Raw genomic sequence first — 57,671 nt, forward strand, 5'->3', positions numbered from 1 at the left:
GTTGCCGTCCTGGTTCTGCCAGGTGATCTTGGTGCCCGCCTCGGCGTCGAGCGCCGTGTAATACGCGCAATCCGGCTTCGGCGGAGTGCCCCAGAGCGGGGCCATGATCTTGAGGGGAGCGCCGGTACCGAGCTTCTTCGGGACCGAGGTGGCAAGGGCCGCAAGATCGATCTTGCTGGTGTAGCCGGCCGTGGAACCGTTCTTCGACGGAATGTCCGGCTTGGCGACCGTGCTGGCGACGAACGTCGGGAGCAGCTTGTCCGCGTCCTTGCCCGACGTGGCGCCCTCACGCGAACCGCTGTCCGACCCGCCACAGGCACTCAGCAGCGGCACACCGCCGGCGACAGCAGCCGCGGCGACCGCGGTCGAGGCGAGGAAGCTTCTCCGGCTCGGGGCGGAGCTCGCGGAGGAGGAGTTCGGCGTCATTGCGTCAACCCTTCATGGCGCACCAGGACACCCGGGGGGCGTGCCACCGGTCGGCTGCGGTGTCGTGAGTAACTGGCTGAGCTGAAGCGGACATCGGAGGGGGCACGCACAGGCGGTGCCCGGTCCGTCGTCGAAGCGCTTCGATGTTGCTGCGAGGTTAAGTGAACACCCCGAGGCGCACAAGAGCCGATCCCAACATTGCTCCGACCTGTATCCGACCTATATACGGGGCGGGCATCGGGCTCATGCGAGACTCCAGGCCGAGAGTTGTTGCCATGACGTGTCTTGACACTCACCGCTTCACGGCAACAGCATCGAAGCGCTTCGAAAGCGCGCACCCTCGTTCGACCACACTCGGATCGTCCGACCACCCGGGGCGCCTACCGCGCACAGCTCGCTCCACCACAAGGGGATTCCCACGTGACCGCACATTCGCTGCCTTTCCGCGATCCGCAACTGCCGTCCAGCGAACGCGTCGACGATCTGCTCGCGCGGCTCACGCTCGACGAACGGATCGCGATGCTGCACCAGTTCGCCCCCGCCGTGGAGCGGCTGGGCGTCGCGGCGTTCCGCACCGGCCAGGAGGCGCTGCACGGCGTGGCCTGGATGGGCCCGGCGACCGTGTTCCCGCAGGCGGTCGGTCTGGGCGCGACGTGGAACGACGACCTCGTACGCCGGATCGGCGAGGCGGTCTCCACGGAGGTCCGCGCCATGCGCGCCCGCGACGACCGCGTCGGCCTGAACGTCTGGTCCCCCACGGTCAACCTGCTGCGGCACCCCCTGTGGGGCCGCAACGAGGAGGGCTACTCCGAGGACCCGAAGCTGACCTCGGCCATCGCGACCGCGTACACCCGCGGCCTGCGCGGCGACCACCCCGCCTACTGGCGTACGGCGCCCGTCCTCAAGCACTGGCTGGCGCACAACAACGAGACCGGCCGCGACGTGACCTCCTCCTCGGTCCGCCCGCGCGTGCTGCACGAGTACGACCTTCGGGCCTTCCGCGACGCCGTCGAGGCGGGCGCGGTCGCGGGCGTGATGCCGGCGTACAACCTCGTCAACGGCCGCCCCAACCACGTCTCGCCGTATCTGCGCGAGCACCTGCGCGCCTGGACGGACCGCGACCTGCTGGTCTGCTCGGACGCGGGGGCGCCGTCGAACCTCGTCGACTCCGAGCACTACTTCGACACGCACGAGGAGGCGACGGCGGCCGCGCTGATCGCGGGCGTCGACAGCTTCACCGACCACGGCACGGACAACTCGCAGATCGTGGCACGCGTGCGTGGCGCCCTCGAGCAGGGGCTGCTGTCCGAGTCGGACATCGACACGGCGGTGCGCCGCCAGCTGTCCGTCCGCCTCAGCCTCGGCGAGTTCGACCCGGACCTCGACCCGTACGCCGGCACCAAGGACTTCGACACGCCCGAGCACCGAGCGCTCGCCCAGGAGGCCGCCGAGCAGGCGATCGTCCTGCTCAAGAACGACAGCGTGCTGCCGCTGGCCGCGGACACCCGCATCGCCGTGGTGGGCCTGCTCGCCGACGAGAGCAAGCTCGACTGGTACAGCGGCACGCTGATCCACCGCTCGACTCCGCTGGAGGGCCTGTACGAGCGGTTCGGCGCCAGTCAGGTGGAGTTCGCGGAGGGAGTCGACCGCGTACGGCTGAAGACCGCATCCGGTGCGTATCTGGCGGTGCCCGAGGCCGAGGAGGCGGACGACCAGGTGCGCGGGGCCGAGGGCGCCCTGGACCCGGCGCTCCTCGCGGGCCGCACGGACCTGCCGCCGCTGACCGCCGACGCCGCGGGGACCGACCTCGCGCTGATCGACTGGGGCGAGGGCGTGCTCACGTTCCGCGCCCCCGACGGCCGCTATCTGTCGGTCGCGGACGACGGCTTCGTCCGGGCCTCCGCGGACCAGCCCGGCGGTTGGGTCGTCCAGGAGCTCTTCCGCCTCGAAGCGTCCGAGACCCACGAGAACGGTCACCTCCTGAAGCACCTGGGAACGGGCCGGTACGTCACTGTCGCCGCCGACGGCGTGAAGGTTGCCGCGGAAGACCCGTCCGACGCGGAGGTCTTCGAGGTGGTCGTGACCGAGCGCGGCGAGGACGCGGTGGCCCGCGCCGCCGCCGCGGCCGACGCGGTGATCGTGGTCGCCGGCAACGACCCGCACATCAACGGCCGCGAGACCGAGGACCGCCCCACACTGCGCCTCCCCGGCCAGCAGGAACGCCTGCTGCGCGCCGCACGCGCGGCGAACCCGCGCACGGTCCTGACCCTCGTCTCCGCCTACCCGTACGTGGTCGACCACGAGGACATCCCGGCCGTGTTGTGGACCGCGCACGGCGGCCAGGCGGCGGGCACCGCGCTCGCCCGCGTCCTGGCCGGCGACGTCTCCCCTGCCGGCCGGCTGCCGCAGACCTGGTACGCGTCGGACGACGACCTGCCGGACCTGCTCGACTACGACATCATCGGCGGCCGCCAGACGTACCTGTACTTCGAGGGCACCCCGCTCTTCCCGTTCGGCCACGGCCTGTCGTACGCGTCGTTCGCGTACGACGACCTGTCGGTGCGGCGGGACGGGGAGATGGTCCGGGTTTCCTTCACCGTGACCAACACGGGCGATGTGCCCTCCGACGAGGTGGCCCAGCTCTACACCCGGGCCGTCGACCCGTCGGTCCCGCGGCCGCGCCGCGAACTGGCCGCGTACCGCCGCGTCCACCTGGCACCCGGCGCGTCGGCCGAGCTGTCCTTCGAACTCCCGGTCAGCGGGCTGGGGTTCTGGGACGTCGCCCATGGCCGCTGGTGGGTGGAGCCGGGCGAGTACGAGCTGCTGGCGGGGGCCTCCAGCGAGGACGTCCGGCTGCGCGAGACCGTCCGGATCGACGGCGAGGCAGCAGGCCCGCGTCCGGTCATCGCGCACGGCCTGGACGCCGCCGACTACGACGAGCAGCGCGGCACCGCGATCGTCGACCGTAGCAAGACGGCAGGCGACGCGGTGACACCGGTGGACGGTGAGGCGGGCGAACTGGTCTTCTCCAGCTGCGACTTCGGTGACGGTGTCAGCGAGGTGTCGGTCGAGGCAGCGGGCGAGGGCACCGTCGAGCTCCGGCTGCCGGACGGCGAGGTGCAGGCCACGGTCGCCGTCCCGGCGACCGGCGGCCCCTACGCATACGCCACCGTAGGCGCCGCGTTCGCGGCCTCCGGCGTGCACGACCTGCACATCAGGCTGCGCGGCCCGCTGCGGCTCGCGCACGTCGGCTTCTCTGGTTGAGGGTCCGGAAGAAGCCGGCGCACAGAGGAAGGGGCCCGGCACCGGAGGCAGTGGGATGCTCCGGTGCCGGGCCCCTTCGCCACGCGTATCGCGGCGGCCGGCCGGTGCTCGGCTAGAGAGCGAGACCGGTCAGGATCATGACCCGCTCGTACGTGTAGTCGTCCATCGCGAACCGCACGCCCTCGCGGCCCACACCGGACTGCTTGACGCCGCCGTACGGCATCTGGTCGGCGCGGTAGGACGGCACGTCGCCGATGACCACGCCGCCGACCTCCAGCGCGCGGTGGGCGCGGAACGCGGTCTGCAGGTCGTGTGTGAACACGCCCGCCTGCAGGCCGTACTTGGAGTCGTTGACGGCGGCGAATGCCTCAGCCTCGCCGTTCACCTTCTGCACGGTGAGGACCGGCCCGAAGACCTCCTCGCAGGAGAGGGTCACGCCGGCCGGTACATCGGCGAGCACGGTGGGCGCGTAGGAGGCGCCGTCGCGCTTGCCGCCGGTGAGCACCTGGGCGCCCGCCTGCGCGGCCTCGTCGACCCAGGACTCCACGCGCTTGGCGGCGTCCTCGCTGACCAGCGGGCCGACGTCGGTGGCGTCGTCCGACGGGTCGCCGGTGACCTGCGCCTCGACGGCCGCCACGATCCGCGGCACGAGGCGGTCGTAGAGGGAGGCGTCGGCGATGACGCGCTGGACGGAGATGCAGGACTGGCCGCCCTGGTAGTTGGAGAAGGTCGCGATGCGGTTCGCGGCCCAGTCGAGGTCCTCGTCGGAGGCGTAGTCGGCGAGGACGACGGCCGCGCCGTTGCCGCCGAGCTCCAGGGTGCAGTGCTTGCGCGGCACCGAGTCCATGATCGCGTAACCGACCTTGTCGGAACCGGTGAAGGAGATCACCGGCAGCCGCTCGTCCTGGACGAGGGCGGGCATACGGTCGTTGGGCACCGGAAGGACCGACCAGGAGCCCGCCGGGAGGTCCGTCTCCGCGAGCAGCTCGCCGAGGAGAAGCCCGGAGAGCGGGGTCGCGGGCGCGGGCTTGAGGATGATCGGCGCGCCGACGGCGATGGCCGGGGCGATCTTGTGGGCGCACAGGTTCAGCGGGAAGTTGAACGGCGCGATGCCGAGGACGACGCCCTTCGGGAAGCGGCGGGTCAGGGCCAGGCGACCCGCACCGCCCGCGTCGGTGTCGAGGCGCTGGGCCTCGCCGCCGTTGAAGCGGCGGGCCTCCTCAGCCGCGAAGCGGAAGACGGAGACGGCACGGCCGACCTCGCCGCGCGCCCACTTGATCGGCTTGCCGTTCTCGGCGGAGATCAGCTGGGCGATCTCCTCGGTCCGCTCGACCAGCCGCTTGGACACGTGGTCCAGGGCGGCGGCCCGTACGTGCGCGGGGGTCGCGGCGAATGCGTCCCGGACGGCGTAGGCGGCGGCCACGGCCTCCTCGATCTGGGCGTCGGTCGGGACGCTGACCTTGCCGACCAGCCGCCCGTTCCACGGGGAGCTGACGTCGAAGGTGGCCTCGCCGGTGGCCTGACGGCCGGCGAGCCAGAACGCGTGGGTGGCTGCCTCGTGTACCTGTGGCATGTGGGTCCCGGCCCTTCCGCTGTCGGTGTCTCGGGTGGTTCGTGGGCCGGTGGTGCGTGGTCCGCCGGCCCGGGTGGTCCGTGTCCCACCGTAGGGCCGGGGACAGCCGGGGTCGCTTGTCCGGTACGGAGTGATCGGCCCGCCGGGCACACCGCTTTGGCAGTGTGCCGCTGTGTGCCCACGATGTACGTCGCCGACAAGACGTACGTCGCCGTCAAACCGTGCAGCCCCGAGTCAAGCCGTGCAGCCGGAACCCATCACTCGCTCGTGACCCCGGATCCTGTCACTCGCTTGCCGTCGCCTTCAGCGCCAGCCACAGCTCCATGCGTACGTCCGGGTCGTCCAGGGAGCGGCCGAGGATCTCCTCGACGCGGCGCATGCGGTAGCGCAGTGTGTGGCGGTGGACGCCGAGGTCCGCGGCCGCCGCGTCCCACTGGCCGTGGCGTGACAGCCAGGCCCGCAGGGACGCGACGAGGTCGCCGCGGCCGCGCGCGTCGTGTTCGTGCAGGGCGCGCAGCAGCCCGTCCGCGAAGGCGCGTACCGCGTCGTCGGCGAGCAGCGGCAGCACGGAGCCGGCGGCCAGCTCCTCGTGCTCGACGAGGCAGCGTCCGCGCCGGCGGGCGACGGACAGGGCCTGTTCGGCCTGCTTGTAGGCGGTGGCGGCGGCGATCGGGCCGGCCGGCGCGGACAGGCCCACGACGAGTTCGTGCTCCTCGCCTGAAGTGCCCTCGCGCGCCGTGGCCTCGGGCGCGGCGGCGTCGCGTGCTGCGGCACGCGCGTGCTCCAGGGCGTCGGCGTACTGGGTGCACGCCGCTACCGCGGCCCCTCCGTCGGCGGTGAGCAGGACGAGCCGGTCGCCGTCGGGGACCACGAGAAGCGCCTCACCGGCGCGCGCCGCGGCGGCCTCGACGACGTCGGCGAGTGCGGCCCGCGGGTCGCCGGCCGGAGCATCGCCGGCGGGCGACGCAATCGCGGGCCGAATCGCAGCCGGCACGCACGCGTGGCCGCTCGCCTTCGATGGGGCGGCAGCAGACACACCCGCCAGGCCACCCGCCTGCGACTGACCCGCGGGCACGCGCGCGTGCCCGCCTCCCTGCGCCCGCGCGGGCGTGTCCTCGTGGGACGTGCCGTCGGGATCGCCGGTGTCCGTCCGCCCGGCGGACGGGGCACCCTTGGCGTGGGCCCGCGCCGCCGAGGCCGGTGCCGCCTCCGCGATGATCACGCGGAAGGGCGCGTCCAGCAGCCCGCCGTACAGGCCCCCGGCGACGGCCCGGGCGTGGTCGGGCTGCCCGGCCAGCAGCATCCGCAGCACGGCGGCGCCGATGCGCTGCTCGGCGGCGTGCAGCGAACGGGACCGCTCCGTGGTGAGCGTCAGCAGGGCGATCGCCGAGTGCACGGCGTACCGCTCCGCGGTGCCCAGCGTCGACGCGGTGCCGACGGCGAGCGCGGCGCGCGCCCGGCGGCCGGTGCCGAGGGAGTGCAGCTCCACGCGGTCCTCGCCGCCCCCGTCGCCCGGTGAGCCGCCCACGACGGCACTCGCCGGAGCGGTCCGCTGGTGCAGGCGCTCGACGTCGGGGGTGAGCCGGGCGGCCCGCCGGGCGGCCCACTCCGGTGCGGCGGCGACGACGGCGCCGGACGCGTCGTACAGCGCCGCCCAGCCGTCGACCTGCGCGGCGAGCGCGGCGAGGAGTCCCTCGGGGCCGCCGCTCAGCGCCTGCTTGGTGAGTTCGCGCTGGGCGGCGAAACCGGCGGTCACCGCCCGGTACTGATCGGCCGCGATGGCGGCCGACACGGCCTTGCTTATGGCGAGGAACGGCGTCCGCCGCGGCACCTCGAGCAGCGGCAGGCCCTCCGCCTCGGCCGCCTCGACGAGCGCGTCGGGGATGTCGTCGTAGTTGACGCCGACGCCGAAGCCGAGCCCGGTGACACCGGCGCCCACCAGCCGCTTGACATAGCGGCGCATCGCCTCGCGATCCTCCGCGTCCAGCTTGAGCGCGGTGGTCAACAGCAGCTCGCCGCCCTCCATGTAGGGCACGGGGTCGGCCAGCTCGCTCACGTGCGCCCACCGGACGGGGGTGTCCAGGTGGTCCTCGCCCGCGCGCACCTTCAGCTTGAGCGCGGAGTGCTGGACGAGCGAGGCGAGCGTGGGGCGCATGGGTCTTCAGATCTTCTTCACAGGTCGTGGGGCGGGTTCGCAGGTCGTCGGCCGGGGTGGCATCGAGGTGACATCGGCGTGATGCCCGGGTGCTACCGAGGCGCTTCCTTGGCCGCCGCGTATGAACGACCACTGCCGATTCTGCCTCACCGTACGGTGCCCAAGTGAGGAATGTCCGGACGTGACGACCGAATGACCGAACGTCACACCGTCACCACACCTCCACAAGCCGAAGGCCGGCCCTCAGCTCCTGAGATCCACCAGCAGCGGCGGCGCGTGCTCACCCCGTACGTTCGTGAGCGACAGCACCGCATGCCCGGGCGGCACGCCGTGGGCCAGCTCGGAGGCGGACCAGCGCTCGCGCTCGACCTGCCGGACGGTCACGGCGCGGGCCGTCGGAGCGTTACCGGTGATCACGCGCCGCAGGACATGCACGGTCTTGCCGAGCGGGGTCTCGGCGATGATCTGCCGGTCGGTGACGTCGCGCGCCTCGGTCCACTCCTTGCCCCACACCTCCGCGAAGTCCTGCCCGTCCCACGGCGTGAGCCCCGACAGCGCCATGCGGCAGCCGGTCGAGCCCAGCAGGGGCCCGCGCAGCGGCCGCGGAACGTCGTCGAGTGTACGCAGCGTCAGGACGGCCCCGGCGTTCGCCGACCGCAGCCGCTGGATACCGCGCACGGCCTCCGGCGTGACCGCGCCCGTCGCGTCGTCGAGGACGAGGCACGCGAACAGCGACCGGTCCTCGCGGACGGCGGCGCTGGCCGTGAACTGGGCGAGCACGAGCCTGGCGAGGATCCGGGAGGCGTCGGCGTGCCCGCGCTCGGGGAGGTCGATACGGACCCGGACGGGATGGTCGAGCGCCCGCAGCGAGAAGGGGCGCCCCTGGCCCGATGTGTCGAAGAAGGCCGCGAAGGCGGGCCGGTCGAGCAGAGCGATCCGGTCGGCGAGCACACTTCCCAGATCCCCGGGATGGCCCAACTGCCGCTCCCGCGCGTCGAGTTCCCGCAGCATCGCCTGCTGCCCCGCGTCGGTGAGCGCCTTGCGCAGCGCGCCCAGCGGACCGGGCGCACCGTCCAGGAGCTGCCGCAGCTCCGGTACGGAGGGGAAGCGGCCGTGGACCGCGTGGAACGGCCCGAGGAGCTGGGCGAGCACCGTGGTCGAGCGCCGGCTGCCGCCGCCGGGATGCGGGTCCGCGAGGTCGCCGACGAGGGCCTCGGCGAGAACCGCCGCGGCCTCGTCCGGATCATGGGTTCCGCCGTACAGATCGAGGTCGTAGGCGGATTCGGGATCGCCGATGCGCACGACGACGTCGTACGCGTCGGCGGGCCCGAGCCCGGCGCCTGCGGCCCCCACCACGACCACGGCGGCCCGCCCCGCGAGCGCCTGCAGGCACAGTGACTCGGCGAGCGGCCGTACGACACTGCTGGTCTTGCCGGATCCAGCGGGCCCGACGGCGAGCAGCGAGGTGCCGAGCAGATCGGGGCCGAGCGCCAGTCCGGTGCCGCGGTACTGGTAGGGGTTGCGCGGGTCGTCGGCGGTCGTGCCGATCCGTACCTGCGCGGTGGCCAGATCGTGCCGGGCGGCGCGGACGGGGAGGTCGCGCTCGCCGGAGGGGTGCAGACAGGCGGCGGCTCCGTCCTTGAGGACGGCCCGGGTGAAGGCCGCGAGGTTGTGCCGCCCGCTGCGCACGCCCTGCCACGCGCGCGTGATCCTCGCGTGGTCGACGTCGCGCATCAGCCCGGCGCGGGCTTCGGCTGCGAGCCGGTCGGCGGCTTCCTGGGCGCCGGCGGCCCTGAGCTGGGGCCATTCGGCGGGGTCCTCCGAGGGCGTGGGCGGGGGTTCGGCCCGCGGCCCGGCCCGGCGCCACGCGGGAGGCCCGTACCGTCGCCAGACCTCAGACCACCGGCCGAGCCGTCCGACGCCCACCATGATCACAAGGGCGACGACGGTGTAGTACGTGTAGACGGCGACGACGGCGGCGAACGAGTGGGGCTCCGCCCAGGAGTCGGGAATCATCGCGTAGAGCGGCAGCAGCCACCATCCGCCCAGGTATCCGTTCCACAGCAGCGACCAGATCAGCCACCCCACCAGGAACGCGATGAGCGCCCCGCTCAGCAACTGCCGCGCCGGGACGACCTCGGGCTCCTCGGCAGGCCGCGGCCGATGCCCGAACCGCCAGATACCGGGCGCGGCGTCGGGCCGGGGGGCCCGCAGCCAGGCCAGGAAGCCGGACCCATCGGGTAGGGCAGGCGCTCCGGGCGCCCGCACGGGCCGAGGCGGGATCCCTGCCAGCTGGCCGGCGGCCGGGGGTCGCGCGGGCTGCGACGGCACATCGGACGCCGGTGCGGCGGTCGGCGGCGGCCCGGCCGGGCGCGGCACCGGATCGGCGTGTGCGCCGTGTGCGTCCTGCGTGCCGTCGGTGTTCATCGCCCCTTGCCCCCTGACCTGCCGGTCTGCCAGTCCGTACGTGATGCGTCCTGCGACGTTCGCGAGTCAATCTAGTGCGCCCGTATGGGGAGTTCACCGGGTACGCGCCCGGGCCTGCGGGAATGAGTGCGTGAATGCGTCACCGCTCAGGCGCGGGCGCCCGGCGGGCGCAATGTCCACTGCGGAGAGCCGGCTATGTCCACGGAGGACAACCCACCCCTCCGACAACGCCCTCATGGAGCATGCCCACTCCCCTCCCTCGGACCTAGCCTGCGGAGAGAGAACCGAAGCGTCCGGAACGCATGCGCCCAAAAGAAGCGTCCGGAAGTCCGGACATTCCGGATACAAACCCGGATACGACTATCGCGAACACCACCCAGCACACCCAGGAGCCCCGCATGAGTGCACTTCCGCAGGAGCGCCGCGTCGTCACCGCCATCCCCGGCCCGAAGTCGCAGGAGCTGCAGGCCCGCCGTACCGCCGCGGTCGCGCAGGGCGTGGGCTCCGTGCTGCCGGTCTTCACCGCACGCGCGAGCGGCGGCATCATCGAGGACGTCGACGGCAACCGGCTGATCGACTTCGGCTCCGGCATCGCCGTGACGTCCGTCGGCGCCTCCGCCGAGGCCGTCGTACGACGGGCCTCCGCCCAGCTCCAGGACTTCACCCACACCTGTTTCATGGTCACGCCGTACGAGGGCTACGTGGCCGTCGCCGAGGCGCTCGCCGAGCTGACCCCGGGCGACCACGCGAAGAAGTCCGCCCTGTTCAACTCGGGCGCCGAGGCCGTCGAGAACGCCGTCAAGATCGCGCGCGCCTACACCAAGCGCCAGGCCGTCGTCGTCTTCGACCACGGCTACCACGGCCGCACCAACCTCACGATGGCGCTGACCGCCAAGAACATGCCGTACAAGCACGGCTTCGGCCCGTTCGCGCCCGAGGTCTACCGCATGCCGATGGCGTACGCCTACCGCTGGCCGACCGGCCCGGAGAACTGCGGTCCCGAGGCCGCCGCGCAGGCCATCGACCAGATCACCAAGCAGGTCGGCCCGGACAACGTCGCCGCGATCATCATCGAGCCGGTGCTCGGCGAGGGCGGCTTCATCGAGCCGGCGAGGGGCTTCCTGCCCGCGCTCGCGCAGTTCGCCAAGGACAACGGCATCGTCTTCGTCGCCGACGAGATCCAGTCGGGCTTCTGCCGCACCGGCCAGTGGTTCGCCTGCGAGGACGAGGGCATCGTCCCGGACCTGATCACCACGGCGAAGGGCATCGCGGGCGGCCTCCCGCTCGCCGCCGTCACCGGCCGCGCCGAGATGATGGACGCCGCGCACGCGGGCGGCCTGGGCGGTACGTACGGCGGAAACCCCGTGGCCTGCGCGGGCGCGCTCGGCGCGATCGAGACGATGAAGGAGCTCGACCTCAACGCCAGGGCGAAGCGCATCGAGCGGGTCATGAAGGACCGCCTCAACGCCATGCAGGACAAGTACGACATCATCGGCGACGTGCGCGGCCGCGGCGCGATGATCGCCATCGAGCTGGTCAAGGACCCGGCCACCAAGGAGCCGAACCCGGAGGCCACCGCCGCGCTCGCCAAGGCCTGCCACCAGGAGGGCCTGCTCGTCCTGACCTGCGGCACCTACGGCAACGTGCTGCGCTTCCTGCCGCCGCTGGTCATCGGCGAGGACCTGCTCACCGAGGGCCTGGACATCATCGAGGCGGCCCTGGCCCGCATCTGAGGAGCCACACCACCGGCCTGAGAAGCCGCACCGCCGTGCGGAACCGGCCGGGAGCTGCAGAGCAGGCAGGAGCCGGGAACCGCCCGAAGCGGGCGTTTCCCGGCTCCGAATGTGCTCTGACATGTGTGGACGCCACACGGTAGAACTGTCGTGACCTGGGGTAACGGTCAGAGGGTGTGAAGAACGTGTGCGAGGGCCATGGCAGGATGCCGTTCCGCCTGTTCGGTCCCGCACCCCTGCCGTAGGTTTGAGCCAGATGAGAGAAACACCCCGCTCACAGGCGACTGTGGGCGACGCCAGGTCGTGGCCTCCCCAGCTCCGTCCTGGTCGTGCCTTCGCGCACACCTCCGGAGTTTCAGGCTCCGGAACTCCTCACCGGTCGGACGGCCGCCCGCCCCAAACCCCCCGGGGCGTGCGGCAAACCGGCCAGGACGGCCGCCTCGGAACTACCCCCCCTGTTCCGGGGCGGCCGAACGCGCTTCGGAGCCCGCGCGTGCAGGGCCTGACCGCCCTCCTCTTCCTCTTCGCCCTTCTCACCTGGCAGGTGGCCGTCGACGGCCCACTCCGCCGGGCGGACGAGCGCATCGGCCTGGCGGCCCGGCAGACCCGCCTCCCCAACACCGTGGCGGAATTCTTCGCCGACCTGGGCAGCATGACGGTCGCAGTGCCGATCCTGGCCGGGGTGGCCGGATACGTGGCCTGGTACGCCCGCCGCACCGGTGCACCCCGCTGGTGGCTGCCGCCACTGGCCGCCCTGCTGGCGATGGCAGCCGTCCCCCTGCTGGTCGTCCCGCTGAAGCTCCTGATCGACCGCCCAGGCCCGCCCGGCATGCCGCTCGGCGACGGCTTCTACCCCTCAGGGCACACCGCCACCGCGGTCGTGGCGTACGGAGCGGCGACGCTGCTCCTGCTTCCGTATCTGCGCGGCAGCGCCTACACCCGCCGCGAGGTGGTGATCGGCTGTCTGGTGCTGAACGCAGCCGTGGGATTCGGCCTTGTGCGCCGTGGCTACCACTGGCCGCTGGACGTGCTGGGCAGCTGGTGCCTGTGCGGGGCGCTCCTCGTGCTGCTGAGCGCATGTGTGGACAGATTCGGCGAAGCCCGTGGCGACTCGCCTTCGTAAGCAGCCTTCACCGTGAACGGGTGCACGCGCGCGTGGCGGCCCTGATCAGCTGTCGAATCCCAGGCCCAGCCGGTCCATCGCCTTCAGCCACGCGTTACGCCGGCCGCCGTTCGCGTCGGCGCGCGCCAGCGACCACTTGGTGAGCGCGATGCCCGTCCAGGCGAACGGCTCGGGAGGAAAGGGCAGCGGCTTCGTGCGGACCATCTCCAGGGACGTACGTTCGGTGCGCTCGCCGGCCAGCAGGTCGAGCATGACGTCCGCGCCGAAACGGGTGGCGCCCACACCGAGGCCCGTGTAGCCGGCCGCGTAGGCGACGCGGCCCTGGTGCGCCGTGCCGAAGAAGGCCGAGAAACGGGAGCAGGTGTCGACGGCACCACCCCACGCGTGCGTGAAGCGCACGCCCTCGAGCTGCGGGAAGCAGCGGAAGAAATGGCCCGCCAGCCTCGCGTAGGTGTCCGGCCGGTCGTCGTACTCGGCACGCACCCGGCCGCCGTACCGGTAGACGGCGTCGTAGCCGCCCCACAGGACGCGGTTGTCCGCGGACAGCCGGAAGTAGTGGAACTGGTTGCCGCCGTCGGCCAGGCCCTGGCGGTTCTTCCAGCCGATGCCGGCCAGCTGGGCCGGGCTCAGCGGCTCGGTCATCAGCGCGTAGTCGTAGACCGGGACGGTGTACGGCCGGACGCGCCGGACCAGGGACGGGAAGACGTTGGTGCCGAGGGCGACCCGGCGGGCCAGGATGCGGCCGTACGGCGTGCGGACGCCCATGCCGGCGCCGCGCGGCGTCAGGGAGAGGGCCGGGGTGTGCTCGTACACCCGTACACCCAGCGAGAGGCAGGCTCGTTTGAGGCCCCAGGCGAGCTTGGCGGGGTGGAGCAGGGCGACGCCGCGGCGGTCCCAGAGTCCGCCGGTGAATGTCGGTGAGTCGACGTGTTCCTTTACCGCCTCCGCGTCCAGGAGTTCGATGTCGTCCGCGAGACCGAGGCGGCGCATCGCCTCGTACGTCTCGCGGAGCTCCTCGGCCTGGTACGGCTCGGTGGCGACGTCGATCTCGCCGCTGCGTTCGAAGTCGCAGTCAAGGGAGTAGCGGGCGACCGCCGCCTCGATCGCGTCGAGGTTGCGGGCGCCGAGCTCCTCCAGTCGCGCGATCTCGTCCGGCCAGCGGGACTGGCCGTTGGCGAAGCCGTGGGTGAGCGACGCGGCGCAGAAGCCGCCGTTGCGGCCGGAGGCGGCCCAGCCCACCTCACGGCCCTCGACGAGCACCACGTCGCGGTCCGGGTCGCGCTCCTTGGCGAGGAGCGCGGTCCACAGTCCGCTGTAGCCGCCGCCGACGACGAGCAGATCGCACTGCTCGGCGCCGGCGAGGGCGGCTTCGGGGCGCGGCCTGCCGGGGTCGTCCAGCCAGTAGGACACCGGCTGGGCGTCGGAAAGGGATTTCGTCCACTGGTTCATGGCGCTTGAGGCCATGATTGTCAACTCCCCACAGTTTTCCGGAAAGGTGTTGAAAGCTATGCCTTCTGCCTGCTGCGGCGGCCGACCATCATTCCGGCCAGGACGCACAGGACGGCCACGAGGAACATCGCCGTACCGATGACATTGATCTGAACGGGCGTACCGCGCTGCGCGGATCCCCAGACGAACATCGGGAAGGTGACGGTCGAGCCGGCATTGAAATTGGTGATGATGAAATCGTCGAAGGAGAGCGCGAAGGCGAGCAGCGCGCCCGCGGCGATTCCGGGGGCGGCGATCGGCAGCGTGACCCTGATGAACGTCTGGAAGGGGCCCGCGTAGAGGTCCTGTGCCGCCTGCTCGAGGCGCGGGTCCATCGACATCACACGCGCTTTCACGGCCGTGACCACGAAGCTCAGGCAGAACATGATGTGCGCGATGAGGATCGTCCAGAAGCCCAGCGGCGTGCCCATGTTCAGGAACAGCGTGAGCAGCGATGCGGCCATGACGACCTCGGGCATCGCCATCGGCATGAAGATCAGCGAGTTGACGGCCCCGCGGGCCCGGAAGCGGTAGCGGACGAGCGCGAAGGCGATCATCGTGCCGAGGACGGTGGCGCCGAGCGTGGCCCAGGCGGCGATCTGCAGGCTGAGAGCGAGCGAACCGCACAGGTCGGCGACGCCGCACGGGTCGGTCCAGGCGTCCGTGGAGAACTTCTGCCATTCGTAGTTGAAGCGCCCCTTCGGATCATTGAAGGAGAACACCGTCACGACGATATTGGGCAGAAGCAGATAAGCCAGCGTCAGCAGGCCCGCTATGACGACGAGATTCCTGCGAATCGAGCGCCCGAAGGATCCAAGGGACATCAGACGAGATCCTCCGTTCCGGACTTGCGGATGTAGAGGGTGACCATGACGAGGATCGCGGCCATGAGAATGAAGGACAGCGCTGCGGCCGTCGGATAGTCGAGAATCCGCAGGAACTGCGTCTGGATGACGTTGCCGACCATTCGGGTGTCGGTCGAGCCGAGCAGATCCGCGTTCACGTAGTCGCCGCTGGCGGGAATGAAGGTGAGCAGCGTGCCGGAGACGACGCCCGGCATGGAAAGCGGGAACGTCACCTTGCGGAAAGCCGTGAACGGCTTCGCGTACAGATCGCCCGCCGCCTCGTGCAGCCGCCCGTCGATGCGCTCCAGCGAGGTGTACAGCGGCAGGATCATGAACGGCAGGAAGTTGTACGTCAGGCCGCAGACCACCGCGAGTGGTGTGGCCAGGACGCGCTCGCCGGCCGTGATGCCGAGCCAGCTCGTGACGTCCAGGACGTGCAGGGTGCTCAGGGCACCGACGACCGGGCCGCCGTCCGCGAGGATCGTCTTCCACGCGAGCGTACGGATCAGGAAGCTCGTGAAGAACGGCGCGATGACGAGGACCAGGATCACGTTCCGCCAGCGGCCCGCGCGGAAGGCGATCAGATACGCGAGGGGGTAGCCGAGCAGCAGGCACAGCACGGTCGCCACGCCCGCATAGAGCACAGAGCGCAGGAACTGGGGCCAGTACTCGGACAGCGCGTCCCAGTAGGTGGCGAAGTGCCAGGTGACCTTGTACCCCTCCTCCAGGGAGCCCGTCTGCACGGACGTGGAGGCCTGGTAGACCATCGGCAGCGCGAAGAAGACCAGCAGCCACAGGATGCCGGGGAGCAGCAGCCAGTACGGGACGTGGCGGCCGCGCCTGCGCGGCCTGCGCGGCTCCTCGACGGGCGTGGGCGCGAGCGGTGGCGCCTCGGTGACGGTCGTCATGCCGCGGCCTCTTCCTCGACTGACTCGATACCGGCATCGATGTCCTGGGCCGCGTCCAGACCGAACGTGTGGGCGGGGCTCCAGTGCAGGACCACCTCGGCGCCGGGCACCAGGCGGGCGTCGCGCTCGATGTTCTGGGCGTACACCGCGAACTCATCGCAGACCGGGGTGTCGACGACGTATTGCGTAGAGACGCCGATGAAGCTCGTGTCGGCGATGGTGCCGGTGATGCGGTTGCGGCCGTCGGGGATCGAGCCGGCGTCGTCCGCGTGCGTGAGGGAGATCTTCTCGGGGCGTATGCCGACCAGCACCTTGCCGCCGGTGGAGGCGGGGGCGGAACAGCGTGCGGCGGGCAGCAGCAGTTTGCTGTCGGCCGCCTTGACGACGATCTCGTCGCCGCTCTTCGCGTCGACCTCGGCCTTGATCAGGTTCGAGGTGCCGAGGAAGTTGGCGACGAACGTGGACTGCGGGTTCTCGTAGAGCTCGGCGGGCGAGCCGAGCTGCTCGACGCGGCCGGCGTTCATCACCGCGACCGTGTCGGCCATGGTCATGGCCTCCTCCTGGTCGTGGGTGACGTGGATGAACGTGATGCCCACCTCGGTCTGGATGCGCTTGAGTTCGAGCTGCATCTGCCGGCGCAGCTTGAGGTCGAGGGCGCCCAGCGGCTCATCGAGGAGCAGCACCTTGGGGTGGTTGATCAGCGCGCGGGCGACGGCGACGCGCTGCTGCTGGCCGCCGGAGAGCTGGTGCGGCTTCTTGCGGGCCTGCTCACCCAGCTGCACCAGGTCGAGCATCTCCTCGACCTGCTTCTTCACGGACTTGATGCCGCGGCGGCGCAGGCCGAAGGCGACGTTCTCGAAGACGTCGAGGTGCGGGAACAGCGCGTACGACTGGAAGACGGTGTTCACGGGCCGCTTGTACGGGGGCAGCGCGGTCACGTCCTGGTCGCCGAGCGAGACGGTGCCGGTGGTGGGCTCCTCCAGTCCGGCGATCATGCGGAGCGTGGTGGTCTTACCGCACCCGGACGCCCCGAGCAGCGCGAAGAAACTGCCCTGCGGCACGGTGAGGTCGAGCGGGTGCACGGCGGTGAACGAGCCGTAGGTCTTACTGATCCCGGAAAGGCGAACGTCGCCGTTGGTGTCGGTCATGAGTGTTCCCATGGGTCGAGGGAGGGGAGACGGGGATACCGCTGTGGGCAGGCGTTCCGCGGGGCGGAACGGGTGGGCACAGCCCACGACGCAGGGCAACTGCGCGCGGTACCTGCGCCCCGGCACCGTAAGAGGCCAGTGCCTACGCCCCGGTGAGCTTGGCGAACTTCTCCTCGTACGCCGTCTCTTCCTTCGGCGTCAGCGACCGGAAGGCGTTGGACTTGGCGGCCATCGCCTTGTCGGGAATGATCAGCGGATTGTTCGCCGCGTCCTCGTCGATCTTCGCGAGCTCCGCGCGCACCCCGTCGACGGGGCACACGTAGTTGATGTAGGCGGCGAGCTGCGCGGCCGGGCCCGGCTCGTAGTAGTAGTCGATGAGCCGCTCGGCGTTGGTCTTGTGGCGCGCCTTGTTGGGGACCAGCAGGTTGTCCGTGGACGTGAGGTAGCCGCTGTCGGGGATGACGAAGTCGACGTCCGGGTTGTCCGCCTTGAGCTGGACGACGTCGCCCGCCCATGCGAGACAGGCCGCGAGGTCGCCCTTGGTGAGGTCCGACGTGTAGTCGTTGCCGGTGAAGCGGCGTATCTGACCCTTGTCGACGGCCTTCTGAAGCCGGGCGACCGTCGCGTCGAAGTCGTCGTCCGTGAACTTCCCGGGGTCCTTGCCCATGTCGAGCATCGTCATGCCGATGCTGTCGCGCATCTCGGAGAGGAAACCGACGCGCCCCTTGAGCTTGGGGTTGTCGAGCATGTCGGAGACCGAGGAGACCTTCTCGCCGTCCAGGGCCTTCTTGTTGAACGCGATGACGGTCGAGATACCGGTCCAGGGGTACGAGTACGCGCGGCCCGGGTCCCAGTCGGGGCTGCGGAACTGGGACGACAGATTGGCGTACGCATGCGGCAGGTTGGACGGGTCCAGCTTCTGGACCCACCCGAAGCGGATGAGCCGGGCGGCGAGCCAGTCGGTGACGCAGATGAGGTCGCGCCCGGTGTCCTGACCGGCCGCCAGCTGCGGCTTGATCTTGCCGAAGAACTCGACGTTGTCGTTGATGTCCTCGGTGTACTTGACCTTGATCCCGGTGCGCTTGGTGAACGCGTCCAGCGTCGGGTGGTGCTTCTCGCTCTCGTCGACGTCCATGTACTCGGTCCAGTTGGAGAAGTTGATCTCCTTCTCCTTGGCCGAGTGGTCCTCGGACGAGACGCCCTGGGTCTTGCTCGCCGGGGGGATCCCGCAGCCGCTGAGCGCCCCGAGCCCGCCGGCGGCGAGCGCGCCGCCGGCGGAGGCGCGCAGCAGGGAACGGCGGGTGAGGGCGGCTCGGCCGTTCCTCAGACTGCGCCGCATGGCGGCCAGTTGGGCTCGGGAAAGCGGGTCGGGCTCGTACTGCTGCATGCGCGTGGTGCCCTTTCGGGTCGGTTCCCTTGGGGTGGTGGGGTGTCCTTGCTGGGGGACGGGGGTGGGGCCTCGCGGGTGGTGGGTGCCGCTGACCGGGCGCCCGCTACCGATCGCCGAACACCGTGCGGTGCCAGTCCTTCGCAGCCACCCCGGTGTTGTCGAACATGACGTGCTTGATCTGCGTGTACTCGTCGAACGAGTACGAGGACATGTCCTTGCCGAAGCCGGATGCCTTGTATCCGCCGTGCGGCATCTCGCTGATGATCGGGATGTGGTCGTTGACCCAGACGCAGCCCGCCTTGATCTCGCGTGTCGCGCGGTTCGCACGGTACACGTCACGACTCCAGGCGGAGGCCGCGAGACCGTACGGGATGTCGTTGGCGAGCCGGATGCCCTCGTCGTCGCTGTCGAAGGGGAGCACGGCGAGCACCGGCCCGAAGATCTCGGACTGCACGACCTCGCTGTCCTGGGGGGCGTCCGCGATCAGCGTCGGCCTGTAGTAGGCGCCGTCCTTCAGGGTGCCGCCGGGTGCCTCGCCGCCGGTGACGATCCGTGCGTAACTCCTGGCGCGCTCGACGAATCCGGCGACGCGGTCGCGCTGGGCATGGGAGATGAGCGGGCCGAGGTCGGTGGACGGATCGAAGGGGTCGCCAAGCCGCACGGTCTCCATCAGGTCGGCGACGCCTTCGACGAACGCCTCGTAGAGCGGACGTTGCACGTACGCGCGCGTGGCGGCCGTGCAGTCCTGCCCGGTGTTGATGAGCGCGCCCGCGACCGCGCCGTGGACGGCGGCCTCCAGGTCGGCGTCGTCGAAGACGACGAAGGGCGCCTTGCCGCCCAGTTCGAGGTGGAGCCGCTTGACCGTTGCGGTGGCGATCTCGGCGACGCGCTTGCCGACGCCCGTGGAGCCGGTGAAGGACGTCATGGCGACGTTCGGGTGCCCGACGAGATGCTCGCCGGCGTCCTGGCCCGCGCCGGTGACGATGTTGACGACACCGTCGGGAATGCCCGCGTCGGTGGCCGCCAGTGCGAAGAGCAGGGAGGTCAGGGGCGTGAGCTCGGAAGGCTTCAGGACGATGGTGTTGCCGGCGGCGATGGCCGGCAGGATCTTCCAAGCGGCCATCTGCAGCGGGTAGTTCCAGGGGGCGACGGACCCGACGACCCCGATGGGCTCGCGCCGGACGTACGAGGTGTGGTCGCCGCTGTACTCCCCCGCGGACTGTCCCTGGAGATGCCGGGCGGCGCCCGCGAAGAACGCGGTGTTGTCCACCGTGCCCGGCACGTCGAACTCCCGGCTCAGCTTGATCGGCTTGCCGCACTGCAGCGACTCCGCGTGCGCGAACTCGTCGGCACGCTCGGCGAGTACGGCGGCGAAACGGTGCATCGCGTCGGAGCGCTCGCCCGGCGTGGCGCCGGACCATCCCGGGAACGCCTCGCGCGCGGCGGCGACGGCCGCGTCGACGTCCGCAGGGCCCCCGAGTTTGTACGTGTACACCTCGTCGCCCGTGGCCGGGTCGACCACCGCGTGCGTGCGACCGGAGGTGCCCTCGGCCGGGCGGCCCGCGATGTACTGCGCGCCCTCCGCGAAACGGTCCTGCGCTGACCAGCGGTCGCGGTTTCCGTGCCCCGGGTTGTGCATGTCGCTCTCCTCCGCCGACCTCCCCTTACACGTGAGGGCAGGCGTGGCTCCAGCTCGATGTGAGTGCCGATCCTGACAGAGCAATACTCGCCCAACAAGTGATTCCGTTGTTTCCGTTTGGTTACGCAACGGAATCTGTCGAGGCGCAGGCCGCGAGCCATGGAAATGCAGAGCCTTGTGTCAGTGGCGGCTGCCAGACTCGGGGCCATGGTGACGATCGATTCTTGGGAATCCCTGACCAGGGAGATCCGCTCGGGGGCAAGCGTCGAGTACCTGCATTTCTGGGGGCACAGACCGCGGCCGGACGGGACCGTGGGCGCGGGTTGCCTGAGCCAGTGGTGGCCGTCCCCGTTCCGGGTCGGCGGGGTGGAGTATGCGACAGCCGAGCACTGGATGATGGCGGCGAAGGCGCGGCTGTTCGGCGACGCCGAGGCCGAAGAGCGTGTGCTGGCCCCCTCATCGCCGGCCGCCGCGAAGAAGGCGGGGCGGCTGGTGCGCGGCTTCGACGAGGCGATATGGGCGCGCGAGCGGTTCGCGATCGTGGTGGAGGGCAGCGTCCAGAAGTTCTCGGCGCACGCGGACCTGCGGGAGTCCTGCTGGCCACGCGGGACCGGGTGCTCGTCGAGGCCAGTCCCATGGACCGGATATGGGGCATCGGACTGGCCGCGGACGACGAGCGGGCCGGGGATCCGGAGCGCTGGCGCGGACTGAATCTGCTGGGGTTCGCGTTGATGGAGGCGCGCGAGCAGCTCGCGGCGGAACTCCCTGACCGGCCCTGACGGTCCGCGCCGGACCGTCAGGGGCGGGCGTGGGTCAGGACATTGCCCCCAGTCCTCCTATGACTCCCACCGCGACCAGCAGGAGTCCGAGCAACGGCAGCAACACGGTGGCCACGATGCCGCACACGAGTCCGGTGGTCGCGGCGCCCTTGTTGGTCGCCTCACCCCGGTTGGCCTTGCCCCGGCCGATCGCGCCGAAGATGATCGCGAGGATGCCGAGGATGATGCCGAAGAAGATCAGAAAACCCGTCAGGGTGCAGACGACGCCGATGATGCCCAGGACCAGACCGGTGGTGCCCATACCGTTGCTCGGCTGCGTGGGCGCCGCATAACCCGGTGCTCCGTACGGCGTGGCGGGCGGTACGGCCGGGGGTGTCGCCGGACCGGGGTAGCCGTATCCGGGAGTGGCCGGCGGGGTCGCCGGACCCGGGTATCCGTATCCGGGAGTGGGCGGAGTGGGCGGCTGCTGCGGCGCCCCGTACGGGTTGTTTCCGTGGTCGCCGGGTGGTCCGAAACCACCGGGCTGTGCATTCGGATCGGACACGAGACGATCTCCCCTCCGTTAATGAGTCGAGCCATCGTATGACCATGTGCACGACCAAAAGGCTCAGCTGCCGGCGCCCACGATGAGAGAGGTGGAGTAGGGGTCGCTTTCACTCGGGTCGTCGTACTCCGGCAACTTGCTGAACCCCCAGATCATCAGGCCCACGACCACTATTCCCAGCACGATGCCGACGATGCCCGTGACAATCCCCGTGATGGCCATTCCGGAGTTGGTGGCCTGGCCGCGCTGCACGTGTCTGCGTCCCAGCACACCGAAGATCAGGGCGAGGATGCCGAGGACGATGCTGACCACGCCGTACAGGCAGAAGAGACAGACCGAGAGGATGCCGAGGACCATGGCGGCGATGCCCATCCCGTTGCGCGGCTGCACCGGCATACCGGGCCACGCGTATCCGGGATAGCCGTAGCCGCCGGGTCCGGGTGCTGCCACCGAGGTCTCGGGGTAGAGCGGGAGGCCTCCGTAACCCAGGTCCGGGCCGTCGGGGGCGGGCGGCACCGGGGGCACCGCGTCGCCCGGGCCCGGAAGCGGACCCGGACCCGGGATAGGCCCCGCGCCTGGAACGGGACCCGGTACTGGACCCGAGCCCAGGGTGCCGTCCAGCGGCGCGAAGGAACCGCCCACCCGGCCGTCGATGAGCGTCTCCTGATCCTGCACCTGCGGCACGTCCTGCCCGCGCTGCGTCGGCATGTCCTGCGCGTGCTGCGGTGGCACCGGCGGTTGCTGCGGCTTGCTCAGGCCGATCCTGGGGGCGGAATCCTCGGGCGGTGCCCACGGGTCCCGGGGTGCGGAATCGCCCGGTATGTGCTGGTTGTCGTCGTTCATCCGGGCGAGCCCCCCTCGTCGTCTGCGTGCTGGTCATGTTAGGGCCCACACGGACTCGGCGCCGACCGCCGCCTACTCTGATCCCTGAACCACCGATCAGCCGATCACCGCGCCCACCGCACACCGGCAGGCGCCGTTCCCGGGAGGGACCCTTGACCGACCGCCGCGACAGCGACCGCGTCCGCCACCGCGATCTGCGGACCTTCATCGCCGGACTGCCCAAGGCCGAACTGCACGTGCACCACGTCGGCTCCGCCTCCCCCCGGATCGTCTCCGAGCTCGCCGCCCGCCACCCCGACTCGAAGGTGCCGACCGACCCCGAAGCGCTGGCCGACTACTTCACGTTCACGGACTTCGCGCACTTCATCGAGGTGTACCTGTCCGTCGTCGACCTGATCCGCACGCCTGAGGACGTGCGCCTGCTGACGTACGAGGTGGCCCGCGACATGGCCCGGCAGAGCGTGCGCTACGCCGAGCTCACCATCACCCCGTACTCGTCGACCCGCCGCGGCATCGACGAGCGGGCCTTCATGGACGCCATCGAGGACGCCCGCAAGGCGGCCGAGGCCGAACTCGGTGTCGTACTGCGCTGGTGCTTCGACATCCCGGGCGAAGCGGGTCTCGAGGCGGCCGAGGAGACCACGCGGCTCGCCACCAGTGACGGGCTGCGCCCGGAGGGCCTGGTCTCGTTCGGGCTCGGCGGGCCCGAGATCGGCGTGCCGCGGCCCCAGTTCAAGCCGTACTTCGACCGCGCGATCGCCGCGGGTCTGCACTCCGTGCCGCACGCGGGCGAGACCACGGGCCCGGAGACCATATGGGACGCCCTGACCGAGCTGCGCGCGGAGCGCATCGGTCACGGCACGAGCGCCACGCAGGACCCGAAGCTGCTCGCCCACCTCGCCGAGCGGCGCATTCCGCTGGAGGTCTGCCCGACCTCCAACATCGCCACCCGCGCGGTACGCACCCTGGACGAGCACCCGATCAAGGAGATGGCGGCGGCCGGGGTCCTGGTCACGATCAACTCCGACGACCCGCCGATGTTCGGCACGGACCTCGATACGGAGTACGCGGTCGCGGCCCGCCTCCTCGGTCTCGACGAGCAGGGGCTCGCCGCCCTCGCGAAGAACGCCGTCGAGGCGTCCTTCCTCGACGCCCCCGGCAAGGCCGGTCTCTCCGCCGAGATCGACGCCTACACGGCGGAGTGGCTCGCGGGATGAGCAGTCCCGTCCAGACTGACGGCGGCCGCGGCATCGGCGGCCGAGGCCGGCGCGGCCGTGCCGGCCTCGGCGCCGTTCCGGAGGCTGGGGCCGGCACGGAGGCCGGGGCCGCCGACCATGGGCCCGTGCGCACCGTGACGGCCGTCGCCCACCGGGGAGATCCGTACCGCTTCCGCGAGAACACGCTCCCGTCGCTCCGCTCCGCGGTCGCCCGGGGTGCGGACGCCGTCGAGTTCGACGTCCGCCTGACGCGCGACGGCGTGCCGGTGCTGCTGCACGACAGGACGCTGAAGCGGCTGTGGGGGCACGACCGGCCGGTCTCGGCGCTGTCGGCCGCCGAGGTGCGGCAGATCACCGGCAACGGCGTACCGACCCTGGTGGAGGCGCTCGCGGTGCTCAGCGCTCCCACCAGCGACAACGGCGGCGACAGTCGCGACAGCCGGATCATGGTCGATCTGCCGGACGCCACGCCCGAGTCGGTCCGCACGGTCGTGGGCATCGTCCGCGACTGCGGTGTGGCCGACCGGGTGTACTACTGCGCGGGCGCGACGGCGATGCTCGCGGTGCGCGCCGCCGACCCCGGCGCCGAGATCGCCCTGACCTGGACGACGCTGGCGCCGCCGCGCCCCGCTCTGCTCGACGCGGTACGGCCGCGGTGGCTCAACTACCGCTTTGGACTGATCGACCGGCAGCTGGCCGCCAGGGTGCACCGCGACGGGTATCTGCTGTCCGCCTGGACCCCGGACACCCGCCGCTCCATGCTCCGGCTCCTCGATCTGGGGGTCGACTCGATCACGACGAACCGCATCGAAGCGTTGTGCGCGCTCCGCCGGGCGGCCGCGGTGGCGGGGCGGTTGAGGTGACGGGACCGCCGTCACACGGTGCGGCGGCACAAGGTGCTACGGCGGTCCGCCCCTACACGCGGGACCGCTGAGGCACCGTCGCCGGATCGGAGGGAGTCGCGCGCGTGACGTACTGCGGCACCGGGGCGGTGTCCTTGCCGTTGTCCCGTACGAGGCCGTAGCGGATCACCCCCTGGTCGGGCCCGGTCATGATGTCCTCGGTCGCGGCGTCCCAGCTGGACGGGAAGACGCTCAGGCCGTAGTCGCAGCCGCGTTCGTTCACGGTGAGGGTGACGCTGCCGTCGACGTAGAAGTATTCGTTCTGCCACATCTGCTGGGTGCCGGGCGGCAGTACGGCGTAGCCGATGCTCGGCCCGCCCATGCCGGTGTCGTAGCCGTCGGGGCTGCCGGCTAGTGGGTCGTCCATCCGGCGGCCGCCGCCCGAGGCCACATGGAAGAGCTTGCCCTTCAGGCCGGTCCAGGACGGCATGACCACCTGTCCCGGCCGGTACTTCGGCGCGAGTTGCCAGCGCACGAGGACGTAGCCGCGGCCCTCGAGCGTCACGCTGTCTCCGCGGTGCTGCATCACGGCATGCGGGCCGCCGGTGCTGGTGATCCCGGTCTCGGGCCGGTGCGGGAGGGCCGCGGGCCGTGCGTTCGGGTCCGGGGCCCGGTCGACGGCGTCGACGACCGTGCCGTAGAGGTCGACCGTCCTCGTCGGCGGCCGTGAAGGCGACGGCGACGGCGAGCGGGACGGCGTGGGTGACGGGGCGGGTGGCCGCGGGCGGGCCGTGCTCGCCGCCGTGGGCGCTGCGGCCTGCGGCGGCGGGGCGTCGGGCTGCTCGACGACGACGTACGCGCCGCCCGCGGCGAGCGTCGCCCCGGCCGTCACCGCCACGGCGGGCTTGCTGAGCACGCCGAGCACCTTGGCCGACCAGGCGACCGGGACGGCGGCAGCGACCGCGGTCTTGCCGCCGAGCGCGAACGAGAGCGCGAACCCGGCGGGCACCGGCACCAGGGCGAGCCCGACCAGCAGCCGCTCGGCGGGCACGAGCCCCTCACTCGGGCCGCCACACCGCCCGCAGCCCCTGATATGCCTGGCGAAACGTTTACGCCAGACGGAGTCGGTGCGCCCGTCCCAACGCAGGGTCAGCTTCCGCAGTTCCGTGCACGAGGACTCCAGGGCGCGCACTATCCCGCGCGCCGTCTCCAGCCGCCCCTTCATGCGCTGGACGCGTACGGCGGCGTGCTGCCTGCTGATGCCGACGGCCGCGGCGAGTTCGCGCCGGGTCAGCTCGCCCGCGACCTCCAGCCACCACAGCGAGAGGAGTTGCCGGTCGTCGTCGTCGAGCCAGCGCACCGCCTCCGCGACCTCACGGCGCTGCCCCTCCAGCTGGAGCCGCAACACCGTGAGCTCGGCGAAGTCGGCGGCGGAGTCGGCCCCTTCGGCCAGCTCGCGGGTGCCCGCGTTGCGGCGTGCCCGCTCGCGCACCTGCCGCATGGCGATGGCGACGAGCCAGGACCGGAAGCTGTCCGGGTCACGCAGCGAACCGAGGCCGTGGACGGCGCGCAGCATGGTCTCCTGCACGACGTCGTCCACGTCGGCGTGGCCGTTGAGCGCCCGGCCCACGATGTTGTAGACCAGCGGCAGCCAGCCGGCGACGAGGTCGTCCAGCGCCTGCCGGTCACCCGCCTGCGCGGCCGTGATCGTGCCGCGCCACTGCCGCCCGTCCACGTGCGCCCCTCCAGCATGCCGTTCACCGTGCGGGCCCGAGGCTACTGGCGTACATGAGCGTCCCGAACCCGAATGCCGTGCGATTCCTGCTGCGCCAGGCGGTGGCGGGTGGCGGGCCCACCGCTCTGCCATTCCTCACTGCTCCCGTGCGGGTGGTCGCTTCCGTACGGCCAGGACTGCGGCGGACCGCTCGTCGCCGCAGTCCTGACCCGCACAGGAGACGGGTGCGCGGACCGCGCGATAACACTTTTTCGCCTCTGCCTCGGCCCTTCACGGACCCCTGCCATCCCGTCCCCTAGGGGCCGCCCCGACCAACACCCCCTACCTCCATGGCAGTTCACCCGGATGGAAGACAGGGAACCGCCCCTCCCCGGCGACGATCCCCACCGCTCCGAAGATCCCGAGGATGAGACCCGTCCACTCGCCCCGCAGCCCGCACATCGCGGGCAGCCGACAACGGGAGTCGTCCATGAAGCCACTCAGCGTTCGCACGCGCGGGGGAGTCCCCGTCGCCCTCGCCGCCATCTCCGCGGTTCTCGCGATGGGCCTGGCGGCCGGCCCGCTGGCGGCGCCCGCGCTCGCCGCTTCCCCGGCCGCGGCCTCCGCCCCCTCACATGTCGAGCACCCCAGCGCCGAAGCCCTGGGCGCGGCCCTCGCCGGCCTTCCGGACGCCGACGCGACCGCCGCGCTGATTCGCGTCGGAGGTACGGACGGCACCTGGCGGGGCAGCGCGGGGGTCGCCGACGTGCGGACAGGCCGCAAGGCCCTGGAGAACGGCCGCTTCCGGGCCGGGTCCACCACGAAGGTGGTCACCGCGGCCGTGGTGCTGCAGCTCGCCGCCGAGGGCCGGATCGACCTCGACGCACCCGTCCAGCGATACCTTCCGGGCCTGCTGACGGCGGACTTCAAGCCCGTCTCCATACGGCAGTTGCTCAACTTCACGAGCGGCCTGCAGCCGGGCACGTCGCTGGGCGACTCCGTCCGGGAGGAGTATCCGCACCGTTTCGAGACGCTGACGCCCGAGGAGGTGGTGGCCTCGTCCGTCGCCAAGGGCCCGGCGGCCGACCCGGGCACCTCGCAGGAGTACGGGAACATCCACTACACGGTGCTCGGCATGCTCATCGAGAAGGTCACGGGCGACTCGTACGAGCACCAGGCGGCCGTCCGGATCTTCCGGCCGCTCGGCATGCGGCACACGTCCTTCCCCGGTGGTCCCGACCCGCGTATCCACGGCCCGCACAACCGTGGCTACGAGGAGATGGACGGCGAGCTGGTGGACGTCACCGAGTGGAACATGTCGGACCGATGGGCGGCCGGAGACATGATCTCGACGACCGCGGATCTGGAGCGGTTCCTCGTCGCCCTGTTCCGCGGAGAGGTCGTGCCGAAGCCGCAGTTGGAGGAGATGTTCACGATTCCGGACGTGCCCGGCGCGACGATGGGCGCGGCCCTGGAGCGGTTCGTGATCGACGGCAGGGAGGTGTGGGGCAAGAGCGGCGCCCGCCCCGGCTACAACACCGCCATCGCCGCGACCCGCGACCTCTCCACGACCCTCGTCTACTCGGTGAACGGCACGCACGCCAAGGAGGCGGGCTGGACGATCGCGAAGCGCTTCGCGTTCCCGGTGTTCACGCGGTGACGGCCGCAGCGGCTGGAGGCGCTGGCGTGAGCGCCTCCAGCCGCTTGATCTTCTGCCGTACGACGTAGAGCGGGATCACCCCGAAGACCCCGAACGACATGTCGATCACGGTCCACCAGAAGGGGATCCCGCGGATCGGGCCGCAGACCAGCGCGAGCGGGATGATCCCGGCGCAGGCGATCATGCCGAACTCGATGACCCAGATGTTGCGGACCGGGTCCCGGTAGGGGCCGTAGAAGGCGACCGCGATGACGAGGTGCGCGAAAGCCAGCCAGTCCGTGCCGTACAGCACGAAGGGGTACTTCTCGTCCGTGGCGTCGAGGCCCTGGCGGACGCGCTCGATCCAGTCCATCAAGGCGGGCAGGTGCTCGGGCGCGGAGAGAGACCTCAACAGGTCCTCGGTCCAGCGCAGTTCGTGCACTAGCGGGAACGCCGTCGCCCCGCTCAGCACGAGGCACACGACGAACGCGATCAGCCACACACGTATCCCCCGCAAGAGGGCTCTTCGCTCGCTCATGTCGGCAGCGTACGCCCGCATTTACCGGTCCTTTACGCAGGGTCGGCCCAGCTCCTGGCGCGCGGAACACCGCGGCCCCGGACAGGGGAAGTCCCGTCCGGGGCCGCACTGTTCAAACGAGGGACGTCAGGCGTCCAGCGACGTCATCACGTGCTTGATCCGCGTGTAGTCCTCGAACCCGTACGCCGACAGGTCCTTGCCGTAGCCGGACTGCTTGAAGCCGCCGTGCGGCATCTCGGCGACCAGCGGGATGTGCGTGTTGATCCAGACGCAGCCGAAGTCCAGGGCCTTCGACATGCGCATCGCGCGGGCGTGGTCCTTCGTCCAGACCGAGGACGCCAGGGCGTACTCGACACCGTTGGCGTACTCGACGGCCTGGGACTCCTCCGTGAACGACTGGACGGTGATGACCGGTCCGAAGACCTCCTTCTGGATGATCTCGTCGTCCTGCTTGAGGCCCGAGACGACGGTCGGCGCGTAGAAGTAGCCCTTGTCGCCGACGCGGTGGCCGCCCGCCTCGACCTTGGCGTGCGCGGGGAGCCGGTCGATGAAGCCGGAGACCTGCGCGAGCTGGTTGGGGTTGTTCAGCGGGCCGAAGAGCACGTCCTCGTCGTCCGGCTGGCCGGTCTTGGTCTCGGAGGCCGCCTTGGCCAGCGCGGCCACGAACTCATCGTGGATCGACTCGTGCACGAGGACGCGGGTCGCAGCCGTGCAGTCCTGGCCCGCGTTGAAGAAGCCCGCGACCGAGATGTCCTCGACGGCCTTGGCGATGTCGGTGTCCTCGAAGACCACGACCGGGGCCTTGCCGCCCAGCTCGAGGTGGACGCGCTTGACGTCCTTGGAGGCGGATTCGGCGACCTGGATGCCGGCCCGTACCGAACCGGTGATGGAGGCCATCGCCGGGACCGGGTGCTCGACCATCATGCGGCCGGTCTCGCGGTCGCCGCAGATGACGTTGAAGACGCCCTTGGGCACGATCGAGCCGATGATCTCGGCCATCAGGACCGTGGACGCCGGAGTGGTGTCCGACGGCTTCAGGACGACCGTGTTGCCCGCGGCGAGCGCTGGGGCGAACTTCCACACCGCCATCATCATCGGGTAGTTCCACGGCGCGACCTGTGCGCAGACGCCGACCGGCTCGCGGCGGATGATCGACGTCATGCCCTCCATGTACTCGCCGGCCGAGCGGCCCTCGAGCATCCGGGCCGCGCCCGCGAAGAAGCGGATCTGGTCGACCATGGGTGGGATCTCTTCGGTGCGGGTGAGGCCGACCGGCTTGCCGGTGTTCTCGACCTCGGCGGCGATGAGCTCCTCGGCCCGCTCCTCGAACGCGTCCGCGATCTTGAGGAGGGCCTTCTGGCGCTCGGCCGGCGTGGTGTCGCGCCAGGCCGGGAACGCTGCCGCGGCCGCTGCCATGGCGGCGTCGACGTCCGCTTGCCCCGACAGCGGCGCGGTGGCGTACGCCTCGCCCGTCGCGGGGTTGACCACCTCGGTGGTCCGTCCGTCGGCCGCGTCCCGGAACTCTCCGTCGATGTAGTTGCGCAGACGACGCAGCTCGGTGCTCACTGCCGGCCTCCTGTCAGATGTCCAATGGGTGAGACACCCACCCTAGTCCGTTCTTCGACGTTTTCAACATACCCGGCCGGAGTCAAGTGCGGATTCCGTGCATCACAGGCTCGTAAACAACGGATTTCATTGATTCGGCCTTGCGGAAGCGACGAGTCCTCGTGCACAGTGAGGTTGTGGCCAGTCGTAGTGCAGACCCCAGTGACCCCAGGACCGCCAGGGACTCCGGAAGCTCGAGGAACTCCGCCGGCTCCAGGGACTCCCGGAGCGGAAACGGATCTCCTCAGCTCGACGCCGTCTCCCTCGCCATCATCGAACAGCTTCAGGAAGACGGCCGCCGGCCGTACGCCGCCATCGGCAAGGCCGTCGGCCTGTCGGAGGCCGCCGTACGCCAGCGGGTGCAGAAGCTGCTCGACCAGGGTGTCATGCAGATCGTCGCCGTCACGGACCCGCTCACCGTGGGCTTCCGCCGGCAGGCGATGGTCGGCATCAACATCGAGGGCGACGTGGAGTCGGTGGCGGACGCACTGGCGGCCATGTCGGAAGTCGAGTACGTGGTGATGACGGCGGGCTCGTTCGACCTGATGGTGGAGATCGTCTGCGAGGACGACGACCACCTCCTGGACGTCATCAACAAACGCATCCGGGCCGTTCCCGGAGTGCGCTCCACCGAGAGCTTCGTCTACCTGAAGCTCAAGAAGCAGACCTATATGTGGGGAACCCGATAGCCGTGAGCAAGGACCTCAGCAAAGCCGCGTACGACCACCTGTGGATGCACTTCACCCGCATGTCCTCGTACGAGAACGCGCCCGTGCCGACCATCGTGCGGGGCGAGGGAACCTACATCTACGACGACAAGGGCAAGCGCTACCTCGACGGCCTGGCCGGCCTGTTCGTGGTGCAGGCGGGCCACGGCCGCACCGAGCTCGCCGAGACGGCCTTCAAGCAGGCGCAGGAGCTGGCCTTCTTCCCCGTCTGGTCGTACGCCCACCCCAAGGCGATCGAGCTCGCCGAGCGCCTCGCGGGCCATGCGCCGGGCGACCTCAACAAGGTCTTCTTCACCACCGGCGGCGGCGAGGCGGTCGAGACCGCCTGGAAGCTGGCCAAGCAGTACTTCAAGCTCCAGGGCAAGCCGACCAAGCACAAGGTCATCTCGCGTGCGGTCGCCTACCACGGCACCCCGCAGGGCGCCCTGTCCATCACCGGCCTGCCCGGCCTGAAGGCCCCCTTCGAGCCGCTCGTCCCGGGCGCGCACAAGGTGGCCAACACCAACATCTACCGCGCCCCGATCTTCGGCGACGACCCCGAGGCCTTCGGCCGCTGGTGCGCCGACCAGATCGAGCAGCAGATCCTCTTCGAGGGCCCGGACACCGTCGCCGCGGTCTTCCTGGAGCCGGTGCAGAACGCCGGCGGCTGCTTCCCGCCGCCGCCCGGGTACTTCCAGCGTGTCCGCGAGATCTGCGACCAGTACGACGTGCTGCTCGTGTCGGACGAGGTCATCTGCGCCTTCGGGCGGCTCGGCACGATGTTCGCGTGCGACAAGTTCGGCTACGTCCCGGACATGATCACCTGCGCCAAGGGCATGACGTCCGGGTACTCCCCCATCGGCGCGTGCATCGTCTCGGACCGGCTGGCCGAGCCGTTCTACAAGGGCGACAACACGTTCCTGCACGGCTACACGTTCGGCGGCCACCCGGTCTCCGCCGCCGTGGCGCTCGCCAACCTCGACATCTTCGAGCGCGAGAACCTCAACAAGCACGTCCTGGACAACGAGGACGCCTTCCGGGCCACGCTGGAGAAGCTGCACGACCTGCCGATCGTCGGCGACGTCCGCGGCAACGGCTTCTTCTACGGCATCGAGCTCGTCAAGGACAAGGCCACCAAGGAGTCCTTCACGGATGAGGAGTCGGAGCGCGTCCTCTACGGCTTCGTCTCCAAGAAGCTCTACGAGTACGGCCTGTACTGCCGCGCCGACGACCGCGGTGACCCGGTCATCCAGCTGTCGCCGCCGCTGACCGCGGACCAGTCGACGTTCGACGAGATCGAGTCGATCATCCGCCGGGTGCTCACGGAGGCCTGGACGAAGATCTGATCCTGGTCCATCCGCGTACGGCTCACGGCCCGGGTGCCCCTTTTCGAGTGAGAAGGGCGTACCCGGGCCGTGTGCTTCCCAGGACCCCAGGCTCCGAATCCCTACGGTGCAGTAACCGATCGGTCCCGCCTTCGTTCCCCCGTGCGGGGGACGCGACAACCGACCTGAACCGAGGTGTTCGCCATGGTGGCCCCGCCGGACAACGATGTGATCTGGGCACGGTCCCTGCACTTCTCCCACAACGGTTCGCCTGCGCTGGCCGGTGTCTCGGTCGGCGTCCGCGAGCGCGAGATCCTCGCCGTCGTAGGCCCGCGGGGCAGCGGCAAGACGACGCTGCTGCGGTGCCTGTCCGGCCAGGTGCTGCCCGAGCAGGGCGAGGTGTGGTTCAACGGCGCCCCCGTGCACACCATGAGCCCGGTCGTCCGGGAGCAACTGCGGCGTGAACGCTTCGGCTGGATCGACCCCGTCCCCCATCTCGTACCGGAGCTGAAGGCCTGGGAGAACGCCGCGCTGCCGCTGATGCTGCGCGGCATCTCGCGCCGTATCTCCCGGGCCGCCGCCCTGGAGTGGCTGGAGCGCCTGGACATCGAGGAGTGCGCCCCGAAGCGGCCGCACGCCCTCCTGCAGGCCGAACGGCAGCGCATCGCGATCGCCCGCGCCTTGATCACCACGCCGACGGTGCTCTTCGCCGACGAGCCCACCGCGCCGCTGCACCGGGCCGACCGCGCCCAGGTCCTGCACACGCTGACGGCCGCGGCGCGCTCGCACGGCATCACGGTCGTCCTGGCCACCCATGACCCGGGGATCGCCGCCGCCGCTGACCGCACGGTGTCCCTGCTCGACGGGCGGCGCGTGAACACGGTCGACCTGCCCACCGACGCCGACGCGGAAGGCTCTGCCGCGTGCTCGCTCTCCGCCTAGCCCGCGGCGCCCAGGCCGTCGTCCAGCTGCGCAGGCTGCTGGTCTCGGTCGCCTCCGCCGGCACCGGTTTCCTGCTGCTGTGCGCGCTGGGGTATGCGATGGGGCACCCGGACGCGCCCGCGGAGTCCGCCACCCGCCTCGCCTGGTGTCTGGTCCCGCTCGCCGCGACCGTGTATCTCGCCGTCTCCGTGGCCCGCTGCGACCCGGGCACCCGTCCGCGCAGCGGGCTCTCGGCGATCGGGCTCGGCCCCATCCGGCTGATGATGCTGGCGGTGACGTCCACCGCGCTGGCCTGCACCCTCGGATCGCTGCTGGCACTGTTGTTCTTCCTGCATCTGCGCGGCGATCTGACAGGCCTGCCGTTCGATGGTGCCGCGGCCGAACTCCTGGCCGCCGACCGCCCGTTGCCTGTCCCCGCCGTGATCACCCTGCTCGTCCTGGTCCCGTTGACCGCATCGACCGCGGCCCTCTTCGTACTGCGCCCGGGTGCCCGCAAGGACGCGGAGACACCCGAACCCCCCGAGCCCCGGCCGCCCGTGCCCGCCCCGGGCGGGCTGCCCTGGGGAGTCGCCCTCCTCGCCATCGGCCTCGCCTCGGAGACGTACGCCGGACGGGGCACCGGAGCGGCCGCTCTGCCGGGGGCGGGCGGTCTGCCGGGGACGGGCGGTCTCGGCGGCAGCTCCGCAGGAGTGCTCGCCGGCTGGTGCCTGGCCGCACTCGGTCTGGCGTTCGCCGGGCCCGGCCTCACCCATCTGTGCGGCCGGATGCTGCAGGCGGTGCGGCCCGGTGCACTGCGGATGCTTGCGGGCCGCGTGCTGCAGACGGAGGCCCAGCGCATCGGACGGCCGCTCGGCCTGCTGTGCGCGGTGGCCTCCGGGGTGTACGCCGCCGCCCGGCTGCACGGCGGGAACCAGCTGGACCTCGGACCGCTCACCCTGCTGGGCACGGTGGTGGTCGCGGGCTGCGCCATCGCGACGGTCCTGACGGCCGCTGTCGAGTCCAGGCAGTTCCATGCGGACACGACGGCGGCGCTGCAGCAGATGGGTGCGCCCGCCTCGATGCTGCGCAAGGCGGCGGCGCTGCGCGCGGGGATGCTGTTCCTCGTGTTCGGGCCGCTGACGTGGGTGGTTGCGGAGCTGGCCGCGGTGCCGCTGATCTCCTGAGCGAGGCCGCCGAGATTTCTCCAGCGAAAAAAGGGCCCGGCGCCGATGAGTTCTGCGCCGGGCCCTGGTCTATCCCTCCGTACCGCACCTCACACAACGGGAGAGAGCCCTGATGTACCAGCAGATGATCTTCGTGAACCTGGCCGTGAACGACGTCGCCGCCTCGAAGAAGTTCTTCACCGAGCTCGGCTACACGATCAACCCGCAGTTCACGACCGATGACTGCGCCTGCGTCGTGATCAGCGACACGATCATCGCGATGCTCCTCAGCAAGAAGCGCTACCAGGACTTCACGAAGAAGGAGATCGCCGACGCGACGAAGACCAGCGAGGTGCTGCTGTGTCTGAGCGCCGAGAGCCGCGACAAGGTCGACGAACTGGTCGGGAAGGCGGTGGCGGCCGGCGGCACGGTGTCGGGTGAGACGCAGGACTACGGCACCATGTACGGCCGGGCGTTCGACGACCTCGACGGTCACACGTGGGAGGTCATGTGGATGGATCCGTCGCAGGTGCAGGGCTGAGCGCAGGGGTCCTTCTCCGGGCGGGAACCGGGGCCTTCGGGCAGGAGCCGGGCCGGCGTCGCACGTACGGCGAGATCACGGCAGTACGACGACCTCCTGCGCCTCGAACGCGACGCCAACCTCCGCTCCGGGCTCCGGCGCGTCGCGGAGCGCGCACGCCGCCTCCAGCCGCGGTGCGTCGTGTGGCTGGAGGTGTACGGCGACATGGGTGCCGCGGAAGGTGCGTGCCGTCACCGTGCACGCGAGGCCCTCACTCGCGGGCACGAGCCGGACTCCCGCGGGGCGTACGAGCAGCGTGCAGTCGCCCTGCGGGGTCCCTTCCGGTACCGGCACCTTGCCCCACGGCGTGTCCGCGGACCCGGTGCCGACCGTCGCCTCCACCACGTTGTCGAAGCCGAGGAAGCGGGCGACGAACTCGTCCACCGGGTGCTGCCACACCTCAAGAGGCGTGCCCGACTGGGCGATCCGTCCGTCGCGCATCACCACGACCCGGTCGGCGAGCGCGAAGGCCTCGCCCTGGTCGTGGGTGACGGCCAGCACGGTGGTGCCGAGCTCCGTGAAGAGCTCCCGCAGTTCGACGACGAGGCGTTCGCGCAGGGACCGGTCGAGCTGGCCGAGCGGCTCGTCCAGCATCAGCAGGCGGGGGCGGGGTGCCAGCGCCCGGGCCAGCGCGACCCGCTGCTGCTCGCCTCCGGACAGCGCGGCGACGGTGCGCCGGGCCGCCCCGGGCAGGCCCACGAGCTCCAGCAACTCCTCGACACGTACGTCCTGCTCGGCCCGCGAAGCGCCGTGCATCCGGGGCCCGAAGGCGACGTTGCCGCCGACGTCCCGCTGCGGGAACAGCTGATGATCCTGGAACATCAGTCCGACGCCGCGCCGGTGCGCGGCCACCCCCTGCTGGTCGCGGCCGTCCAGGAACACCCGGCCCGCGTCGAGATCCTGGAGCCCGGCGATCACCCGCAGCAGCGTCGACTTTCCGCTGCCGCTCGGCCCTAGCACGCATACGATCTCGTGCTCGGCGACGTCGAGGTCGACGGAGTCGAGCGCGGCGCGGGCGCCGAACCGCACGGTCGCCCCCTCGAGCCGCAGAAGGGCCCGGCCGTCGGATCCGGCGGCGGCTCCGGTGGATCCACTGGTTTCAGCGGTCTTGGACACCGGCGGCATCAGAACTCCCCCGTGCGATCGGTCCGGACACGTTCGAGGAGCAGCAGCGACACCGCGCACACCACCATCAGGATCGTCGAAAGGGCCATCGCCTGGCCGTAGTTGAGCTCGCCGGCACGCCCCAGGAGCCGGGCGACGGCGACCGGCAGCGTGGGGTTGTCGGGCCGCGCGATGAAGACCGTCGCGCCGAACTCGCCCAGCGACACGGCGAAGGCGAAGCCAGCCGCGACGAGCAGTGCCCGCCGCACCATCGGCAGGTCGACCTCACGCCACACCCGCCAGGGCGAGGCCCCGAGCACGGACGCGGCCTCCCGCAGCCGTTCGTCGACGGCCCGCAGGACGGGCAGCATGGTGCGCACGACGAAGGGCACGCCGACCAGCGCCTGGGCGAGCGGCACCAGGATCCAGGAAGAGCGCAGATCCAGCGGCGGTTCGTCGAGCGCGATGAGGAATCCGAAGCCCACGGTCACGGCGGAGACGCCGAGCGGCAGCATCAGCAGCGCGTCGAAGCTGCGCACGAAACGGCCCGCGCGCCGGGTCAGGGCGGCCGCGGCCAGGCCGCCGATCAGCACGGCGATGGCGGTCGCCGCGAGCGCGTACTGCAGGGAGTTCCCGACGGCGTCGATGGGCGGCACGAGGAAGGCGCCGCCGTCCGCCGAGGTCAGCGCCCGGAGGTACGTGAAGCCGTAGCCGTCGGGCCCCTTGAGCGACCGCTGGACCAGCACGCCGAGCGGCAGCAGGATCAGTGCGGCGATCGTGACCAGGACTCCGCCGAGGAGCGCCCGCTGTCCGGCACCGCGCGGCCTGTGCGTGGTGCCGGAGGCGTCCACCAGCCGCAGGGCGGTCTCCCGGCGCCGCACCGTCCAGGCGTGGACCACGAGGATGGCGCCCACGGCGGCGAACTGCACCAGCGTCAGCACCGCGGCCGTGGACAGGTCGAAGATCTGCGATGTCTGCCGGTAGATCTCCATCTCCAGCGTCGAGTACGCCGGGCCGCCCAGGATCTGCACGATGCCGAAGGAGGTGAAGGTGAAGAGGAAGACCATCAGCGCCGCGGCAGCGACGGCAGGCGCGAGCGCGGGCAACGTCACCGTCCGCCATGCCGCGAACCGTGAGGCGCCGAGGACCCGAGCGGCCTCCTCCTGACGCGGATCCAGCTGGCTCCACAGCCCGCCGACGGTGCGGACGACCACCGCGTAGTTGAAGAACACATGCGCGAGGAGAATCGCCCAGACCGTCGTGTCCAGTCGTACCCCCCACATCTCGTCGAGCAGCCCGCCCCTCCCGAGCAGCGCCAGGAAAGCCGTGCCGGCCACGACCGTGGGCAGCACGAACGGCACCGTGACGACCGCCCGGAGCACCTGCTTGCCACGGAAGTCGAATCGCGCGAAGACATACGCGGCTGGGAGCGCGATCAGCAGGGTGAGCGCGGTCGAGGCGAGGGCCTGCCAGGTGGTGAACCACAGCACGTGCCGGATGTCCGGCTGCCCCACGACCTCGGCGATCCGCCCGAACTGCCAGGCCTCGTCGACCTTGAGGCCGCGTGCCACGATCGCAGCGACCGGGTAGGCGAAGAAGGCCGCGAAGAACGCGACGGGCAGGGCCATGAGGCCGAGCCGCGCGAGGCTGCCCCGGCTCGGCCTCAGGCCGAGAGCCCGGCCCTTCCCAGCGCTTACTTCAGTACGAGCGACGTCCACGACTTGACCCACTGGTCACGGCTGTCGGCGATCTTGTCAGGCGCCATCGTCTCCGGCTCGTCGACCTTGACGGCGTACTTGACGAAGTCCGCGGGCGCCTCGGCGTCCTCCCGCACGGGGTCCACGAACATGTTCAGCGGCATGTCCTCCTGGAACCTCTTGCTGATCAGGAAGTCCAGCAGGGCCTTGCCGCCCTTCTCGTTGCCCGCGTTGGCGAGCAGCCCGGCGAACTCGATCTGCCGGAAGCAGGTGCCGGTCGCGACACCGGTCGGCGCGGTCTTCGGCTGCGGGTCGGAGTAGATCGCCTCGGCGGGCGGCGACGACGCGTACGAGACGACCAGCGGCCGGTCGCCCCCTGCCTGCTTGCCGCCGGCCGAGCCGGAGAACTCCTCGTTGTACGCCTGCTCCCAGCCGTCGACGACCTTGATGCCGTTGGCCTTGAGCTTCTTCCAGTAGTCCTGCCAGCCGTCGTCGCCGTAGTGCGCGGCGGTGCCGAGCAGGAAGCCGAGGCCGGGCGAGGACGTCGAGGCGTTCTCGGTGACCAGCAGGTTCTTGTACGCGGGCTTGGTCAGGTCGTCGAACGACTGCGGCGGGTCGAGCTTGTGGTCGGCGAAGTACTTCTTGTCGTAGTTGACGCAGATCTCGCCCGAGTCGATCGGCGTGACGCGGTGCTTGTCCTTGTCGAGCTGCACGTCCTCGGCGACGGACTCGATCCCCTTGGCCTCGTAGGGCTGGAAGAGCCCGTTGTCGAGCGCGCGCGACAGCAGCGTGTTGTCGACGCCGAAGAACACGTCGCCCTGCGGATTGCCCTTGGTCAGGATCGCCTTGTTGACGGCCTGCCCGGCGTCGCCGTCCTTCAGCACCTTGACCTTGTAGCCGGACTGCTGCTCGAACTCCTTCAGTACGTCCTTGGACGCGGCGAAGGAGTCGTGGCTGACGAGCGTTACGGTCTTCGACTCCGCCTTGGCCGACTCCTCGCCCTCGGAGCCGCCGCACGCCGACAGCGTGAGGAGGCCGAGGCCCGTGGCCAGGCTGACGGCCGTGATCTTCTTGCCGGTGACCTTGGTGGTGCTCACCTTGCTGGTGCCCACCTTGCTGGTGCTCACTGAGCTCACTGAGTTTTTCCTCCTGGGGGTGACCAGGAAGAGACGCGGCCCTGCCCACGAGCCCCTGACGGGGATTGCGGGCAGGGCGCAACAGCTTGAGTAGAGACCGAACTTCCTACCCGGAATGACCCGGGCGAGGTTCAGAGGGTCTGCAGCCCACCGATTTCCCGGCTGCCGCACTCTCAGCGCTGTGGCGCTCCCCTGTCGGAATATGAAGATGTCGATACGGAGACATAGGCACGGCTGGATACCTGCCGATGTCGGGGCCCAGAGTACCGGTCTAACGTTCGGATGCCGCCAGCTGTCCGCAGGCTCCGTCGATCTCCTGACCGCGGGTGTCCCGGATGGTGACGGGCACACCGTGCGCCTCGATGGCGGCCACGAACGCCTTCTCGTCCTCGGGCCGGGACGCGGTCCACTTCGACCCGGGCGTCGGGTTCAGCGGAATCAGGTTCACGTGCACCCGCTTGCCCTTGAGCAGCCGCCCGAGCAGGTCACCGCGCCACGCCTGGTCGTTGATGTCCCGGATCAGCGCGTACTCGATGGAGATGCGGCGGCCCGACTTCTCCGCGTACTCCCACGCCGCGTCCAGGACCTCCCGCACCTTCCAGCGCGTATTGACCGGTACGAGGGTGTCGCGCAGCTCGTCGTCGGGCGCGTGCAGCGACACGGCGAGCCGGCACTTGAAACCCTCGTCGGCGAAGCGGTGGATCGCGGGGACCAGGCCGACCGTCGAGACGGTGATGCCGCGCTGGGACAGGCCCAGGCCGTCCGGCTCGGGATCGGTGAGCCTGCGGATGGCGCCGACCACGCGGTTGTAGTTGGCGAGGGGCTCGCCCATGCCCATGAAGACGATATTGGACAGCCGCGCCGGACCGCCCGGTATCTCACCGTCCCGCAGCGCCCGCATGCCGTCCACGATCTGGTGCACGATCTCGGCCGTCGACAGGTTCCGGTCGAGCCCGGCCTGTCCCGTGGCGCAGAACGGGCAGTTCATACCGCACCCGGCCTGCGACGAGATGCACATGGTCACCCGGTCCGGATAGCGCATCAGCACGGACTCGACGAGCGTGCCGTCGAACAGCCGCCACAGCGTCTTGCGCGTCGTGTCGTCGTCGCAGCTGATGTGCCGCACCACCGACATCAGCTCGGGCAGCAGCGCCTCCTGCAGCTTTCCGCGCGAACCGGCGGGGATGTCCGTCCACTCCGCGGGATCGTGCGCGTACCGCGCGAAGTAGTGCTGCGACAGCTGCTTGGCGCGGAACGGCTTCTCGCCGATCGCGGCGACGGCCTCCTTGCGCTCGGCGGGCGTGAGATCGGCGAGGTGCCGCGGGGGCTTCTTGGCTCCGCGGGGCGCGACAAAAGTGAGTTCTCCGGGCTTGGGCATGGTTGTTCCAGTGTCGCAGACATACGGCAAGGGGCTCGCCACCCTGTGGATAACGAGCCCCGCATCGTACGAAACGCAGAACGCCCCAGGTCAGCGCACTCGTACGCGATGTGAGGGGTCAGCCGGCCCCGACGAACACGACCAACAGCAGCCACACCACCGGCGCAGTGGGCAGCAGCGAGTCCAGCCGGTCCATGATGCCGCCGTGGCCCGGCAGGAGCGTGCCCATGTCCTTGATGCCGAGGTCCCGCTTGATCATCGACTCGCCGAGGTCGCCCAGCGTGGCGCTCGCCGCGACCGCGAGGCCGAGCAGCAGCCCCTGCCACCAGGTGCCGCCGTCGATCAGGAACTCCATGCACAGCGCGCCGGCCGCCATCGCGAACGTCACTGCGCCGACCAGGCCCTCGCGGGTCTTGCCGGGGCTGATGCGCGGCGCGAGCTTGTGCCGGCCGAAGCGCCAGCCGATCGCGTACGCCCCGGTGTCGCTGACCACGGTCAGCAGCAGGAACGTCAGCACGCGCCACGGTCCGTCGTCCGCGGTGAGCATCATCGAGACGAAGGTGGCGAGGAACGGCACGTAGAAGGCGGCGAAGGCACCCGCCGTGACATCCCTGAGGTAGCCGTCGGGCGGCTCCGCCATGCGCCAGACGAGGATGGCGAGCGCCGTCAGCGCCATCGCGACCCAGGCGCCCTCGGCGCCCCTGAGGTACCCGGCGACGACCATGGCCGCGCCGCCGACCGCGAGCGGGACCAGGGGCGCATTGATGCCCTTGCGCTCCTGGAGCCGCTTGGTGAGCTCCCACAGGCCGACGACGACGGCGATCGCTATGACGCCGACGAAGACGGCCTTGACGACGAACAACGACGCGAGGATCACCGCGCCGAGCCCGACACCGACGCCTATGGCCGCACCCAGATCGCGACCCGCGCTCTTCTTCTGCGGTGCGGGGACGGGCTGTGGGGCGCTGGGCATGGGCTCCTGCGGCTTCTGCGGCTCGTGCTGCTGCGTGTTCGTCTGCGGTGTCGGCGCCGGCACCTCGTCACGGAACAGGGGGCCGCTCAGCCGCACGGCCCCCCGGTCGTCATCCTGGTCTCCGCCGCTCGCGGGTACCTCGGGCACGATGGGCATGGGCTGTGTGTCCAGCGGCTGGGGGACGCCATACGCATCGTACGCGGGAGCCGCCGGGGCGGCCCCCGGGGCAGGCCCCTGCTCGGGAGGCCCCCAGTAACCGGCTTGTGGCGGCGCTCCCCAGGAAGAGTCGTTCATCAGACCTCGAGCAGCTCTGCTTCCTTGTGCTTGAGCAGCTCGTCCACCTGGGCGACGTACTTCGCGGTGGTGTCGTCGAGCTCCTTCTCCGCACGGCGGCCCTCGTCCTCGCCGACCTCGCCGTCCTTGATCAGCTTGTCGATGGCGTCCTTGGCCTTGCGGCGGACCGAGCGGATCGACACCTTGGCGTCCTCGCCCTTGGTCTTGGCGACCTTGATGTACTCCTTGCGGCGCTCCTGGGTGAGCTCCGGGAAGACCACCCGGATGATGCTGCCGTCGTTGCTGGGGTTGACTCCCAGGTCGGAGTCGCGGATGGCCTGCTCGATGTTGCGCAGGGCGCTCTTGTCGAACGGGGTCACCACGGCCATCCGCGGCTCGGGCACAGAGAACGAGGCCAGCTGGTTGATCGGCGTCAGCGCGCCGTAGTAGTCGGCCACGATCTTGTTGAACATCGCCGGGTGCGCACGGCCCGTGCGGATCGCGGCGAAGTCCTCCTTGGCGACCACGACGGCCTTCTCCATCTTCTCCTCGGCCTCGAGGAGGGTCTCTTCGATCACCACTTGCTCCTGCGTGTCTTGAGTGGGCCCGGCATCCAGTGGGCGGCCGGCTGCGTCGCGTCTCTTTCCTGCACGGTGTCCGACCGGCAGGTCTTTGTCCATCCCCTCACGGGGTCGTCCCGGGATCAAGGCCCGGCGCGTCCCGGGGTCAGGCCCGGGCGCGTCCCGTTCAGGCCCTGGCGCCCTGGTCGCCCACGAGCGTGCCGATCTTCTCACCCTTGACGGCCCGCGCGATATTGCCCTCCCTGAGGAGTTCGAAGACGAGGATGGGCAGCTTGTTGTCCCGGCAGAGGGTGATGGCGGTGGCATCGGCGACCTTCAGGTCGCGGGTGATGACCTCGCCGTAGCCGAGGGAGTCGAACTTCACCGCGTCCGGGTTGGTCTTGGGGTCCGAGTCGTAGACCCCGTCCACACCGTTCTTACCCATCAGCAGCGCCTCCGCGTCGATCTCGAGGGCACGCTGGGCGGCGGTGGTGTCGGTGGAGAAGTACGGCATGCCCATACCGGCGCCGAAGATGACGACGCGGCCCTTCTCGAGGTGGCGTACGGCGCGCAGCGGGATGTACGGCTCCGCGACCTGGCCCATGGTGATAGCCGTCTGGACGCGGGACTGGATGCCTTCCTTCTCCAGGAAGTCCTGCAGGGCGAGGCAGTTCATGACCGTGCCGAGCATGCCCATGTAGTCGGAGCGGGCCCGATCCATGCCACGCTGCTGCAGTTCGGCGCCGCGGAAGAAGTTGCCACCGCCGATGACGACGGCGATCTGGGCGCCCTCACGGACGACGGCCGCGATCTCCCGGGCCATTTTGTGCACCACATCGGGGTCGACGCCCAGTCCCCCGCCGCCGGCGAACGCCTCGCCGGAAAGCTTCAGCAGAAAACGGCCGGGCACTTTGCCGTCGTCGCTCTTCTCGCCCTTGTCGGCCCTGGTGGTCATGGAGATCTCGCCTCTTTTACGTGTCACACATACCAAGAAGGCCATTGCCGGTGGGGTGTTCGCATCCCATGCTCGGCAATGGCCTCCTCGTCAGCTCTGCCGTCGCCCGTCGCGCACGCGCGCGTGGCGTACGCGGACGACTGCTGTCGACCCTAGCGGGGTCTTCCGTCGATCGCGGTACGGACTCAGATGCCGACCTTGATGCGCGAGAAGCGCTTCAGGGTGACACCGGCCTCGTTCAGGATCTGCTGGACGGACTTCTTGTCGTCGAGCGCGTACGGCTGGCCCAGGAGGGTGGCCTCCTTGAAGAAGCCGTTGACGCGACCCTCGACGATCTTCGGCAGGGCGGCCTCGGGCTTGCCCTCCGCGCGGGTGGTCTCCTCGGCGACGCGGCGCTCGGTCTCGACGACCTCGGCCGGGACGTCCTCACGGGAGAGGTACTTCGGCGCGAAGGCGGCGATGTGCTGCGCGACGCCCTTGGCGACCTCGGCGTTCTCCTTGTCGAGCTCGACGAGGACACCGATCTGCGGCGGGAGGTCCGGCATCGTGCGGTGCATGTACGCCGTGACGTAGCCGCCGGAGAACTGCGCGAAGCGGTCCAGGACGATCTTCTCGCCCAGGTTGGCGTTGGCCTCGTCGACGAACGCCTGAACGGTCTTGCCGGGCTCGATCTCGGAGGCGAGCAGCGCCTCGATGTCGGCCGGGTTGGTCTTGGCCACGTGGGCGGCCAGAGCGTTCGCGACGGCCTGGAACTTCTCGCCCTTGGCGACGAAGTCGGTCTCGCACTTCAGCTCGACGATGACACCGGAGGTGTTGTCGTCGGCGATGAGGGAGACGACGGCGCCGTTCTCGGCGGAGCGACCCTCGCGCTTGGCGACGCCCTTCTGGCCCTTGACGCGGAGGAGCTCGACGGCCTTGTCGACGTTGCCCTCGGCCTCGTCCAGCGCCTTCTTGCAGTCCATCATGCCGGCGCCGGTGAGCTCACGGAGCTTCTTGACGTCGGCGGCGGTGTAGTTCGCCATGAGTCTGTGAATCTTTCTCGAAGTCTGGAAGATCGAAGATCTGCGGGTTCTACGGGTTTCTACGGTGCCGCGGTCTCCACGCGTGTGCAGATCCGTGACTCGCCGCTGATCTACGGGTGAACGGCGGGAGCGGACTGTGTATCGCCGCTCCCACCGTCAGCAACCGAACCTGGGGTCAGGCCTGCTCGGCGTCCGCGGCCGGAGCCTCGGCAGCGGCCTCGGCCTCGGCCTCGGCCGGCTTCTCGGCCTCGGCGGCCGGAGCCTCGGCCGCCGGAGTCTCGTCGGCCTTCTTCTCGCCCTCGAGCAGGTCGCGCTCCCACTCGGCGAGCGGCTCGCCCGCGGCCTTCTCGCCCTTGGCCTCGGCGGCGCCGGAGCGGGCGATGAGGCCCTCGGCGACGGCGTCGGCGATCACGCGGGTGAGCAGGGTGACGGAGCGGATCGCGTCGTCGTTGCCCGGGATCTTGTAGTCGACCTCGTCCGGGTCGCAGTTGGTGTCGAGGATGGCGACGACCGGGATGTTGAGCTTCCGGGCCTCACCGACCGCGATGTGCTCCTTCTTGGTGTCCACGATCCAGACGGCGCTGGGCACCTTCTGCATCTCGCGGATACCGCCGAGGGTCTTCTCCAGCTTGGCCTTCTCGCGCGAGAGCACGAGAAGCTCCTTCTTGGTCAGACCGGAAGCCGCGACGTCCTCGAAGTCGATCTGCTCGAGCTCCTTGAGGCGCTGCAGACGCTTGTAGACGGTCGAGAAGTTGGTGAGCATGCCGCCCAGCCAGCGCTGGTTGACGTAGGGCATGCCGACGCGGGTGGCCTGCTCGGCGATGGCCTCCTGCGCCTGCTTCTTCGTGCCGACGAACATGACCGTGCCGCCGTGGGCGACGGTCTCCTTGACGAACTCGTAGGCGCGGTCGATGTACGACAGCGACTGGAGCAGGTCGATGATGTAGATGCCGTTGCGCTCGGTGAAGATGAAGCGCTTCATCTTCGGGTTCCAACGGCGGGTCTGGTGACCGAAGTGGACGCCGCTCTCCAGCAGCTCCCGCATCGTGACGACGGCCATGGCCGTACTCCTTGAGGTTCTCGGTTGTGCCGCGGGTGCCGGACGGCACTCGCGCCTGACGCCCGCTGTGCGCCGTGCCGCGAAGGACCGAGGGGCGCTGACACCGGCTTTCCTCTTGTGACGGAGGGGCCAGGTGTCGGGGCGTGCGAAGTCGACCCGGTGACCCGGATCGCCACCAGAAGTGTACGGGACCGTGGAGGCACCGGGTGACGCCGCTGTCCACAACCGGCCGGTAGTCCACAGATCCTGGCCATGATCCCCGGGAAACCCGGGGCTGCGACACGGTTCTCGCATGCGATGGACAAGCAGGATGTGGATGGCCGTGGCGGTGCTGCTGGCCGCCGCGGTGGTGGTTCTGCTGGGCGCCGCTGCGGCGCCCGGGACGGTGTCCGCGACGGCGTCGGCGGCCGCCGCGCCCGGCACCGCGGAGGCGGCGCGCGGGGTCCAGGAAGCTGCGGGGGCTCGGGGGCGCGCCGGGCCCTCCGAGCCGGTACCCGCCGTGGCGGCACTGTGGCCGGTGGGCGTGCGCCCTGTGGTGGTACGCGGCTGGGAACCCCCTGCGACGGAGTACGGCCCGGGTCACCGGGGTGTCGACCTCGCCGCTGCCGCCGGGGCGCCGGTGCGGGCCGTCGCACCCGGCCGGGTCTCGTTCGCGGGCCGGGTGGCGGGCCGCGGAGTGATCGCCGTGGAGCTGGACGGCACCGGCGACCCGCCCTTGCGCACGACCTACGAACCCGTGAGGGCGGAGGTCGAGAAGGGCGATGAGGTGGCGGCAGGCCAGATCATCGGCACCCTGGAGCCAGGCGGCTCCCACTGCCCGGGCACGGCGTGCCTCCACTGGGGGCTGCTGAGGGGGGAGGTCTACCTGAATCCGCTGTCGCTGCTGCCGCCGTGGCTGCTGCACAAGGGTCCGTCGCGGCTGCTGCCGGTGGTGGGGGTTCCGCTGCCCACCGGTGCACAGTGAGCGAGCCGCACTCGAGCAGGCACCAGGCACCGTGGGCCGGCCCGGCCCCGCCCCGATCCCCGGGCAAGGTCAGCCTTGGACACCGCCGTGGACACCGTGCAGCGCCATCCCCACCGCCGCCTCGGTGATCGCAGCGGGGCTCTCCGCCACACCGAGCTCGATCCGGCGCACCGCGGCATCGACGATGCCCTGAAGCAGCATCGCGGCAAGGCGCGGCTCCGCGTGCCCCATGTGGCCGAGCGCCTCGACGATCATGGCGACGAGCCCTCCGTGGGCAGCACGGATCTTGTCGCGGGCGCCCGCGTCGAGCTCGCTCGCGGAGATGGCGACGACGGCTCGGTGCCGCATGTCCCCGACCAGCGCAAGCTGCGTCCGGACATACGCCTCGACCTTTCCCTCGGGCGTGTCGGCCTGCTTCATCGCGGACTCGACCTCGGCCGCCCACACGGGGAAGTCGACCGCGCAGAGCTCTTCGACGACTGCGGCGCGGGAGCGGAAGTACTCGTAGACGGACGACCTCGCCAGGCCTGTGCGCTCGGCCAGGGCGGGGAAGGTCAGAGCCTCCGTACCGCCCTCGGACAGAAGGGACCGCGCGGCGTCCAGCAGGGCGCTGCGCTGCATCGACCGGTGCTCGGCCACAGAGGCCGCTCGAATCCTTGGCACGCCTCCACTGTACGGACGCCGCCCAGGCCAGGGGAGACAACAGCACGCAGACACCGAAGACGTGGCCTCGGTACGCCTCAGCGGTCTGGTCCAGCGTCACCATCTCAGTCGTCGGACGGATCCCGTGCAGACGGTCCGCGTTCTGCACGGCCCGCGTTCCCCGCACCGTGCCGTCAGCGCCCGAAGCTGGCCAGCTTCGCTCTCAGCTGGAGGACGGACTTCGTGTGGATCTGGCTCACCCGGCTCTCCGTCACGCCGAGCACATTGCCGATCTCGGCCAGAGTGAGGCCCTCGTAGTAGTAGAGGGTCACCACGGTCTTCTCGCGTTCCGGCAGTGTGTTGATGGCTCGCGCGAGGAATCTCCGCAGCTCACGGTCCTCGGCCACCTCCACCGGGTTGTCGGCCGCGGTGTCCTCGAGCGTGTCCATGAGGCTCAGGCGGTCGCCGCCCTCGCCGCCCACGTGCAGCAGCTCCTCCAGGGCCACCACGTTCGCCAGCGACAATTGACTGAAAACCGCGTGCAGTTCCTCCACCGCGATACCCATCTCGGTGGCCACCTCGGTCTCCGACGGCGTCCGCCGCAGCTGCGCCTCGAGCGTGGCGTAGGCCCGCTCGACGTTCCGCGCCTTCTGCCGGACGGACCGCGGAATCCAGTCCAGAGCCCGCAGCTCGTCGATCATGGCGCCGCGGATGCGCGTGATCGCATACGTCTCGAACTTGATCTCGCGGTCGATGTCGAACTTCTCGATCGCGTCGATCAGCCCGAAGACCCCCGACGAGACGAAGTCCGCCTGCTCCACGTTCGGCGGCAGCCCGACGCTGACCCGGCCGGCGACGTACTTCACCAGCGGCGAGTAGTGCAGGATCAGCTGCTCCCGCAACCGCTCGTCGCCCGTCGCCTTGTACGACCTCCACAGCTCGTCGAGCGACGAGGGAGCGGGAGGCCGCACGCTGCCGCGGGCAGCGGTGGGAACTGCCGCCCGGTCAGACCCGGAGGTGTGCTGGGGCATTCGTCGCCTTGTGCCGTTCTGCCGTGAACTGGGGGCCGGGCTGTGCCGGCCCGATTCTCAAGTGACTGTCTGAATCGGAGTCCTGAGCCGGAATCCTCGTGAGCGTAGCGTGACTGGGGTGTCGCGGTGCGCGAAGGCCAAGAGATCCCCCGCACGCAGGAACGTTCCGCTAGGCGTCCCGCAGAGTCACGCCCGTAGCTCTGCGTGACCGCCACGGAAGGCCAACTTCGGTAAAACCCAAGGGCATCCAGTGGACACGGGACAACCAGGGCACGCTCCGTCACAAAAAAGTGTGATTCGGAGAGACCGACACGGCCGCCTGGCGTGTCAACTGCCAGCGATCGCCGTGTCGTTCGACGAACCCCAGTGACCTGAGTTCGTACAACCTGGCGACTGCGTCATCCACGCTCGTGCCCGCGCCCCGGGCGATGTCTCCTACGGCCGCGGCCTGCCGGGCCGGCAGCGCGGACAGCACCCGTGCCGCGTCGGGATCGAGCAGGTCGCGCGGCAGCACCGGTCCGCGCCGCTCTGGAGCCAGCTCACCGATGTCCCCGACGAGCTCGATCACTTCTGCGGCGTCCGTGACGAGGACTGCCTCCCCGCGGAGCAGCTCATGCACCCCGGAAGAGAGTCCGCTGGTGGCGGGACCGGGCACCCCCATGGTCGGGCGGCCCATGCGCTGGGCACTGCGCGCGGTCACGAGCGCACCGCTGCGGTACGCCGCCTCCACGACGACGGTGCCCCGGGTGAGCGCGGCGATCACCCTGTTGCGGAGGATGAATCTGCTGGGCGTCGGATGGTCGCCGGGCGGCAACTCCCCCACGACCAGTCCCTGTTCCGCGATGCGCTCGATCAACTGGGTGTGGCCGCGCGGGTAGGGTCGGTCGACCCCGCTCGCCAGCACCGCGACGGTCGCCCCGCCCGCCCCGAGCGCCCCTCGGTGTGCGGCACCGTCGACTCCGTAGGCGCCGCCGGACACCACGACCCAGCCGCGCTCGGCGAGTCCGGCGCCCAGGCTCCCGGCCATGTGCGCGCCATACGCGGTGCAGGCACGGGCTCCCACGACCGCGACGGAGCGCACCGCCCATATCCGCAGCGAGGCCCGACCTCGCACCCACAGCCCGATCGGCCGTGTGTCGCCCAGGTCGTCCAGCTGCGCCGGCCACTCCACGTCCCCAGGGCAGACGAACCGTGCGCCCGAGTCCCGCGCCACGGCCAGGTCCCGCTCCGGGGACGCGTGGACCGCCCGCGACCGCAGCCCCGCCCAGTGCTTCGGGGACACGCCGGGCAGCGGCTCCCCGCCCCCGACGATGCGCTGCGCCACGCGCACGGCCCCCAACTCCCGCAGCCACCTGCCTCCCGTCTCGTCCCCCGGCTCGATGATCCGGGTCAGGGTGACTCTCGCCAGCCGCTCCTCGTCCGTCACCGCGCCGCAGCCCCCGGTCATCGCGATGCGCCGATCGCCATCGGTACTCCCCGCTGGATCCCGGTGCGCAGCTGCAGTGCCAGGGCCACGTCGCCGGCATCGGGACAGTCGTGTCCGGCCAGGTCCGCGACGGTCCAGGCGACCCTGAGGACTCGGTCGAGGCCGCGGGCTGTCAGCAGTCCGCGCTCGAGATCGCGCTCGGCCTCCGCCATCGCCCCGGGCAGGGCCCGCCACCTGCGGCGCAGCTCGTGCCCGGGCACTTCGCCGTTCGTGCGCCAGGGAGTGCCGGCAAGTCTCGCGGCCGAGCGCTCCCGTGCGGCACACACCCGATCCGCGACGGTGCGGGTCGACTCGCCCCGTGCCTCACCTGCCGTCAGCTCGGAGCGGGTCACGCGCTCGACCTGCACCCTCAGATCGACCCGGTCGAGCAGGGGACCGGAGAGCCGGGCCTGATAGCGGCGGATGACCGAGGGCGGGCAGTCGCACGCGTCCCCCGCCACCGTGTATCTGCCGCAGGGGCAGGGGTTGGCGGCCAGCACCATCAGGAACTTGGCCGGCAGCCGCACCACGCCCGCGCTGCGCGCGATCACCACATGGCCCGATTCCAGCGGCTGCCGCAGGGCATCCAAGGCGTGGCTGCTGAATTCGGGGGCCTCGTCCAGGAAGAGCACGCCGCGATGGGCGAGCGACACGGCGCCGGGACGGGCCACTCCCTGGCCGCCGCCGACCAGTGACTGCATGGTCGCCGAGTGGTGCGGAGCGCAGTACGGCGGGCTGTCCACCATGGGCTTGCCGGGAGGCAGCATGCCGGCGACCGAGTGGACCGCCGTGACCTCCAGGGACTCCTCCTTGCTCAGGCGCGGAAGGATGGCCGACATCCGCTCCGCCAGCATCGTCTTGCCGGCTCCCGGCGGGCCTTGCAGGAAGACGTGGTGCCCGCCCGCGGCGGCAACTTCCATCGCCGTACGCGCCGGCAGCTGTCCGACCACATCCGCGAGATCGTGACCGTGATCCTGATCAACGCTCCCGATGCCGCTCAGCCCCGTCCCCAGGCCCGCTCCGGGCATGCAGAGGCCGGCCAGCAGGGGGTCGGGGCGCCCTTCCTCGTCCGGCTCCTCCTCCGGCACCGGCTCGTCGGTCAGCACCGCGATCAGCTGCCGAAGACTCCGCACGCCCAGGACCGAGACACCGGGCACCAGCATGGCCTCCGCCGCCGTGCACTCCGGGACGACCACCTGTTCGTAGCCCGCGTCGGCCGCCGCCAGCACGGCCGGCAGGACGCCCCGAACCGGCCGGACCCGGCCGTCCAGACCCAGCTCGCCGATCATGACGATGTCGGAGAGCACCCGTGGATCGATCCGTTCAGCGGCCCCCAGGACGGCGCAGGCGACGGCCAGGTCGAAGCCGCTGCCGCCCTTGGGGACCGACGCCGGGCTCAGGCCCACCGTGAGCTTCTTCTGCGGCCACTCCGCGCCGGAGTTGACCACCGCGGCCCGAACCCGGTCCCGGCTCTCGGAGAGGCTCTTGTCGGGCAGGCCCACCAAGGTGAACGCGGCCACGCCCGGCTCCAGATCGGCCTGCACCTCGACGACCACGCCCTCGACGCCGACCAGCGCCACGGAACACGTACGCGCGAACCCCATCAGGCCGCCCCCCGCACATGCTCGACCACCGCGGCGCCACGTCCGGGCAGCACGACCCCGACGAGATCGATGCGCACACCCCCGGGCGGCGCGCCCCCGTGGGCCTGGATCCATCGCTCGGCGAGCCCGCGGAGCCGCTCGGCCTTCACCGGCGTCACGGCCGCCATCGGATGCTCGAAGCACCCTGCTCTGCGAGTCTTCACCTCGCAGACGACCAGAACATCACCGTCCCTGGCCACGATGTCGATCTCGCCTGTCCTGCCGCAGCGCCAGTTGCGCTCCAGGACCGTCATCCCGGCCTCGGACAACCGCCGTGCTGCCAGATCCTCGCCGTACCTGCCGAGTGCGCTCCGTGCGTTCATGTCGGCACCACCTCCGGCGCCAACCGTCACGCATCCGCCGTCATCTATTGGATCTTGGTGGACAACCCAGCGGTTGTGGAAAACTCCGTCACCCGCTCGAGGGACCTTCCTCGGCCGGAACCACAGGCCTCAGCCTCCTCAGCCGCCGGGGAGTTCCAGGTCGCTCTTGTTCAGCTCCTCGATGTTGACGTCCTTGAACGTGAGTACCCGAACCTGCTTGACGAAGCGGGCAGGCCGGTACATGTCCCACACCCAGGCGTCCGCCATGGACACCTCGAAGAACACCTCTCCCTGGACGGAGTGCACCTGCATTTCGTAGTCGTTGGTGAGGTAGAAGCGCCGTTCGGTCTCGATCACGTATTTGAACAGACCGACGACATCGCGGTACTCCCGGTAGAGCTTCAGCTCCATCTCGGTCTCGTACTTCTCGAGGTCCTCGGCGCTCATGGCATGTTCCCCTTCAGCCGTGCAGTCCCCCTATTGTCCACCAGCCACGCGGGCCCCTAGACGATTTCGGTGTCCAGAACCTCGGGCCGGTCAGGAGGACCCTCGTCGAGCAGCCTGCGGAGCAGCCCGGCGAGCTTGGTCGGATACACCGTCTCATGTGCCTCGGTCAGTTCCTGGCACGTCCACCAACGGGCTCCGGCGACGCTGCGCCGCTCCAGCTCCGTGAGCCCGGCCGCCGCGGTCGCCGTCTGCGTCGTACGACCCAGGTAGTACCACTCGTCCTGGTTCCAGCGCTGCCCGGCGAAGGGGAAGGAGCAGGTCCGCCGCCACAGCACCGGCCCTAGCTCGACCTCCGTGATGCCAGTCTCCTCCGCGAGCTCGCGCAGTGCGGCCTGCTCGCGGGTCTCGTCACCCTCCACGCCGCCGCCGGGTGTGAACCACCAGTCGTCCGCCGGATCATCCGGCTCATGACCGTGCAGCAGGAGGATGCGGTCCTGCGGGTCGAGCAGCACGACGCGGGCCACCTTCCGCAACGGCCGCGGCTCCCCGAGCCCGGCCACACCGGACGTGACCAGCCCGTCCGCACCGGTCGTGACCGGCCCGTCCGCCCCGGCAGCCATGGCCGAGCCCGCATCCCGCGCCCCGCCGCCACAGTCCAGGACCGGCTCTCCGAGACCGCCGCGGTCCGTCGGCCCGGCCTCCGGCGCCGCGCTGGCCGACGGCCCGGAGCCGAACGGACCAGAGCCGTACGGACCACCACCGCCCGGGCCACCGCCTTCCGACCCGTCGACGCCAGATCCGGGCCTCACCTCAGCGGACACGCACCGGCTCCCTCCGCCCGGCACCACTGCGGCCACGACCACGCCCGAGCCAAGCGGCCACCGGCCCGTACGCGGCCCCGCCCAGGACGAGCACGGCCCCCGCCACCACCGCGGCGACCATGAGCCGCAGCGGACCGGGCTGGGAGATGCCGCCGGTCAGCGCCTCGAAGCCGGTGGGCCGGGCGAGCATGCCGTCGAGGGGCCAGGCCACGGCGTCGACGCGGGCCGCCACGGCGCTCCGCGGCACGGATCCGTTGCCCGCCTCCTGCAGGTGGGCCGTCGAGTCCAGCGAGCCGCTGCGCTCGTCGCCGAGCAGGAAGAGCCGCCCCTTCGGCACCGTGATGGCCGGAATGCCATTCATTGCCGCCTGGGTGCCCTTGGCGAGATACGGCTCGTCGATCTCCTTGCCGTTGACCGTCAGCTTGCCGTCGGTGCAGCAGGCGATCTTGTCGCCGCCCACCGCCACCACTCTCTTGACCATGGGCAGATCGCCCCAGGACTGCTGGCTGAAGACGACGACGTCACCGCGCCGTACCTGGCCGCCGTCGATGCGCTGCGCCAGCACACGGTCACCGGCGTCGATCGTGGGAGACATCGAGTCGGTCGGCACGGTGTACGGCTGGTACACGATCGCGCCCCAGGCGAACCCTCCGAGGAAGAGCACACAGCCGAGGGCCACGGCCAGCCCCGACAGCACGCTGCCGAGCCTCCCGTGGCCCTCGCCTGTACGACGTGTCCTGCTCATCCCAGTGCTCCCCCAAGTCGGAGACTCGACCTCGCGGCACGGCGTCCGGGCCGCGGAAGATCGGTGATCTGGGACGGCACCCTACCCGGCGGTACCCACGCCAGAAACCCCGGAGTTACCGGACACAACCCGCCTCCGCCGCCACATCACCAGCGGCACGGCGCCCGCGAGACCCAGAGCCGCGGGAGCCGCGCCCAGGGCGGCGCTCAGACCCGGCTGGTCGAAGGTGTCCGGAACCGGCAGCGTGGCCCAGCGGGCGGGCGGCCAGGCGACCACGACGGCACGGCCCACGACGTTGTCCACGGGGACGGCTCCGCCACTGGAGTCGTTCTGGTGGTACCGGGAATCCAGCGAGTTCTGCCGGTGGTCACCCATGACCCAGATTTTGCCCTTGGGTACCGTGATCTTGAACTGGCCGCCCTGGTCGTCCATGCTGCACGGGGTGTTGCTGGGGTAGACGTACGGCTCGTTAAGCGCCTTGCCGTTGACCTTGAGCGGCCCCGTGCCCTCGCACTCGACGGTGTCGCCGCCCACGGCGATGACCCGCTTGATGAGGTCCTTCTCCTCGGCGGACGGCATCAGGCCGATCCAGCTGAGGAACTTCTGCACCGGGTTCGGCGTGACCATCGGCTCGCCCGCCAGCCAGTTGTCCGGGTCGTGGAAGACGACGACCTCGCCGCGCTCCGGCTCCGCACCGAACCACGGGGTCAGCTTGTCGACCAGCACCCGGTCGCCCCGCTGCAGCGTGTTCTGCATGGAGTCCGAGGGGATCGAGAACGCCTGCACCAGGAAGGTCTTGATCAGCAGCGCGAGCACCAGCGCGATGCCGATGAGGAGCGGGAGCTCCTTCCAGAAGGACCGCGGCTTCTTCGGCTGCCTGCCGTGCCGGCCCGAGCCGCCGGGGCGACCGCCGCCCCCGCCCTCGCCGCCGTTCCCACCGTCGCCGTCGCCCGTGCCACCGCTGCCGGTGTCACTCCCGGGGATCACGCCGTCTGCCGCACCCGGACGACCGGGACGCCCTGGCTGATCCTCGGGGCCGTCGTGTCCGGACCGTGCGCCGACCGCCAAATCCCCCACATCCACTCCTCACTCCGTGCCGCAGCCAGCGTCCCGTACGACGCAGGCCCACCACTCCCATAACGAGCGGGAGTTCCGCAGGGCTCGGGAGCGGGATCAATCCGTTGAGATCCGCGGAGGCCAGCCTATGCGACGGCTCGAGCGCGGTGGTCGATCCGCTGCTCGCGTCGGGCACGGACGCGTACGTCTCCGGCTCTTCCAGTGTGCTCCAGTGGCTCACCGGCCACGCGATGACGAGCGCCCGGCCGACCACCTCGTCCTCGGACACGGTTCCGCTGAAGGCCTCGTCGCGGTGGTAGCGGGAGTCGGCGGAGTTCGCACGATGGTCGCCCATCACCCATAGCCGCCCCTGGGGAACCGTCACCTCGAACGGCAGCGTCGACGGCTTGTTGCCCGGGTGGACGTACGGCTCGTTCAGCGGGACACCGTTGACGGTGACCCGCCCTTGCTCGTCGCAGCACTTCACCGTGTCTCCGCCGACCGCGATGACGCGCTTGATCAGGTCCCGCTCGTCCGCGGAGGGCAGCAGGCCGATGAAGGTCAGCCCCTGCTTGATCTGCTTGACCCCCACGGGATCGTCCGCGGGCTGGTTCTGCTCCTGCTCGAGCCACTTCCCGGGGTCCTTGAACACGACGACGTCACCGCGCTCCGGCTTCGCGCCGAACCACGGGGTCAGCTTGTCCACGAGGACCCGGTCGCCGATCTTGATCGTCTGCTCCATGGAGCCCGACGGGATCACGAAGGCCTGCACGAGGAAGGTCTTCAGGACGAGGGCTATCAGCAGGGCGACACCGACGAGGAGAGGGATCTCCTTCAGCGCCGAACGCTGCCGGCGCCGCTTGACCTTGCGTGCCAGCTTGCGGCGTTCGGCACGGCCGGGCAGTACGGGGCCGCTGGTGGGCCGGGACCCGGTGGGCAACCTGGTGTCGGCGCGGTGGCCGGCGCGGGGGCGTCCGCGGCTACCCATGCGCACCGCCGGGGGCGGGCACGCGCGCGTAGTCGTCCGGACGGTGGAGGGACGTCCAGTGGTCGATGGGCCAGCCGATCCAGTCGGCTCTTCCGATCACATCGTCGACGGGGATCATGCCGCCGCCGGGCGACCCGAGGTGGTCGCGGGAGTCCCTGGAGTCGCTGCGGTGGTCGCCGAGCACGAAAAGTCTGCCGTCGGGCACGACGACGTCGAATGTGACCTGCGAGGGGGTGTCTCCCGGATAGAGGTAGGTCTCGTCCACCGACCGGTCGTTCACCTCGATCCTCCCCTGCCTGTCGCAGCAGACCACATGGTCTCCCCCTACGCCCACGACCCGCTTGATGTAGTCGGCGTCGCCGAAGTACCCGGTGCCGTCGAACACCACGACGTCACCGCGGAGCGGCTCAGCACCGAAACGGTACGCCAACTTGTTGACCAGTACGCGGTCCCCGACCCGGAACGCGGGTTCCATGGAGCTGCTCGGAATCTGGAACGGCTGCATCACAAACCGGCTGAACAGCAGCAGAAAGACCAGGCAGAGCAGCACAGTCAGGGTGAGTCGTCCGCCGGGCAGCCACTGCGTGATCCTCCCCGCCGGCGCGGTGGACCCCCGCGAAGTGGGCCCCAACGCAGAGAGCGACCGCTCCCCCGGCCCCTCGGGTTCCGAGATCTCCTCGGAGGAGGGGCGGGAGGAGCGGTCGCGCTCCGTCGGCTGTTCTGCGGTGTCCATCGAGGCCAGATGGTATCCGGCCCCGATGTGACGTCCTATGACGCCTTGTTCGCGGGAGCTCAGCTCTCGCGCTTCTCCTTGATCTTCGCGGCCTTGCCGCGCAGGTCGCGCAGGTAGTACAGCTTGGCGCGACGCACGTCACCGCGGGTGACGAGCTCGATCTTCTCGAAGATCGGGCTGTGCACCGGGAAGGTGCGCTCGACGCCGACGGAGAAGGAGACCTTGCGGACCGTGAAGGTCTCGCGGACGCCGGAGCCCTGGCGACGGATCACAACGCCCTTGAACTGCTGCACACGGGAGCGGTTGCCCTCGATGACGCGCACGTGGACGTTGACGGTGTCACCCGGGCGGAAGGCCGGGATGTCGCTGCGCAGCGACGCGCTGTCGACGGAGTCGAGCAGGTGAGACATGATCGTCTGCTTTCTTCGCTGATGCCACAGGTCATCAACGGGAAGTCGTTACTGGAAGTGAGAGTGCCGTGGTCGTCGGGGCGGGCGTCGTGTCCCCCTGTGGCAGGGGCGCACGCCGGACGACGCACAACAGCGGTCTATTCTTCCACGCCCTCTGGCCTGCGCCAAAATCGCCCGTGCGGCACCCCTTCGGGGTCCGGCTCCCAGCCCAGGATGGAGAGCATTTCACGGTCCTTCTTGTCGAAGGCCGACGGCTCGCAGTGCTCGATCAGGTCGGGCCGGTTGTGCGTCGTACGCCGCAGCGCCTCGTCCCTGCGCCAGCGCGCGATCTTGCCGTGGTGGCCGCTGAGCAGGACGTCCGGGATGCCGCGGCCGCGCCACTGCGGCGGCTTGGTGTAGACGGGCCCCTCGAGGAGGTTGGCCATGGCGCCGGGCGCGAACGAGTCGTCGCGGTGGGACTCGGCGTTGCCGAGCACGCCGGGCAGCAGCCGGGCCACGGCCTCCGTGACGACCAGGACGGCCGCTTCGCCGCCGGCCAGCACGTAGTCGCCGATGGACACCTCGTAGACGGGTATGCGGGTCGCGTACTCGTCGATGACGCGGCGGTCGATGCCCTCGTACCGGGCGGGCGTGAAGATCAGCCAGGGCCGCTCGGAGAGCTCGACGGCGAGCTCCTGGTTGAAGGGGCGCCCGCTCGGCGTGGGGACGACGAGGACGGGTCCGTGGGAGCCCGTCTCGTAGCCGTCGGCGAGGATCTCGTCGAGGGCGTCGCCCCATGGCTCGGTCTTCATGACCATGCCGGGGCCGCCGCCGTACGGGGTGTCGTCGACCGTGTTGTGCCGGTCGTACGTCCACTGCCTGAGGTCGTGCACGCGGACGTCGAGCTGTCCACGCGCGCGTGCCTTGCCGACGAGGGAGACGTTCAGCGGTTCCAGGTATTCGGGGAAGATCGTGACGACGTCGAGCCGCATTACGCCTCTTCCCGGGAGGACGCGATCTCGGCCCCGTCGTCGATCAGGCCGGGCGGCGGGTCGATGACCGCGCGCTGCTCCTCGAGGTCGATCTCGGTGACGATCTCCTCGACGAACGGGACGAAGACCTCGGTGCCGTCGGGGCGTTCCACCACGAACAGGTCCTGCGAGGGCAGGTGCGAGATCTCGGTGATCCGGCCGACCTCCACGCCGTCCTTGGTGACGACATCCAGATCGATCAGCTGGTGGTCGTAGTACTCGTCCTCGCCCTCGGGCAGTTCCTCCGGGTCGACCTCGGCGATCAGGAGCGTGTTCCGCAGTGCCTCGGCGGCGTTTCGGTCGGTCACGCCCTCGAAGCGCAGCAGGAGGCGGCCGCTGTGGACGCGGCCCGTCTCGATGGTCAGCGGTCCGGTGGCGGCCGGGTCGGTGGCCAGGACGGCGCCGGGTGCGAGCCGCAGTTCCGGCTCGTCGGTACGTACCTCGACGGTGACCTCGCCCTTGATGCCGTGGGCGCGGCCGATCCGTGCGACTACCAGCTGCACTGTGCTTGATCTCCTGTCGGAACGACGGGGAGCCGAAGGCGGCTCATACGACTGCGGGCCGGGGACGGCCCAGTGGCCCTCCCCGGCCCGAGCCGGTGCTGCGTTCTGCGTCAGCGGACGTTGTCGACGTCGACCAGGTCGACGCGGACGCCGCGGCCGCCGATGGCGCCCACGACGGTGCGCAGGGCGCGCGCGG

At 70.6% G+C, this 57,671-nt stretch carries 51 protein-coding genes and 1 pseudogene (1 of these 52 running past the window's edge); 13 read left to right on the plus strand and 39 right to left on the minus strand.

Annotated elements, in window-relative coordinates:
- On the minus strand, positions 1-426 hold a 426-nt coding region (locus tag STSP_RS08930; protein WP_157902799.1), incomplete at its 3' end, for a twin-arginine translocation signal domain-containing protein.
- Positions 427-846: 420 nt separating this feature from the next.
- Here STSP_RS08930 and STSP_RS08935 point away from each other — a divergent pair.
- Positions 847-3,690: a glycoside hydrolase family 3 C-terminal domain-containing protein gene (locus tag STSP_RS08935; protein ID WP_067274427.1), complete on the plus strand. Its 2,844-nt coding sequence runs from the start codon at positions 847-849 to the stop codon at positions 3,688-3,690.
- A gap of 112 nt (positions 3,691-3,802) precedes the next feature.
- On the opposite strand, the gene STSP_RS08940 is transcribed toward STSP_RS08935, so the two are convergent.
- The 3 genes from STSP_RS08940 to STSP_RS08950 form a co-directional block, all read right to left on the minus strand.
- Positions 3,803-5,263: an aldehyde dehydrogenase family protein gene (locus STSP_RS08940; RefSeq protein WP_067274430.1), complete on the minus strand. Its 1,461-nt coding sequence runs from the start codon at positions 5,261-5,263 to the stop codon at positions 3,803-3,805.
- Between the two features lie 283 nt (positions 5,264-5,546).
- Entirely contained in the window at positions 5,547-7,418 is a 1,872-nt protein-coding gene (locus tag STSP_RS08945) for a PucR family transcriptional regulator (protein ID WP_067274431.1), read from the minus strand.
- Positions 7,419-7,661: 243 nt separating this feature from the next.
- A complete protein-coding gene (locus STSP_RS08950; protein WP_067274434.1) occupies positions 7,662-9,845 on the minus strand; it encodes an ATP-binding protein in 2,184 nt (727 codons plus the stop codon).
- Between the two features lie 398 nt (positions 9,846-10,243).
- On the opposite strand from STSP_RS08950, the gene gabT reads away from it, so the two are divergent.
- Complete coding sequence (gene gabT / locus STSP_RS08955) at positions 10,244-11,578, plus strand: 4-aminobutyrate--2-oxoglutarate transaminase (protein WP_067274437.1); 1,335 nt, start codon at positions 10,244-10,246, stop codon at positions 11,576-11,578.
- A gap of 493 nt (positions 11,579-12,071) precedes the next feature.
- Positions 12,072-12,701 carry a phosphatase PAP2 family protein gene (locus STSP_RS08960; RefSeq protein ID WP_332835355.1) on the plus strand — a complete coding sequence of 210 codons (630 nt, stop codon included), beginning with the start codon at positions 12,072-12,074 and terminating at the stop codon, positions 12,699-12,701.
- Between the two features lie 45 nt (positions 12,702-12,746).
- On the opposite strand, the gene STSP_RS08965 is transcribed toward STSP_RS08960, so the two are convergent.
- The 6 genes from STSP_RS08965 to STSP_RS08990 all read right to left on the minus strand — a co-directional run bounded on the left by STSP_RS08965 (position 12,747) and on the right by STSP_RS08990 (position 20,119).
- The gene (locus STSP_RS08965) at positions 12,747-14,165 is read right to left on the minus strand and encodes an NAD(P)/FAD-dependent oxidoreductase (protein WP_067274440.1); all 1,419 of its coding nucleotides are present in this window, start codon (positions 14,163-14,165) and stop codon (positions 12,747-12,749) included.
- A 41-nt stretch (positions 14,166-14,206) separates the two neighbouring features.
- Positions 14,207-15,013: an ABC transporter permease gene (locus STSP_RS08970; RefSeq protein WP_067274443.1), complete on the minus strand. Its 807-nt coding sequence runs from the start codon at positions 15,011-15,013 to the stop codon at positions 14,207-14,209.
- Positions 15,013-15,942, minus strand: coding sequence for an ABC transporter permease (locus STSP_RS08975; RefSeq protein ID WP_067274446.1), 930 nt, complete (start codon positions 15,940-15,942; stop codon positions 15,013-15,015). The genes STSP_RS08970 and STSP_RS08975 overlap by 1 nt, the downstream gene beginning before the upstream one ends.
- Positions 15,939-17,090, minus strand: coding sequence for an ABC transporter ATP-binding protein (locus STSP_RS08980; RefSeq protein WP_408646249.1), 1,152 nt, complete (start codon positions 17,088-17,090; stop codon positions 15,939-15,941). Before STSP_RS08980 ends, STSP_RS08975 begins: the two co-directional genes overlap by 4 nt.
- Positions 17,091-17,232: 142 nt before the next feature.
- A complete protein-coding gene (locus tag STSP_RS08985) occupies positions 17,233-18,477 on the minus strand; it encodes a polyamine ABC transporter substrate-binding protein (protein WP_067274452.1) in 1,245 nt (414 codons plus the stop codon).
- 106 nt (positions 18,478-18,583) lie between these two features.
- Positions 18,584-20,119 (minus strand): gamma-aminobutyraldehyde dehydrogenase, encoded by a 1,536-nt coding sequence (locus tag STSP_RS08990; RefSeq protein ID WP_067274454.1) that lies wholly within the window; start codon positions 20,117-20,119, stop codon positions 18,584-18,586.
- A gap of 207 nt (positions 20,120-20,326) precedes the next feature.
- On the opposite strand from STSP_RS08990, the pseudogene STSP_RS08995 reads away from it, so the two are divergent.
- A pseudogene (locus tag STSP_RS08995) lies at positions 20,327-20,898 on the plus strand (NADAR family protein).
- Positions 20,899-20,932: 34 nt separating this feature from the next.
- Here STSP_RS08995 and STSP_RS09000 read toward each other — a convergent pair.
- Both STSP_RS09000 and STSP_RS09005 read right to left on the minus strand, forming a co-directional pair.
- Complete coding sequence (locus STSP_RS09000; RefSeq protein ID WP_067274455.1) at positions 20,933-21,442, minus strand: DUF4190 domain-containing protein; 510 nt, start codon at positions 21,440-21,442, stop codon at positions 20,933-20,935.
- A gap of 63 nt (positions 21,443-21,505) precedes the next feature.
- Positions 21,506-22,285 (minus strand): DUF4190 domain-containing protein, encoded by a 780-nt coding sequence (locus STSP_RS09005; RefSeq protein WP_067274457.1) that lies wholly within the window; start codon positions 22,283-22,285, stop codon positions 21,506-21,508.
- A gap of 35 nt (positions 22,286-22,320) precedes the next feature.
- Between STSP_RS09005 and STSP_RS09010 the strand changes: the two genes are divergently transcribed.
- Together STSP_RS09010 and STSP_RS09015 are read left to right on the plus strand one after the other, a co-directional pair.
- A complete protein-coding gene (locus STSP_RS09010; RefSeq protein ID WP_408646250.1) occupies positions 22,321-23,502 on the plus strand; it encodes an adenosine deaminase in 1,182 nt (393 codons plus the stop codon).
- Positions 23,503-23,627: 125 nt separating this feature from the next.
- Positions 23,628-24,365, plus strand: a complete 738-nt coding sequence (locus STSP_RS09015) for a glycerophosphodiester phosphodiesterase (RefSeq protein ID WP_067274618.1) — start codon at positions 23,628-23,630, stop codon at positions 24,363-24,365.
- A gap of 52 nt (positions 24,366-24,417) precedes the next feature.
- Here STSP_RS09015 and STSP_RS09020 read toward each other — a convergent pair whose 3' ends face one another.
- The gene (locus STSP_RS09020) at positions 24,418-26,079 is read right to left on the minus strand and encodes a sigma-70 family RNA polymerase sigma factor (RefSeq protein ID WP_067274459.1); all 1,662 of its coding nucleotides are present in this window, start codon (positions 26,077-26,079) and stop codon (positions 24,418-24,420) included.
- A gap of 469 nt (positions 26,080-26,548) precedes the next feature.
- Between STSP_RS09020 and STSP_RS09025 the strand changes: the two genes are divergently transcribed.
- Positions 26,549-27,718: a serine hydrolase domain-containing protein gene (locus tag STSP_RS09025; RefSeq protein ID WP_067274460.1), complete on the plus strand. Its 1,170-nt coding sequence runs from the start codon at positions 26,549-26,551 to the stop codon at positions 27,716-27,718.
- On the opposite strand, the gene STSP_RS09030 is transcribed toward STSP_RS09025, so the two are convergent.
- Positions 27,708-28,235 (minus strand): hypothetical protein, encoded by a 528-nt coding sequence (locus STSP_RS09030; protein ID WP_067274621.1) that lies wholly within the window; start codon positions 28,233-28,235, stop codon positions 27,708-27,710. The two genes, STSP_RS09025 and STSP_RS09030, sit on opposite strands and share 11 nt — an antisense overlap.
- A gap of 126 nt (positions 28,236-28,361) precedes the next feature.
- Positions 28,362-29,801 carry a gamma-aminobutyraldehyde dehydrogenase gene (locus tag STSP_RS09035; protein ID WP_067274461.1) on the minus strand — a complete coding sequence of 480 codons (1,440 nt, stop codon included), beginning with the start codon at positions 29,799-29,801 and terminating at the stop codon, positions 28,362-28,364.
- A 161-nt stretch (positions 29,802-29,962) separates the two neighbouring features.
- Between STSP_RS09035 and STSP_RS09040 the strand changes: the two genes are divergently transcribed.
- The 5 genes from STSP_RS09040 to STSP_RS09060 all read left to right on the plus strand — a co-directional run bounded on the left by STSP_RS09040 (position 29,963) and on the right by STSP_RS09060 (position 34,497).
- Complete coding sequence (locus STSP_RS09040) at positions 29,963-30,529, plus strand: Lrp/AsnC family transcriptional regulator (protein WP_067274464.1); 567 nt, start codon at positions 29,963-29,965, stop codon at positions 30,527-30,529.
- Positions 30,514-31,893: an aspartate aminotransferase family protein gene (locus tag STSP_RS09045; RefSeq protein WP_067274467.1), complete on the plus strand. Its 1,380-nt coding sequence runs from the start codon at positions 30,514-30,516 to the stop codon at positions 31,891-31,893. Before STSP_RS09040 ends, STSP_RS09045 begins: the two co-directional genes overlap by 16 nt.
- 183 nt (positions 31,894-32,076) lie before the next feature.
- Positions 32,077-32,814: an ABC transporter ATP-binding protein gene (locus tag STSP_RS09050; protein ID WP_067274622.1), complete on the plus strand. Its 738-nt coding sequence runs from the start codon at positions 32,077-32,079 to the stop codon at positions 32,812-32,814.
- Entirely contained in the window at positions 32,796-33,977 is a 1,182-nt protein-coding gene (locus STSP_RS09055; protein WP_067274469.1) for a hypothetical protein, read from the plus strand. Before STSP_RS09050 ends, STSP_RS09055 begins: the two co-directional genes overlap by 19 nt.
- 112 nt (positions 33,978-34,089) lie before the next feature.
- Complete coding sequence (locus tag STSP_RS09060) at positions 34,090-34,497, plus strand: VOC family protein (protein WP_067274472.1); 408 nt, start codon at positions 34,090-34,092, stop codon at positions 34,495-34,497.
- Positions 34,498-34,572: 75 nt separating this feature from the next.
- Here STSP_RS09060 and STSP_RS09065 read toward each other — a convergent pair whose 3' ends face one another.
- The 9 genes from STSP_RS09065 to rpsB form a co-directional block, all read right to left on the minus strand.
- On the minus strand, positions 34,573-35,586 hold the full coding sequence (locus STSP_RS09065; protein WP_067274625.1) for an ABC transporter ATP-binding protein: 1,014 nt from the start codon (positions 35,584-35,586) through the stop codon (positions 34,573-34,575).
- A gap of 74 nt (positions 35,587-35,660) precedes the next feature.
- Positions 35,661-37,358 carry an ABC transporter permease gene (locus tag STSP_RS09070; RefSeq protein ID WP_078067009.1) on the minus strand — a complete coding sequence of 566 codons (1,698 nt, stop codon included), beginning with the start codon at positions 37,356-37,358 and terminating at the stop codon, positions 35,661-35,663.
- The gene (locus STSP_RS09075; RefSeq protein WP_107441243.1) at positions 37,334-38,434 is read right to left on the minus strand and encodes a thiamine ABC transporter substrate-binding protein; all 1,101 of its coding nucleotides are present in this window, start codon (positions 38,432-38,434) and stop codon (positions 37,334-37,336) included. Before STSP_RS09075 ends, STSP_RS09070 begins: the two co-directional genes overlap by 25 nt.
- A 310-nt stretch (positions 38,435-38,744) precedes the next feature.
- Positions 38,745-39,851, minus strand: coding sequence for a 23S rRNA (adenine(2503)-C(2))-methyltransferase RlmN (gene rlmN, locus STSP_RS09080; RefSeq protein WP_067274477.1), 1,107 nt, complete (start codon positions 39,849-39,851; stop codon positions 38,745-38,747).
- A gap of 118 nt (positions 39,852-39,969) precedes the next feature.
- The gene (locus STSP_RS09085; protein WP_078067011.1) at positions 39,970-41,118 is read right to left on the minus strand and encodes a phosphatidate cytidylyltransferase; all 1,149 of its coding nucleotides are present in this window, start codon (positions 41,116-41,118) and stop codon (positions 39,970-39,972) included.
- On the minus strand, positions 41,118-41,675 hold the full coding sequence (frr, locus tag STSP_RS09090; protein WP_067274481.1) for a ribosome recycling factor: 558 nt from the start codon (positions 41,673-41,675) through the stop codon (positions 41,118-41,120). The genes STSP_RS09085 and frr overlap by 1 nt, the downstream gene beginning before the upstream one ends.
- Before the next feature lie 169 nt (positions 41,676-41,844).
- A complete protein-coding gene (gene pyrH, locus STSP_RS09095) occupies positions 41,845-42,612 on the minus strand; it encodes a UMP kinase (protein WP_067274483.1) in 768 nt (255 codons plus the stop codon).
- Between the two features lie 185 nt (positions 42,613-42,797).
- Positions 42,798-43,634, minus strand: coding sequence for a translation elongation factor Ts (tsf, locus tag STSP_RS09100; RefSeq protein WP_067274485.1), 837 nt, complete (start codon positions 43,632-43,634; stop codon positions 42,798-42,800).
- A 175-nt stretch (positions 43,635-43,809) separates the two neighbouring features.
- Positions 43,810-44,694 (minus strand): 30S ribosomal protein S2, encoded by an 885-nt coding sequence (gene rpsB, locus STSP_RS09105; RefSeq protein ID WP_067274487.1) that lies wholly within the window; start codon positions 44,692-44,694, stop codon positions 43,810-43,812.
- 292 nt (positions 44,695-44,986) lie between these two features.
- On the opposite strand from rpsB, the gene STSP_RS09110 reads away from it, so the two are divergent.
- Positions 44,987-45,658: a M23 family metallopeptidase gene (locus STSP_RS09110; RefSeq protein ID WP_408646251.1), complete on the plus strand. Its 672-nt coding sequence runs from the start codon at positions 44,987-44,989 to the stop codon at positions 45,656-45,658.
- A gap of 69 nt (positions 45,659-45,727) precedes the next feature.
- Here STSP_RS09110 and STSP_RS09115 read toward each other — a convergent pair whose 3' ends face one another.
- From STSP_RS09115 to STSP_RS09185, 15 genes are all read right to left on the minus strand, one after another.
- Positions 45,728-46,297 (minus strand): TetR/AcrR family transcriptional regulator, encoded by a 570-nt coding sequence (locus tag STSP_RS09115; protein WP_067274494.1) that lies wholly within the window; start codon positions 46,295-46,297, stop codon positions 45,728-45,730.
- Positions 46,298-46,494: 197 nt separating this feature from the next.
- Complete coding sequence (gene whiG, locus STSP_RS09120; RefSeq protein WP_067274497.1) at positions 46,495-47,331, minus strand: RNA polymerase sigma factor WhiG; 837 nt, start codon at positions 47,329-47,331, stop codon at positions 46,495-46,497.
- 280 nt (positions 47,332-47,611) lie between these two features.
- Positions 47,612-48,778: a DNA-processing protein DprA gene (gene dprA, locus STSP_RS09125; RefSeq protein ID WP_067274499.1), complete on the minus strand. Its 1,167-nt coding sequence runs from the start codon at positions 48,776-48,778 to the stop codon at positions 47,612-47,614.
- Positions 48,775-50,400, minus strand: a complete 1,626-nt coding sequence (locus tag STSP_RS09130; RefSeq protein ID WP_067274503.1) for a YifB family Mg chelatase-like AAA ATPase — start codon at positions 50,398-50,400, stop codon at positions 48,775-48,777. Before STSP_RS09130 ends, dprA begins: the two co-directional genes overlap by 4 nt.
- The gene (locus STSP_RS09135; protein ID WP_067274506.1) at positions 50,400-50,762 is read right to left on the minus strand and encodes a YraN family protein; all 363 of its coding nucleotides are present in this window, start codon (positions 50,760-50,762) and stop codon (positions 50,400-50,402) included. The genes STSP_RS09130 and STSP_RS09135 overlap by 1 nt, the downstream gene beginning before the upstream one ends.
- 138 nt (positions 50,763-50,900) lie before the next feature.
- On the minus strand, positions 50,901-51,209 hold the full coding sequence (locus STSP_RS09140; protein WP_003965949.1) for a DUF2469 domain-containing protein: 309 nt from the start codon (positions 51,207-51,209) through the stop codon (positions 50,901-50,903).
- Positions 51,210-51,265: 56 nt separating this feature from the next.
- A complete protein-coding gene (locus tag STSP_RS09145) occupies positions 51,266-51,829 on the minus strand; it encodes an NUDIX hydrolase (protein WP_078067012.1) in 564 nt (187 codons plus the stop codon).
- 190 nt (positions 51,830-52,019) lie between these two features.
- Positions 52,020-52,775, minus strand: coding sequence for a signal peptidase I (gene lepB, locus STSP_RS09150; protein WP_067274508.1), 756 nt, complete (start codon positions 52,773-52,775; stop codon positions 52,020-52,022).
- Between the two features lie 81 nt (positions 52,776-52,856).
- Positions 52,857-53,852 (minus strand): signal peptidase I, encoded by a 996-nt coding sequence (gene lepB / locus STSP_RS09155; protein WP_078067013.1) that lies wholly within the window; start codon positions 53,850-53,852, stop codon positions 52,857-52,859.
- Complete coding sequence (gene lepB / locus STSP_RS09160; RefSeq protein WP_067274510.1) at positions 53,746-54,819, minus strand: signal peptidase I; 1,074 nt, start codon at positions 54,817-54,819, stop codon at positions 53,746-53,748. Before lepB (STSP_RS09160) ends, lepB (STSP_RS09155) begins: the two co-directional genes overlap by 107 nt.
- The gene (lepB, locus tag STSP_RS09165) at positions 54,812-55,552 is read right to left on the minus strand and encodes a signal peptidase I (RefSeq protein WP_067274512.1); all 741 of its coding nucleotides are present in this window, start codon (positions 55,550-55,552) and stop codon (positions 54,812-54,814) included. Before lepB (STSP_RS09165) ends, lepB (STSP_RS09160) begins: the two co-directional genes overlap by 8 nt.
- A gap of 59 nt (positions 55,553-55,611) precedes the next feature.
- A complete protein-coding gene (rplS, locus tag STSP_RS09170) occupies positions 55,612-55,962 on the minus strand; it encodes a 50S ribosomal protein L19 (protein ID WP_067274515.1) in 351 nt (116 codons plus the stop codon).
- A 137-nt stretch (positions 55,963-56,099) separates the two neighbouring features.
- Positions 56,100-56,933 carry a tRNA (guanosine(37)-N1)-methyltransferase TrmD gene (gene trmD, locus STSP_RS09175; protein ID WP_067274518.1) on the minus strand — a complete coding sequence of 278 codons (834 nt, stop codon included), beginning with the start codon at positions 56,931-56,933 and terminating at the stop codon, positions 56,100-56,102.
- Positions 56,933-57,475, minus strand: a complete 543-nt coding sequence (rimM, locus tag STSP_RS09180; RefSeq protein ID WP_067274520.1) for a ribosome maturation factor RimM — start codon at positions 57,473-57,475, stop codon at positions 56,933-56,935. The genes trmD and rimM overlap by 1 nt, the downstream gene beginning before the upstream one ends.
- Positions 57,476-57,585: 110 nt before the next feature.
- Positions 57,586-57,671, minus strand: partial view of an RNA-binding protein gene (locus STSP_RS09185; RefSeq protein ID WP_029385578.1) — the 3' end only. 154 nt of this gene lie beyond the right edge of the window; only the last 86 of its 240 coding nucleotides appear in the window; the start codon falls outside the window, past its right edge; it ends in the stop codon at positions 57,586-57,588.

Origin of the sequence: Streptomyces jeddahensis (assembly GCF_001642995.1) — a bacterium.
GTDB classification, from domain to species: Bacteria; Actinomycetota; Actinomycetes; order Streptomycetales; family Streptomycetaceae; genus Streptomyces; species Streptomyces jeddahensis.

Coding starts and splice junctions, on each gene's coding strand:
- STSP_RS09025 (WP_067274460.1), top strand. CDS start 26,549: ATGAAGCCACTCAGCGTTCGCACGCGCGGGGGAGTCCCCGTCGCCCTC.
- STSP_RS09145 (WP_078067012.1), bottom strand. CDS start 51,829: ATGGCTGCCGGGGCGGACGGGCCGGTCACGACCGGTGCGGACGGGCTG.
- whiG (WP_067274497.1), bottom strand. CDS start 47,331: ATGCCCCAGCACACCTCCGGGTCTGACCGGGCGGCAGTTCCCACCGCT.
- trmD (WP_067274518.1), bottom strand. CDS start 56,933: ATGCGGCTCGACGTCGTCACGATCTTCCCCGAATACCTGGAACCGCTG.
- STSP_RS09030 (WP_067274621.1), bottom strand. CDS start 28,235: ATGAGCGAGCGAAGAGCCCTCTTGCGGGGGATACGTGTGTGGCTGATC.
- lepB (WP_067274512.1), bottom strand. CDS start 55,552: ATGGACACCGCAGAACAGCCGACGGAGCGCGACCGCTCCTCCCGCCCC.
- gabT (WP_067274437.1), top strand. CDS start 10,244: ATGAGTGCACTTCCGCAGGAGCGCCGCGTCGTCACCGCCATCCCCGGC.
- STSP_RS08965 (WP_067274440.1), bottom strand. CDS start 14,165: ATGGCCTCAAGCGCCATGAACCAGTGGACGAAATCCCTTTCCGACGCC.
- STSP_RS09140 (WP_003965949.1), bottom strand. CDS start 51,209: ATGAGCGCCGAGGACCTCGAGAAGTACGAGACCGAGATGGAGCTGAAG.
- pyrH (WP_067274483.1), bottom strand. CDS start 42,612: ATGACCACCAGGGCCGACAAGGGCGAGAAGAGCGACGACGGCAAAGTG.
- STSP_RS09050 (WP_067274622.1), top strand. CDS start 32,077: ATGGTGGCCCCGCCGGACAACGATGTGATCTGGGCACGGTCCCTGCAC.
- rlmN (WP_067274477.1), bottom strand. CDS start 39,851: ATGCCCAAGCCCGGAGAACTCACTTTTGTCGCGCCCCGCGGAGCCAAG.
- rpsB (WP_067274487.1), bottom strand. CDS start 44,694: ATGGCCGTCGTCACGATGCGGGAGCTGCTGGAGAGCGGCGTCCACTTC.
- STSP_RS08970 (WP_067274443.1), bottom strand. CDS start 15,013: ATGTCCCTTGGATCCTTCGGGCGCTCGATTCGCAGGAATCTCGTCGTC.
- lepB (WP_067274510.1), bottom strand. CDS start 54,819: ATGGGTAGCCGCGGACGCCCCCGCGCCGGCCACCGCGCCGACACCAGG.
- STSP_RS08980 (WP_408646249.1), bottom strand. CDS start 17,090: ATGACCGACACCAACGGCGACGTTCGCCTTTCCGGGATCAGTAAGACC.
- STSP_RS09010 (WP_408646250.1), top strand. CDS start 22,321: ATGTTAGGGCCCACACGGACTCGGCGCCGACCGCCGCCTACTCTGATC.
- dprA (WP_067274499.1), bottom strand. CDS start 48,778: ATGACCGGGGGCTGCGGCGCGGTGACGGACGAGGAGCGGCTGGCGAGA.
- STSP_RS08940 (WP_067274430.1), bottom strand. CDS start 5,263: ATGCCACAGGTACACGAGGCAGCCACCCACGCGTTCTGGCTCGCCGGC.
- STSP_RS09005 (WP_067274457.1), bottom strand. CDS start 22,285: ATGAACGACGACAACCAGCACATACCGGGCGATTCCGCACCCCGGGAC.
- STSP_RS08945 (WP_067274431.1), bottom strand. CDS start 7,418: ATGCGCCCCACGCTCGCCTCGCTCGTCCAGCACTCCGCGCTCAAGCTG.
- STSP_RS09110 (WP_408646251.1), top strand. CDS start 44,987: ATGCGATGGACAAGCAGGATGTGGATGGCCGTGGCGGTGCTGCTGGCC.
- rplS (WP_067274515.1), bottom strand. CDS start 55,962: ATGTCTCACCTGCTCGACTCCGTCGACAGCGCGTCGCTGCGCAGCGAC.
- STSP_RS08950 (WP_067274434.1), bottom strand. CDS start 9,845: ATGAACACCGACGGCACGCAGGACGCACACGGCGCACACGCCGATCCG.
- STSP_RS09085 (WP_078067011.1), bottom strand. CDS start 41,118: ATGAACGACTCTTCCTGGGGAGCGCCGCCACAAGCCGGTTACTGGGGG.
- STSP_RS08985 (WP_067274452.1), bottom strand. CDS start 18,477: ATGCAGCAGTACGAGCCCGACCCGCTTTCCCGAGCCCAACTGGCCGCC.
- STSP_RS09060 (WP_067274472.1), top strand. CDS start 34,090: ATGTACCAGCAGATGATCTTCGTGAACCTGGCCGTGAACGACGTCGCC.
- lepB (WP_067274508.1), bottom strand. CDS start 52,775: ATGAGCAGGACACGTCGTACAGGCGAGGGCCACGGGAGGCTCGGCAGC.
- STSP_RS08975 (WP_067274446.1), bottom strand. CDS start 15,942: ATGACGACCGTCACCGAGGCGCCACCGCTCGCGCCCACGCCCGTCGAG.
- STSP_RS09130 (WP_067274503.1), bottom strand. CDS start 50,400: ATGGGGTTCGCGCGTACGTGTTCCGTGGCGCTGGTCGGCGTCGAGGGC.
- tsf (WP_067274485.1), bottom strand. CDS start 43,634: ATGGCGAACTACACCGCCGCCGACGTCAAGAAGCTCCGTGAGCTCACC.
- STSP_RS08990 (WP_067274454.1), bottom strand. CDS start 20,119: ATGCACAACCCGGGGCACGGAAACCGCGACCGCTGGTCAGCGCAGGAC.
- STSP_RS09135 (WP_067274506.1), bottom strand. CDS start 50,762: ATGAACGCACGGAGCGCACTCGGCAGGTACGGCGAGGATCTGGCAGCA.